A 57,671-nucleotide genomic window follows, 5' to 3' on the forward strand; every position below is an offset into this window, starting at 1 on the left:
TGGCTAATTACCGTAATTTTGATTCGTTAGGTTTCAATTTAGTAGCTATGTTTGATGTTGATCCCAATAAAATTGGGCAATGTATAAAAGGTACAGAGGTCTTTCATTTAGACCGCTTAAAAGAGGTGATGGAGGAAAGGACAATTCACATCGGCATTATTGCCGTGCCCGAAATGTATGCTCAGGAAGTAGCTGATCATTTAGTTGCTGCTGGAGTACGAGGGATATGGAATTTTGCCCCGAGAAAAATCAAGGTGCCTGAAGCTGTTCGAGTTATCAATGAAGACTTGTCAGTAGGATTAAGTAGCTTATCCTTCTACTTAGCCCGGCAGACACCAACAAATTAATCACTCAAATGTATGGAGGAAAGTGTTAAAATGATTGATATCAAAGATCGTGTGCGTAATAAAGCGCTTCATGCAAAAATCGTGAGTGCTGAACAAGCAGCGACAGTTATTAAGCCTGGAATGAACATCGGAACCAGTGGATTTACGCCATCTGGTTATCCAAAAGCCGTACCGTTGGCATTAGCTGAGCGAATCAAAAAAGAACATTTCCAAATTAACCTTTGGACAGGTGCATCTGTAGGAAAAGAATTAGATGGTGCGTTAGCCGCCGTAAATGGGATTAATAAACGATTGCCTTATCAGACTGATAATGCAATTCGCAAATCCTTAAATTCAGGTGGCGTAAAATACTGCGATTTACATTTGAGTCACACAGCTCAAATGTCTCGATATGGATTTTTAGGCGGTAAAGTGGATGTAGCCATTGTTGAAGCTTGTGCTATTACCGAAGAAGGACATATTATACCGACCACATCCATGGGCAACTCGGCTTCCTTTGTGCAAAGTGCCGACATTGTAATTGTAGAAGTCAATACAAGCCAGCCTTTAGCCTTAGAAGGAATGCATGATGTGTATATTCCGCTGGATCCTCCTCATCGTCTGCCCATTCCAATTGTAAAAGCTGATGACCGAATTGGAACCAATTATATTCCATGCGGTCTTGATAAAATCACCTATATCGTTCCATGTGATATTCGGGATGATGTTCGTGATTTAGCAGCCATTGATGATGATGCTAGAGCTATGAGTGCTCATTTCATTGACTTTTTGAAAAAAGATATTAAGGCTGGGCGCATGCCAAAAGGACTCTTGCCATTGCAATCTGGTGTAGGTTCTGTTGCCAATGCAGTAGTAAGTGGCTTTGCTGAATCTGAATTTACTGATTTAGAAGTGTACACTGAAGTGATTCAAGATGGGATGTTGGATTTGGCAGATGCTGGCAAGTTGAAATGTGCTTCTGGTACTTCCTTCTCACCATCGCCTGCTGGTCTTGAAAGATTCTACAAAAATATTGACAGCTATCGTAAAATCATGATGCTGCGTCCTCAGGAAATAGCAAATAGTCCTGAAGTTGCCAGAAGGATTGGTGTTATTGCCATGAATACAGCTATTGAGCTTGATATTTATGGGAATGTGAATTCGACTCATATCATGGGTACAAAAATGATGAATGGTATAGGCGGTTCAGGAGACTTTGCTCGTAATGCCTATCTAACCTGCTTCTTTAGTACCTCTACTGCTAAAAATGGAGCGATTTCATCTATCGTCCCTATGGTTTCTCATGTGGATCATACAGAACATGATATTGATATATTTGTAACTGAATTGGGTGTGGCCGATGTCCGTGGACTTAGTCCTAAAGAACGGGCGCGGGTAATTATAGAAAATTGTGCTCATCCTGATTATAAGCCCATGTTAATGGACTATCTGGAAAGAGCCGAAAAAGCTACGAATTGTGCACAAACACCACATATTTTAACAGAAGCTCTTTCATGGCATACCCGGTTTATTGAAACTGGCACCATGAAGAAGTAGTAAAGGAGGATTATTAGTATGGATAATGAGAGTTTAAAATTAAAAGTGGCAGAGTATACTGCCAAAGTAGAAAAAGCAAGTGCTAAATTCCCAGAACGTAAAAACCTGGAGTATAACAGAATATACACTCCACTAGATCTTGAGGGACAAGACTATGAAAGAGATTTAGGGTTACCAGGATCCTATCCGTTTACCCGTGGTGTACAACCTACGATGTATCGTGGTCGTTTCTGGACCATGCGTATGTACGCTGGTTTCTCTACCGCAGAAGAATCCAATAAACGTTATCGTTACCTTTTAGAATCCGGCAGTACAGGTCTTTCTTGCGCATTTGACTTACCAACGCAAATTGGTTATGACTCTGATGATGTGATTTCCGAAGGTGAAGTTGGTAAGGTTGGTGTAGCCATTGACTCCTTGGCCGATATGGAAATTTTGTTTGACCAAATCGATTTAGGTAAAGTATCTACTTCTATGACGATTAATGCGCCAGCATCTGTACTTCTTGCTATGTATATTGCAGTAGCTGAGAAAAATGGCATTGGACCAGAAAAATTAAATGGTACCATTCAAAATGATATCTTGAAAGAGTATGCTGCTCGCGGTACGTATATTTTCCCTCCAAAGCCTTCCATGCGCTTAATTACAAATATCTTTGAATATTGCTCTAAGAACGTGCCAAACTGGAATACCATCTCCATTTCTGGCTATCACATTCGTGAAGCTGGCTCCACTGCTGCACAAGAAATTGCTTTCACGATTGCTGATGGTATTGCTTATTGTGAAGCTGCAATTAAAGCTGGACTTGATGTAGATGCCTTTGCTGGACGTTTATCGTTCTTCTGGAATGCTCACAACAACGTATTAGAAGAAGTAGCTAAATTCCGTGCATCCCGTCGTGTATGGGCTAAAGTAATGAAAGAGCGTTTCGGTGCTACGAATCCAAAATCTTGGATGCTTCGTGTACATACCCAAACTGCAGGTTCTATGCTGACTGCACAACAACCTGAAAACAACGTGGTACGTGTTGCGTTGCAAACAGCAGCTGCTGTTATGGGGGGAACTCAGTCCTTGCACACGAATTCCAAAGATGAAGCATTGGCATTACCTACAGAAGATTCTGTACGTGTTGCACTTCGTACGCAACAAATCGTGGCGTATGAAAGCGGTCTAGCCGATGTAGTAGATCCTTTAGCTGGTTCCTACTATGTAGAAGCTATGACAAATGCGATTGAAGAAGAAGCATGGAAATATATCCAGAAAATTGATGATATTGGTGGAGCGGTTGTTGCGATTGAACAAGGCTACATTCAAAAAGAAATTCAAGATAGTGCATATAAATGGCAAAAAGAAGTAGAAAATAACGAACGAGTAATCGTTGGTGTTAACAAATTCCAAATCGAAGAAAAACCAATTGAAGGCCTCTTGCGTGTAGATGCTTCTGTAGGCGAGTTGCAAAAGAAAAAGCTTGCTGATCTAAGAGCAAAACGCGATAACGCGGCTGTAACTGCAGCTCTTGCGAAACTAGAAGCAGCTTGCGGTGATGACAGCGTTAACTTGATGCCGATCATTTTGGAAGCAGTTAAGACCTATGCAACACTTGGCGAAATTTGTGGCGTAATGCGCAAAGTCTTTGGTGAATACCAAGCGCATGCAACACTGTAAGAGGATAGGAGGAATAACGATGGAAAAACGTGTTAGAGTATTAGTTGCAAAACCTGGTTTGGATGGACATGATCGTGGAGCGAAAGTAGTAGCTCGTGCGTTACGTGATGCTGGATTTGAGGTTATTTATACAGGCTTACGCCAAACTCCAGAGCAAATAGCAGAAGCTGCGCTGCAGGAAGACGTAAATGTAATTGCCCTTAGTTTATTATCGGGTGCTCACAATCACTTGTTCCCACGTATTGTTGAGCTGATCCGTGAAAAAGGTATGACGGATGTATTGATGATCGGTGGCGGCGTTATTCCTGATGCCGATATACCGGCACTTAAGACAGCTGGCATAGCCGAAGTATTTACGCCTGGTACATCAACCACTACCATCATTGACTACATCAATGCAAATGTGAACTAAGTAATAATATAGCTATGCGCTGTGTTATAGTAGCATAAGGCGGTGTAATCAATGAATATTGCAGATGAATTATTAAAAGGATCTCGACTAGCCTTATCCAGGGCTATTACAGCCGTGGAGAATGAGTATGATGATGCAGTAACTATTATGCAAAAATTATATCCTCATACTGGTAATGCTCATATTATAGGTATTACAGGACCACCGGGAGCAGGCAAAAGCACACTAACAGATAAACTAGCTAAAGAATATCGCCGTCAAGGAAAAACAGTAGGGATTATCGCAATTGATCCTACGAGTCCGTTTTCTGGCGGAGCTATTTTGGGTGACCGTATTCGCATGAATGAATTGACCTTAGATCAAGGTGTTTTTATTCGCAGTATGGGTACAAGAGGCAGTTTAGGCGGATTATCTCGCAAAACATCAGAAGCTATTAAGATTCTAGATGCTTTTGGTTTTGATGTGGTTCTTGTCGAAACTGTAGGTGTTGGGCAGTCAGAGGTTGATATTGTTAAAACTGCTGATACTACATTAGTAGTTTTAGTACCTGGTTTAGGTGATGATATTCAGGCGATTAAAGCCGGTATATTAGAAATCGGTGATGTTTTTGCCATTAATAAGGCTGATCATGAGGGCGTTGATCGTCTTCACACCGAATTAGAAATGATGCTAGACTTAAATCAGACTAAAATAGAGTGGCGTCCACCGATTCAGCGCGTTATAGCAAATCGTGGTGAAGGTATAAACGAGTTAGCTGAAGCGATTGAAAAGCAGATCGTTCACTCAAAAGAATCGGGTCAATTTGTCAGTCGTCGCACCAATCGTACCAAGAATGAATTGTTAGCGATGCTTGATGAGCAGGTTGGAAGATATGTACGAAAACAGCTTTTGGCTTATGGGAAATTCGATGAATTAGTAATGAGTGTTGAAAAACGTGAGAAAAACCCATATGCTGTTGTTGACGACATAATGACAACTATTTTACGATAAGTGAAAAAGGAGGATTTAATTATGTTTAAAACATTAAAGGTAGACCATATTGGTATTGCCGTAAAAGATTTAGAACAGGCCAAAAAGTTTTACAGTGAAGTGCTTGGTATGGAAGCTGCAGGCGAGGAAACTGTAGAACAGCAAAAAGTAAAAGTATGTTTCTATCCTTGTGGAGATAGTGAGATTGAGCTTTTAGAGTCCACTTCACCAGATGGTCCTATTGCGAAATATATTGACAAAAATGGTGAAGGTATACAGCATGTTGCTTTGCGTGTGGATAATATAGAAGCTGCGATTGCTGATTTGAAAGCAAAAGGCGTACGTATGATTGATGAAGTACCTCGTTATGGTGCAGGCGGAGCCTCAATTGCTTTTGTTCATCCTAAAGCGACTGGCGGCATTTTACTTGAGTTATCAGAACGTAAATAAGAATCGGTAAAGTTATATAATGTATACAATTAGAAAATATTGCAAATTATATAGTCTTACTATATAGTGATATTTGAATGTTGTTGGAGGTGTAAAATGGCTACAGTCCAAGAGAAGATTGAAGATTTAAAAGCAAGGCAGGAAAAAATCAAATTAGGCGGCGGTCAAAAGCGGATTGATAAGCAACATGCTACTGGCAAGTTAACTGCTCGTGAGCGTGTAGAAAAACTGTTAGATCCTAACACGTTTGTTGAATTGGATCAATTTGTTACTCATCGCTGTGTAAATTTTGATATGGCTTCCGTTAATGCTCCTGCTGAAGGCGTTGTTACTGGCTATGGAACAATTGAAGGACGTTTAGTATATGTATTTGCTCAAGATTTTACTGTAGTAGGTGGATCATTAGGTGAAATGCATGCAGCTAAAATTGTTAAAGTACAGCAATTAGCCTTGAAAATGGGTGCTCCTATTATTGGTATTAATGATTCAGGTGGTGCACGTATTCAAGAAGCAGTAGATGCTTTATCCGGATATGGTAAAATATTCTACAATAATACACTGGCGTCAGGGGTTATTCCTCAAATTTCAGTTATTATGGGACCATGTGCTGGTGGGGCAGTATATTCTCCAGCTCTGACCGATTTCATTTACATGGTTAAAAATACCAGTCAAATGTTTATTACTGGTCCGCAAGTAATTAAGTCTGTTACCGCAGAAGAAGTTACAGCTGAAGCGCTGGGTGGGGCTATGACTCACAATACAACTTCTGGTGTAGCTCACTTTGTTGCGGAAAATGACGATGATTGCTTAGAGCAAATTCGTTGCTTGATGAGTTTCTTACCTGGCAATAACTTGGAAGGATCTCCAGTTGCTCTAAATACAGACGATGTAAATCGTATGGATGATTCCTTAAACACGTTGTTGCCTGATAATCCAAATCAGCCTTACAATATGAAAGATGTTATTTCTTCTATTGTTGATAATGGTGATTTTTATGAAGTACAGCCGTATTTTGCACAAAATATCATTACTTGCTTTGCTCGTTTCGATGGTCAAACAGTTGGTATTATTGCAAATCAGCCGTCAGTAATGGCAGGTTGCTTAGATGTGGATGCTTCTGATAAGTCTGCTCGCTTTATTCGTTTTTGTGATGCCTTTAATATTCCTTTGGTCAACTTAGTTGATGTTCCAGGATTCTTACCAGGTGTTAGCCAGGAATATGGTGGAATTATTCGTCACGGTGCTAAAATGTTGTATGCCTATTCAGAAGCAACAGTACCAAAAGTGACAGTAATTACGCGTAAAGCTTACGGTGGTTCTTACTTAGCAATGTGTTCACAAGATTTGGGTGCAGATCAGGTTATGGCTTGGCCAACATCTGAGATTGCTGTTATGGGACCTGCTGGCGCAGCAAACATAATATTCCGTGGGGATCCAGATGTTAAAGCCAAAACTGAACAATATATAGCAGAATTTGCCACTCCATATAAAGCGGCAGAACGTGGTTTTGTTGATCAGGTTATTGAACCAAAAGAAACTAGACCTCGTATCATCACTGCTTTAAGTATGTTGGCTAGCAAGCGCGAACAACGGCCACAAAAGAAACATGGCAACATTCCTCTATAAAGGAAGGTGTGGAATAGTATGAAGATAAATGCAAAAGGTGTTTCTCCAGAAGTAGTAGCTGTGATTACTGCGGCTATTTATGAAATGTTAGGCACAGGTTTTCAGGCTGTAAAAATTATACGTAATAGTAATGAATGGTCTATTGCTGGTCGCAAAAACGCATAAAATAAGCATATTATAAATATTTGGAGGTTAGTAAAATGAAGAAATTTAATATTACTGTGAATGGTACTGCATATCAGGTTGAAGTAGAGGAAGTAAAAGAAGCAAAAGCTGTGGCTGCTCCTGCAGCAAAGCCTGCTGCTGCACCTGCTGCTCCTAAGGCAGCTCCAGTTGCTGCTGCAGCACCTGCTGCTGCTGAAGTTGGTGCTGGTGAAACTGGTGTTCCTTCCCCAATGCCTGGAAAAATTGTAAAAGTACTTGCTCAAGCAGGACAAGCGGTGAAAAAAGGCGACGTTTTGTTAATTCTTGAAGCAATGAAAATGCAAAATGAGATTACTGCTCCTGTTGATGGTACTGTAAAATCCATTAATGTAGCAGCTGATCAAAGTGTAAAACCTAACGAAGTTTTGGCTGTTATTAAGTAAATAAAGATTATTTAATATAAATTAAATAATCTTAAGGGCTGTCTTAGGGATTTCTAAAATCCTTGAGGCAGCCCTTTTTTATTAAGAACATAAAAGAGTTAATCGTTGTAAAAGGAGTATAATGTACAAGTTATAAAAGGAAATTGTTAGAATTATCGAACAATAATTATAATAATAGAATAACAAATAGCGGCAAATAACGTGAAAAAAGTAACTGCTGTAGGATTCAGAATATTGCTTCTGAATGATTGACAGAGGCTAATTAATTGGTGTAGAGTAAACCTATGTGATTTATATTCCAACAGGCAGTAATGTAGAAAGGAGCTCTTTTTATGGATAAGCAACAAGAAGGAATTGTTCTTGAAGTGGTTGGCAATCATTTGGCAAAAGTAAAGACAAGTCGCCATAATGATTGTGAAAACTGTGGAGCTTGTCCCGGAAATTCGGCATTGGTACTAGAGGCTAGAAATGATATAGGAGCCAAGATTGGTCAGCGTGTAGCTATCGAAGTCAAAGAAGTGAATATGTTAAAAGCTGCTTTTATTGTGTATATTTTGCCACTAATGTTAGTTTTTATTGGTGCGGTTATCGGCGGAAGCTTTGCCGATCATTTAAACTATCAGCCATTATGGTTTCAGGTTATTGGTGGTACAATTGCTTTTATTTTATCAGTAGTGTATATTAAGTTTTTCGATTCTGCTGCTAGGTCCGATAGTAAGATGCAACCGATGATTGTACGAATTTTATCTAATGACTAGAGCTTTCAAGGCCTTGATCTGTTCTAGGCCAGAGTTAAGTTAAAGGGTAAGAGGGGATGAGATTTTATGGAGAAAAGCTTCCAGTTGAATCTAGCCTTCTTTTAGCAGGCTGAGGAAAATAAATGACATTAGTTAGTTTAAGAGGGGTGAAATTATGGCAAAAAGCTTTCGTGGGGGTGTACATCCCGACGACCGTAAAAGGTATACCGCAAGTAAGGCGATTGAAGTTGCGCCTATACCTGAGAAAGTCATTATTCCTGTGAGACAACATATTGGTGCACCATGTTCACCAATAGTAAAAGTTGGGGATCTTGTTAAAAAGGGACAAGTGATAGCTGAAGCTCAGGCTTTCGTTTCAAGTCCGATTCATGCCTCTACCTCAGGCAAGGTAGTAGAGCTTGCAGAGTATCCTCATCCAGTTTTTGGTGCCTGTATGTCTGTTGTTATTGAAAGTGATGGGCAAGATGAATGGGTAGAAGGGCTGCCTTTGCAACGTGACTGGAAAACTTTAGAAGCAACAGAAATTAAGGAAATTATTCGTCAGACAGGTATGGTTGGCATGGGTGGAGCAACCTTTCCCACACATGTAAAGATGGCTCCACCTGCAGAAAAACCAATTCATACCTTTATATTAAATGCGGCAGAATGTGAACCTTTTCTTACTGCCGATCATCGGGTGATGTTAGAACAGTCAGAAAGAATTGTGACTGGTATGCAGATTGCGATGAAAGTATTGGGCGTAAATAAAGGATATATAGGTATAGAAGAAAATAAACCTGATGCAATTGCTGTAATGAATAAAGCCTGTACTGGAATTGCCGGAATTGAAGTAGTATCCCTTCAGACGAAATATCCTCAGGGTGCAGAAAAAACATTGATTGGTGTAATTTGTGGCACAGATGTACCTTCTGGTGGATTGCCTATGGATGTTGGTGTAGTGGTTCAAAATGTTGGCACTGTGGTAGCTATTGCAGATGCTGTAGAAAAAGGAATCCCATTGATCGAACGAGTAACAACCGTCACTGGTGGTGCGATTTCTCAGCCTAAGAACTTATTGCTGCGAATTGGTACTACATTTGCTCAAGCTGTAACATTATGTGGTGGATTTAATGAAGTACCAGTTAAAGTGATCATGGGTGGACCTATGATGGGAATGGCACAACGTACGCTTGATGTGCCCATTATAAAAGGGACTTCAGGTATTTTGGCCTTGAGTGAGACTGATGTTAATGTTGGTCCCGAGCGTCCCTGTATACGTTGTGGACGTTGTGTTGAGGCATGTCCAATGGGATTGGTGCCTAGCATGCTGAGCATATTAGCTGAACGTGATGCATACGCAGTTGCTAAAGAAGAATATGATTTATTGGATTGTGTGGAGTGCGGTTCTTGTGTATACGTGTGCCCTGCAAAACGCAATATTGTTCATTATATTAAATTGTCCAAAGCGCAAAATGCAGCAATGGCGGCGAAGAAATAAGGAGGTGGCTGTATGAGCATAGAAGCAAAAACAAAAATAGAAATAGATAATTTAATGGTCTCGGCATCACCCCACATCCGGTGTGATGAATCAATTTCAAAGATTATGTGGAGCGTTAACGCAGCGCTAGCGCCTGCAGCACTTTTTTCAATCTTTAATTTCGGGATGCCTGCATTTATTAATTTTGCTGTTTGTATTGTTGCCGCAGTGGTAACAGAATATTTAATTTTAAAATGGCAGAATAAGCCAATGGTTATAGGCGATGGCAGTGCATTTTTAACAGGTTTGCTGCTTGCCATGAATATTCCGGCAACATTACCGTGGTATATGCCGCTGGCTGGTTCCATTTTTGCCATTGCTGTTGCAAAACATACAATGGGTGGTTTAGGATTTAACATTTTTAATCCTGCTCTTATTGGGCGTGCATTTATTCTTGCATCCTGGCCGATTGCCATGACTACTTGGCCAATCTCAAGAGATATGGTTGGCAAAGTAGACGGATTAACATCAGCCACTCCTTTGGGTATTCTTAAGCTGCAAGGGTACGAAAAGCTTGTAGCAAGTTTCGGCGATCAAGCTACTATGTACAAGTCTTTATTTTTAGGTGAACGCGCTGGAAGTATGGGGGAAACCTCAGCGATTCTTTTACTTTTAGGTGGAATATATCTGATCTATAAAGGATATATCAAATGGCAGGTTCCAGTAATCATGATTGGTACTGTAGGAGCGTTGACTGCTGCTTTTGGTGGAGATCCACTTTTCCACATGATGTCTGGAGGTCTAATTTTAGGTGCCTTTTACATGGCGACAGACATGGTAACCATTCCTATTACTACCAAGGGTCAAATTATATTTGCTGTGGGAGCCGGTGCTCTTACTGTCCTAATCCGTTTGCAGGGCGGTTATCCAGAAGGCGTATGTTATGCAATATTATTGATGAACTGCGTCACGCCCCTAATTGACCGTTTGGTAAGACCTGTAAAATATGGTGCAAGGAGGTAAGGTATATGGCACATGATGCACATGAACAAAATGATAGTGTTTTTAAAGTAGGTATCAATCTTACTCTTGCCTGTTTGCTTTCAAGCGCAGTAATTGCAGGCACTTATGCCATAACGGCACCAATTGCTGCTAAGACAAGAATTCAGCTTGATAATCAGGCGCGTAAGGCACTTGTTGCTGATGCTCAGGATTTCAAAGAGATTGACGGCAAAAAAGGCTGGTTTGCAGCGTTAAAGGATGGCAAAGTAATTGCTTATGTTGTACCAGCAGAAAGTAAAGGTTACGCTGGTGCCATAAATATGTTGGCAGCTGTATCAGTTGATGGCAAAGTGATTGATTATGCGATTTTAAGTCATAAAGAAACTCCAGGTCTTGGGGATAAAGCAGAAAAGCCAGCCTTTCGTAAACAATTTGCTGGAAAGACTGCAGAAACGTTAGAAGTAGTAAAGGTTCCTACTGATAAAAATATTCAGGCATTAACTGGAGCAACAATTACTTCTCGTGCTGTGACCAAAGGAATTAAGGAAGCTGTGGAAGAAGTAAATGCTTTTACAGCCAACCAATCGAAGTGAGGTGCTGAATATGAAGAATTTATGGGATATCTTTTATAAAGGCTTGTTTGATCAGAACCCCATATTCCGCCTTGCCTTAAGCTTGTGTCCGGCGTTGGCGGTTACTTCCAATGTTACGAATGCATTGGCTATGGGGTTGTCAGTTATGTTTGTTATTACAGCAAATAATGTAGTCGTATCGATATTTCGTAGATGGGTGAATCCTAAAGTACGGGTTCCTGTATACATTACGTCGATTGCAACGATTGTTACAGTACTTATTTTAACATTGCAAGCATATCTTCCAGATCTGTATAAAGAGCTTTATCTTTATCTAAATCTTATCGTTGTGTTTGCAATAATTCTAGCACGGGCAGAAGTTTTTGCAGCGAAAAATCCTGTGATTCCTTCGTTTTTTGATGGCTTGGGAATGGGAGCTGGTTTTGCGGGAGCCATGGTTTTCATTGGCATCATACGTGAAATATTTGGTAATGGTTCTATCATGGGAGTTAATATATTGGGAACGTCTTATGACCCTGCATTAATTATGATTTTACCGCCAGGTGGATTTATTGTTATTGGGTTAATGATTGCTAGTTTTAATTTGATTGGAGAATACCAAGATAAGTTAAAGGCAGCAAAGCAAGGGAGTGATGCATAATGGAGGAATATTTAAAACTATTTGTTGCTTCGGCAATCACGAACAATTTTGTGTTGACTCAATTTTTAGGACTATGTATTTTCTTCGGTGTATCTAAGAATCTTAACGCATCAATTGGTATGGGGATGGCAGTTACTTCGGTTATGACATTAAGCTCATTACTGGCTTGGGCAGCCTATAATTTTATTCTAGAACCATTGGGACTGCAGCCTTTAATGCTAATAACCTTTGTCGTACTGATTGCAAGTCTTGTACAATTATTGGAAATGATTATAAAAAAACATGCCCCAGCATTATATAATATGTGGGGGATTTATCTTGTTTTAATTGCTACTAACTGTATCGTAATCGCTGTGCCGATTACAAATGTAGAGCTTCATTCTAATTTTTTAACTAGCTTAGTACTTGCTCTCGGTTCTGGAGTTGGATTTGCTCTGGCTCTTATCTTAATGGCTAGCCTGCGGGAAAAACTACAATATGCAGATGTACCAAAATCCTTACAAGGACTGGGTATTTCTTTCATTTTGGCAGGAATGTTGGCATTGTCATTCTTTGGTTTTTCAGGAATGATCACACTATAATGATAGAAGGTGATGAAAAATGAGTACACTGAGTACACCAATATTGATATTGATCGTATTGACGTCTCTGGGGGTATTTTTTGGTTTTCTATTGGCTTATTCAAACAAAAAGTTTTCCATCGAGGTTAATCCGCTCATTCATATCGTAGAGGATGTATTGCCGAAAGGGCAGTGCGGTGCTTGTGGTTTTGCAGGTTGTATGGCTTATGCTGAGGCAGTTGTTTTAAATCCTGATGTAGCCCCAGATTTATGCATACCAGGTAAAGAAGCTGTGGCAAAGCTTGTTGCTGAGCTTACGGGTAAAGCTGCTGCTCCTATGGAACCGCAAATTGCTCAAGTGCAATGTGCAGGTACTCATGATAAGGCTAAAAGATCATATGCTTACACAGGTGTAGAAGATTGTGTTGCTGCTAACCTACTTTTTGGCGGACCAAAATCTTGTAAATTTGGTTGTTTAGGATTAGGTACCTGTGTTAAAAGCTGTCCTTTTGATGCCATGATTATGAGTCCAGAAGGATTACCTATCATCGACCCAGAGAAGTGTACTTCCTGCGGCAAATGTGTTAGCGTATGTCCTAAACAAGTCATTTCTCTTATGCCTGTTGGTGCAAGAGTGCGGGTTAATTGCAATTCAAAAGATAAAGGTGCTGTAGCGAAAAAGGCTTGTAGTGTTGCTTGTATTGGCTGCTCTCTTTGTATGCGTCAATGTCCTTATGAAGCAATAAAGATGGGGAATAATTTAGCGATTGTGGATGCCAAAATTTGTGAAGAAAAGTGTTCAGATGCTGTATGCTTAAGTAAATGCCCGACAAAAGCGATCCGTCCTTTTGTAACAGGTATTGTACCTGGCACAGAAAATGAAGCAAGTATGTCTCTCGCCTGTGCATCTTGCGCAAAATAGAGGAATATACGAATTAACCGCAGAAGAAAAAATCTTCTGCGGTTTTTTATATGTATCTCATTTGCATGTTAAGAGTTTTTGCGGTAAAATAATCTAGACTAACCGACAAGGCAGTAAAGTAGATAACAAAGGCTGATAAATTTATGAATCATACGAGACGGGTAGTGCTAATGGCTTTATTCGTGGCGATAGCCAGTGTACTGCACATTGTAGAATCTTGGATTCCATTGCCACTTCCCATACCTGGAATTAAATTAGGACTAGCAAATATTATATCTTTAATTACGATTGCAACTTTTGGTTGGCGTGATGCCATATATGTGGTAGTAATACGAGTTTTTTTAGCATCGTTATTTGGAGGTATTCTTCTTGGGCCGGCTTTTGCGATGAGTATGAGTGGCGCTATTGCTAGTACCTTATTGATGTCTTATGCTTATAATGCCTGGCATTCCACTTTTTCTTTTATTGGAATTAGTATCATTGGTGCTGTTGTACATGGGGCAGCACAAATCATAATGGCGTCGCTAGTGATATCTAGCCTAACTTTATTATGGTATTTACCGTATTTAGTATTATTGGCAGTGCCAACAGGTTGGGCGACAGGCATGACTGTGGCTTATTTTTTAGCAAAGGCGCCAAGGTCTATGCCAAAACTATTACAATAAGTACTTAACTACTATAGCATATGTATTTAGACTGTCTTATAATAGGATGCAGGGGGGAATAATATTGCGAGGCGCTAAAAGTAATGGATATGGTGTGGCTATCCTATTTTTGCTTACAGGTGCAGTTTTTGGAGGTATTTTAGGTGAAGTTATTTCTAATTCTGATATAGTAGCTGGTTTTGCTCCATATTTGGTAAAAACTTTTCTTGTCTTGGATGTGCCGCCTGTTACTATTAATCTGTATGTCATAAGGTTTATGGCTGGCTTTGCTGTGCAGCCTAACTTGATTAGCATTTTAGGTATGATAGTAGCTTTTTTGCTGTATCGGCGTCTTTGATTGACATTGATAGGAGGTTTTGCTAATGACGATTATTTTGGCGTCAGCATCGCCCCGTCGTTATGATTTGTTGACCCAGGTTGGTTGTAAATTTATCGTAATGCCGAGTTCGGTTATCGAGAATAATGAGCAGGCTATGCTCCCTCATGAATTAGCGGTCTTACAAGCGAAAGAGAAGGCATTGGATGTATTTTCCAAAGTGCAAACTCATGATGTAGTGATTGGGGCTGATACCATCGTAGTTTTGGATGGGCAAGTCTATGGCAAGCCTGTGGATAAAAATGATGCAAGATCTATGTTAACTTCACTAGCAGGTAAAGAACATCAAGTGATTACAGGAATTGCTGTTGTAACGGCAAATGAAATTTGGAAGGATTTTGTTGTTACCAATGTGAGGATTGGGGATATTGCAGCAGCAGAAATTGAAGCATACCTCACAACTGGTGAGCCTATGGATAAAGCAGGTGCATATGCGATTCAAGGAATGGGTGCGCTTTTTGTGGAGAGCATCAATGGATGTTATGCTAATGTTGTAGGTTTGCCGTTAAATAAATTATCTGAATTACTTAAGAAGGCTGGTGTCAAGTTATTATGAGTGACAACAAGCCGCTAATGATAAAAGAATTGCCTCAAGAGGAAAGACCAAGGGAGAAAATGCTAAAAAAAGGTGTTCAAGCCTTAAGCAATGCAGATTTATTGGCTATACTGCTTAGGACTGGTACCAAAAATGATTCTGTTTTGCGCGTAGCAGAACGGTTACTAAAAAAATATGAAGAGATGGGGATTACTGCTCTTTCTGGTCTTGGACCTCAAGAGATAAGTAAAATAAAAGGAATTGGCCCAGTAAAAGCAGTAACACTTGTTGCCGCCATTGAACTTGGTAAACGCTTAAATGGAGCGGTAGCAGAGCAACGAGCAATCATTCGTTCTCCCCAGGATGCTGTTGATTTATTAATGGCCAGGCTGCGTTATGAAGCGCGAGAGCATTTTATTGTACTTCTCTTGTCTACTAAGAATCATGTGATCGCGACTCCCACTATTTCCATTGGTAGTTTAAATGCATCGATTGTGCATCCCCGTGAATTATTTCGTGAAGTTATTAATCATTCAGCGGCTTCTGTTATCTTGGCACATAATCATCCAAGCGGAGATCCTACTCCTAGCTCGGAAGACATTATTCTAACTCGAAAATTAGTTGATGCAGGGAAACTTTTAGAAATTCCTGTCCTTGATCATATAATTATAGGCGATAATAAGTATGTTAGTCTTAAAGAAAAGGGAATAATAAAATGAATGTTAAGTAGCAAGATCGATATGTACTTGCTTATTGAAAGGGGCTATATAGTATGAAGAGTTTTTTTGGATCATTTTCCCGGGACATGGGTATAGATCTTGGCACTGCCAATACGTTAGTGCATGTAAAAGGTAAAGGAATCGTACTGAGCGAACCATCAGTGGTAGCGATTCAGCGAGACACTGGCGAGGTGCTGGCAGTCGGAGAAGAAGCAAAGCAAATGATTGGTCGTACTCCTGGCAATATAGTGGCGATTAGACCACTAAAAGACGGCGTAATTGCAGATTTTGACGTGACCCAGGCTATGTTGAAATACTTTATTCGTAAATCCATTGATACGAAATCCTTTATTCGCCCGCGCGTAATTGTGGGTGTCCCATCAGGCGTAACAGAAGTGGAAAAACGTGCGGTAATTGATGCAACGATTCAAGCGGGAGCAAGGGAAGCTTACTTAATTGAAGAACCAATGGCTGCAGCCATTGGAGCTGGATTACCTGTTCATGAACCCACAGGCAATATGGTGGTTGATATTGGTGGCGGCACGACAGAGGTAGCTGTTATTTCTCTCGGCGGGATTGTTACTAGCCGCTCCATTCGTGTGGGTGGCGATGAAATGGATGAATCGATTATACAATATATTAAACGTACTTATAATTTAATGATTGGTGAGCGTACGGCTGAGGAAGTAAAAGTAACGATAGGGGCGGCAATTATTCCTTCTAGTGATGAAACGATGGAAATTAGAGGACGGGATTTGGTAAGCGGTTTGCCTAAAACACTAACCATTAGAGCCAGCGAAGTGCAGCAAGCTTTGAGTGAGCCTGTAATGAGTATTATTGAAGCTGTTAAAGTTACGCTGGAGAAAACACCACCAGAGTTGGCGTCTGATATTATGGATCGAGGGATTGTGATGACGGGTGGTGGCTCCTTATTAAAAGGTCTTGACCGGCTTTTAAGTAGAGAAACAGGTATGCCAGTGCATATTTCTGAAGATGCATTACTATGTGTATGCATGGGGACTGGACGAGCTTTGGAAAGTATAGATTTATTAAAACGTGTTCTAATGTCTCCCAAGAAGTTGGGATAATGGGATAGAGAGGAGATTACACCAGTGCGCTTGTTTCACAGAAAAATGGCCATTTTAGTAGTGGCTGTGTTACTCGTCCTTTGGCTGGCTAGTTCTCTCGCCCAGGGTAAATATAAGTTTGCCTTTATGGAGAAAACAATTACTGTTGTGTTGGCGCCAGTTCAATCGGTTGTTAGCAATGTTGGCTTTACCTTACGTAATATTGGTTTATCCACTGGAGAATTGATGACAGTCTATCGTGATAACAAAGCGCTGCGAATAGAAAATGAAAATCTTCGTCAAAGTAATCTAAATGTGACTGAAATTATGGCAGAGAATGCGCGTCTTCGAGATATGTTAGAGTATAAAAAAGGGGCACCACAATTTGATTTAGTAACAGCTGCAGTTATTGGACGTGATCCTGGCAGCTGGACAAGTACCATTATTATTAATCGTGGAACTGCCGATGGTATAGCTAAAGATATGCCTGTAGTTACTCCTCAGGGACTCGTTGGCAGTGTTGTGAGCGTATATGGAAATGTGTCTAAAGTAAATCTGATTCTTGACCCTCGAAGTGCAGTCGGTGCATTGGTACAGCGTCCAGAGTCTCGAGTTGCAGCTATTGTAGAAGGGTATAGCTCTACTCCCTTGACACCAAGAATGGTAAATATTGCTCGTGATGCTGATGTGATAAAGGGAGATAAGCTTATTACATCAGGATTTGGAGGTATTTACCCTAAAGGGTTATTAATTGGTGAAGTAGTTGATTTGGTTAATGAAGAAGGTGGCTTGTTAAAATATGCTGTCTTGAATCCTGCGGTAGATTTTGATAGACTAGAAGAGGTCTCTATTATCGTACGTTCACGTGAGCCTATTCCTACTTTGCCTCCGACAACTCCAATTGTATCTCCGGATGCTGCAGGGAAAATACCTGTGCCAGCTCAGGGAGTAAAACCATGAATATATTAATATGGGGTGGCGTGATTTTAATAACGATTATTATACAGTCTACGTTAATACCTCTTATTTCAGTTCGGGGTATTTATCCTGATGTGCTTTTGATAATTGTGGTGTCCTATGCCCTGTTGTCAGGAAAAGAAAGTGGGGTAGGCATGGGTTTTTTTGCCGGATTATTACAAGACTTGGCATCTGGTGGTATTTTTGGGATTGGAACGTTGTCCAAATTATCAACGGGCTATATCTTTGGATTGGCAGAACGCAAAGTTTTTAAGGAACATGTACTGTTGCCAATTTTAGCAACGTTAGTTGCAACTATATTTAATGGGGTGGCTGGGTTGCTATTCTTAGTGATCTTTGATTATAAGGTTGACCTGATTGCCGCTCTAACACAGAATATAATGCCTCTTGTTTGCTATAATTTAATTGTGGCAGTTCCCATACATCATGTTGTATATCGGTTGATTCAATTTACTGCAGAATAAAGCAAGAAATATAAGGTCTATGGCTTTCGTCTGTATCTAAGGACTTGGCACTAGCCAAGTCCTATTTTAAGTTTAAAAACATTAGGAGAAAGGAGGATGTTATCGTGCTGGTAAAACGATCAAATTACAGGCTGGATGTACTGGCAATTATTATTATTTTAGTATTTGTAGCGTTGGTTAGTCGTTTAGGATATTTGCAAGTTGTCCAAGGAAAATATTATGGAGAAAAAGCAGATGGCAATCGCATCAGACTTGCTCCCATAATGGCTCCTCGCGGCATGTTTTATGATCGAAATGGTATACCTCTTGTTTCGAATCGCCCTGGTTTTGCAGTATCATTACTTCCGATTTCCGGACCCGTTCCTGATGAGATTATTCTTAAAGTGGCCAGTATTTTAAATATAGCTCCTGATGAAATCAAAAAGAAACTAAGTCAACATAGCGGTAGATTTGAGCCGATTCGCATTAAATCAGATATTGGTCCAGATATTGTAACAAAGATTGAGGAACGTCGTGCAGAATTGCCAGGAGTAGTAATTGAAATTCAGCCGATTCGGAATTATATTAATAACGAGCTTGCTGCTCACTTATTTGGCTATGTCAGTGAAATCAATGATGTAGAATTGGAAAAGGCAAAAGCAAAATCCAATGAGTATAAGAGCGGCGATATTATTGGTAAATTTGGTTTAGAAAAAGTATATGACCGTGAATTACGTGGGATAGATGGAGGAAATCAGGTTGAAGTAGATGTAACTGGTCGTCCTGTCAATGTATTAGGGCGAAAGGAAACTGTGCCAGGGAAAAACTTAACACTAACGATTGATTATAAAATACAAAAAGCAGCTGAAACAGCAATTGACGAACAACTTACATATTTGCAGACAAAGAGTGAGTTTCGGAATGCAAAAGCAGCTGCTGCTATTGCGATGAACCCTAAGACAGGAGAAATCCTGGCAATGGTTAGTAGACCTACTTTTAATCCTAATTTATTTTCAGGTGGAATTTCGAGTAAAGATTGGAAGGCACTAAATGAGAATCCTAACAATCCTATGAATAATAAAGCTATTTCAGGAGAATATCCACCGGGATCTACGTTTAAATTGGTAACAGGTGCCGCTGCTTTAGAACTTGGTAAGGTAACTCCTGAAGAAAAAATCTTAGATACTGGGAAGCATTGGATTATTCCGAAAGGAAATTCTGAAGGAGAAGCCTTGGGATGGATTAATTTCAAGGAGGCACTCACTAAGTCTGATAATGTTTATTTTTATGAAATGGGTAACCGTTTAGGAATTGATAATTTAGAAAAATATGCACGTATGTTTGGTTTAGGAGTCACAACAGGTATTAATTTGCCAGGAGAATCAGAAGGACTGGTTGCTAATCAACGCTATAAAGAGAAGGTATATGGTGAAGAATGGTATCTATCAGAAACCTTTGATGCAGCGATTGGTCAAGGCTTTCAACTAACAACTCCCTTGCAGGTCGCTGTTTTGATGAGTGAAATTGCTAACGGTGGTTACCGCTATCGTCCTTATTTAGTCAGTCAGATTAGTTCTGATAAGGGGGAAGTTATCAAGACCTTTGCTCCAGAGGAAGTAGGACGAATACAAGTATCAGATAGAACCCTCACCCTTATTCGAGAGTCACTTCGAGACGTTGCCCTTGAAGGGGGCACGGCTGCGCAAGCATTTCGTGATTTCCCTATAGCCATTGCTGGTAAAACGGGCACAGCAGAAAATCCTCACGGAAGTGATCATGGGTGGTTTATTGCTTATGGCCCTTACGAAGATCCTCGAATTGTAGTTGTAGTGATTGTAGAACAAGGGGGATTTGGTGCAGGATCTGCTGCACCAATTGCCAGAAAAATTATGGAGGCTGCTTTTAACCTGAATCAAGCTCCTGCCGCAGCACAACAGACTCATAAACCTCAAACCGCACTCTAGGAAAAACGTGATATGTTAAAAAGAGCTGTCCTTCTGCGAGTTAAATAAATCGCAGCAAGACAGCCTTTTTTTTGATCAGTGGTAGTCGGTTTGTCCCGTATTTTAGATTTAAAAATTAACTTGTTAAATTTGGCAGGATTATTGGCGAAAAGCGCGAATTCTAAGTGGCAGATATATGTAACCTATAAGAAGACTTGGGAGATGGACATGCGAGAATATGTAGTATTTAAGGGCAGCAGAAATGGCTTACAATTAGTACTTGATGCAACCGTAGATTTTGAAATACTTATAGAAAATTTAGCAGCTAAACTAGAATCGGCAGTTGATTTCTTCTCTCGAGGGACGACAGTAGAGCTGCCAGCCAAAGTGCGTAATCTTTCTTGTCAGGAACAGGAGGAATTAAGTAAGCTGCTGGCAAGTTATGGATTGGTCTTTCGTGAAGTTAATGAGCAGTGTACAGATGATATTGCGATGCCTGAGCCCAAAGAGATTGAAACGCTAATCGTTGCAAAAACCATACGCAGCGGTCAGGAAATTATCCATCAGGGGACCGTAGTGATCGATGGCGATGTGAATCCTGGTGCAGAAGTAATAGCCGGTGGAGATATTATTGTAAATGGTACATGCCGTGGTGTGGTGCATGCGGGGGCTTATGGAGATATAAGGGCTACGATTAAAGCCCAGCGTTTGCTAGCTTCGCAAATTAGAATTGCTGGACTCATTGCTAGGGCACCGGATCATCTGGATCAGCCTGATCAAGCTGAAGTAGCATTTATCGAAGATGGAATTGTCATCATAAAAACAGTTAGTATACAAGAAGATGAGATGCGCGAATTACAAGCATAAGTAAAGTAGACGATAGTCTTTGACATCGGTCTGCCATATATAGGAGGATCTACATGGGGGAAGTTATTGTAATAACATCGGGTAAAGGCGGCGTTGGAAAAACTACCACTTCAGCCAACCTGGGTACTGGTTTTGCGTTACAGGGAAAGAAAGTAGTGTTAGTTGATGCAGATATTGGATTGCGAAATTTAGATGTTGTGATGGGACTTGAAAATCGAATTGTGTATGATTTAGTGGATGTTACAGACGGAAATTGCCGGTTAAAGCAAGCATTGATTCGAGATAAACGCTATGAATCTCTTTATCTTTTACCTGCAGCTCAAACTCGTGATAAAAATGCAGTAACTCCAGAACAAATGAAACAACTGTGTGATGAATTAAAACAAGATTTTGATTTTGTGATTATTGACTGTCCGGCAGGTATTGAACAGGGATTCAAGAATGCCATAGCTGGAGCTGATCGAGCAATTATTGTGACTACACCTGAGGTATCAGCAGTGCGTGATGCTGATCGTATCATTGGATTATTAGAGTCAGAGGGGAAACATAACCCTAAGCTGATTGTAAATCGAATTCGTCCTCGTATGGTTAAAAAAGGTGACATGATGAATATCGATGATATTATTGAGATTTTAGCCATTGATTTGTTGGGCATTATACCAGAGGATGATTATATTGTCGTTTCAACTAATCGAGGAGAGCCGGCGGTTGTCAATCCTATTTCCCAGGCAAGTACAGCTTATAAGAATATTGTTAGGCGTTTAATGGGTGAAAATATACCATTAATGGTCATTGAAGATAACACTAGCTTTTTTAATAAACTGAAAAAAATATTTAATCTTTAAGGGAGGAATAAAAATGCTTGAATTGATTCAAAAACTTTTTGGCAAAGATTCTAACTCATCGAAAGATATTGCCAAAGAGAGGTTACGATTGGTACTGGTTCATGATAGAGTTAATGTTTCTCCCCAATTGATGGAAACATTAAAAGATGACATGTTTAAAGCGATCTCGAATTACATGGATATCAATGAAAAGTGTATGGAAGTGAATTTGACTCATACCGAATCATCTGTCACTCTCGTTGCGAATATTCCTGTTACCAGTATGAAAAGAGGCGCTATGTCTAAGAGGTAAGTAGACTGGTAATCATTTATTTTCTATTGAATGAGAGTAGTTTTATCACTGGATAAAAATTACCATCAGGCGCAGTATAACATACTGCGCCTTTTAAGTGGACGAAATTGGGAAATGATATTATAATATAGAAATGACTTGATATGGAAGGTATGTGTAAGGTATGTTAAATCGGCGTCTATTACGAAATTTAGATTTTGTTACAATTACCGTAACGGTGATACTGATATTGATAAGTTTAGTAATAATTGGAAGCGCTACTCATATCAATACACCTGGTGAAGAGCGATATTGGTATGTTGAGCGTCAAGGAATGTTTGCCTTGTTTAATGTCATTTTCATAATAATTCTCTTGAATTTTGACTACAAAGTACTAAGCAAATTTGCTAATGGGTTGTATGGTATAAATTTAGTCATGTTATTAGCTGTTATGTTTATAGGTCAATCAGCTCTTGGCGCACAGCGATGGATACAAATAGGTCCTATTAGCTTACAGCCTTCAGAGTTCTCCAAGTTAATTATGATCATTGCATTGGCAGATATGTTAGATAAAAAAAACGGAAAACTCAATTCATTTAAAGATCTAATACCCATTTTTTTATATGTTGGTGTACCTTTTTTGTTGATATTGAAGCAGCCTGATCTTGGAACATCTCTTGTATTTTTGGCGATTTTATTTGGCATGCTCTTTATTGGAGGAATAAAAAGTAAACATCTTATGGCAATTTTTGGTGCTGGTGCTGCTTTCATGCCTATCTTTTGGCATTTTTTAAAGGATTACCAAAAAATGCGATTGTCTGTATTTATTGACCCTAATGTGGACCCGCTGGGATCTGGTTATCATATTATACAATCTAAGATTGCTATTGGCTCAGGGATGCTATTTGGTAAAGGACTTTTTGGCGGCACGCAAAGTCAGTTAAATTTTTTACCAGAAAATCATACAGATTTTATTTTTGCTGTGGTTGGTGAAGAACTCGGATTTATTGGAGCCGTTCTGATTTTATTGTTGTATTTTATTCTCTTATATCGGGGAGTAAAAATCGCTGGGGAAGCAAAGGATAATTTTGGGACTTTACTAGCGACAGGTATTACCTCGATGTTGACTTTTCATGTATTAGTGAATGTGGGCATGACTGCTGGTATTATGCCAGTTACAGGTATTCCCTTGCCTTTGATGAGTTATGGTGTTAGTGCTCTTACTACGAATATGATTAGTGTTGGTATTTTATTAAATATCTATATGCGTAGACAAAAAATTATGTTTTAAGGAATGCAGTTACCAACCTGTCAGAAATGTATATATGCTAATATAAAGGTAAGAGGATGTGCCCTTGGGGGTGCGTCCTCTTTGAAATTCTAAGCATATATTGCATTCTGGTTCTCATATATATTCTATAGTAATAGGTGCTGGTGTGGGGGGAACTATATGGCAAAGCTATGGAATAAGTTAAGAAAGAATCGTTGGGGCGAAACAAGGGAAGTAGATTATTCCTGGCAGTATCCCGAGGAAGAGAGGAACTATAGTTGGCTTAAAAAGACAATTATAGCAGGCGTTTTGTTTGCCATTGTATATTGTGCTCATATATCAGAAACAGCCATAGGGAAGATCATGGATGATGGAGTTCGTTATACCTTGACTGCGCAAACAGATGTGAATTATGTAGTAGAAAAAATCATTAGTGTGGCTCCGGAAAATTTAGATCTATCATTGCTAAAAAGAGTTCAGACAACAATATCCAAACCTGCAGATCCTTTATTGTATATGCATACGCCCGTTCCAGGAAAAGTTATAGTTCCTTTTGGATGGGGTGTCCACCCTGTGTTAAAGCAAGAAAGAATGCATGAAGGAATCGAGATGGAAGCTGCTTTAGGGACGAGTGTGCAGGCTGCTGCCCCTGGTAAGGTAAAAATGATTACGGATAGTGCTCAGTTGGGAAAGGTAGTAATCATCGAACATAGTCAGGAAATTGAAACGCTATATGGCCATTTAGGCGAAGTGATTGTACAGCAAGGGGATGAAATTAGCCAAGGACAGATTATTGCTAAAGTAGGAAAAAGCGGTATGGTAACAGGACCTTTGCTTTATTTTGAGGTGCGGGAAAATGGCAAAGCCATTGATCCAACTACGCGGTTAAAGGGAGAGCTTCCAAAGAGAGAGGAGAAGTGAGTTGATTGCGGGTTGCTAATGTAGCAGGGATAGACTTGATCGTGAGTTATTGGTTTATCGCAATGATCTTATTCTTCTCTTTAGCTGGCATGATGGTGAAAGTACTTCTGGTATTTAGTGCAGTACTTTGGCATGAATTAGCACACGCAGGCGCTGCTATGGCTTTAGGATTTTCGGTGCGTGAAGTTGAATTGCTGCCCTTTGGTGGTGTTGCACGAATCGAAGGGCTGGGGGCTGCCAGTTCAAAAAGTGAGATAGTAATAGCCGCCGCCGGACCAGCAGCAAGTGTGGTTTTGGCGGCTATTGTTTATAGTAGTATGTTGTATCTTGATTTGTGGACTGAGCTATGGGATTTCTTTTTAAAAGCGAATATCATGCTGGCAATTTTTAATATGATACCAGGCTTACCCCTTGATGGTGGGCGTATTTTTAGAGCATGGCTGGCTTTATATGTAGATTATGGAAAGGCTACGACTATTACTGCTGGCATTAGTAAATGTGTAAGTATTACATTGATAAGTGTTATGATTTTTCAATATGTGAAGGGGAGTACAGTTAATCTTTCTTTTTTAGTTGCAGCTATTTTTTTATATACCACCGCAAAGAGTGAACTAAAAGTCGCCGGATTTCGTACATTGCGCATCATGGCTCAAAAGAAAACCTTACTACGCTCAAGAAGAACAATGCCAACAGCGCATATTACAGTTATGGAAGGTGCATTGCTAAAGGATGTTGTTCGTTTATTTCGTCCCGATCAGTATTATGTGATGTTAGTGGTAAATGATGATTGCAGAGTCTGCGGTACTTTAACGGAGACAGAGGTATGGGAAGGGTTGCCAAAAAATGGTCTTCATGCTAGTATTGGTGAGCTGATTGATTCATAAAGTTTCTGCACTGAATAAATACATCTATAAGATTATTCGCAAAGTTAGCATTTTTGGCAGGATTTTTTCTTATTATGTAGAACGTAAGGTAGGATATCTGACTAAACCTTGGATATTTTTGGGCAGTATATATATAATTGAGTAAAATAAACAATGTTCATTACTTAATTCTATTAATAATTTTTGAAGCAAAAGTTGGAGGTTAATATTACTTATGATAAATTTAGATCCTGCCATGTTAAATCGGGTCATAAAACCTGCCCGATACACAGGGAATGAATGGAATAGTATAAAGAAAGATCATGATAAGGTTGCAGTCACCGTGGCTTTATCATTACCGGATGTATATGAAGTCGGCATGTCAAATCTGGGATTGAAAATCTTGTATCAAATACTGAATAATAGAGTGGATACTGCTGCAGAACGAGTATATGCACCTTGGGTTGATATGGAAGCTGAGATGCGGGAACGTAACATTCCTCTTTATACCTTAGAAAGTTTAAAACCAGTTAAAGAATTTGATATAGTTGGTTTTTCCCTGCAATATGAAATGAGTTACAGCAATGTACTAAACATGTTGGATTTAGCAGGGATTCCTTTGTTTACAGCAGAACGGGATGAACACATGCCAATTATTATTGGGGGCGGACCTTGCACCTTTAATGCAGAACCTGTTGCAGACTTCTTTGACTGTCTTGTCTTAGGAGAAGGTGAAGAAGTAATGGAAGACATTATTGCGGCAGTTTCTTCCTGGAAAAAAGCCGGCAAAATAAATGGTAGATCAGGAATTCTGAGGAGCTTAGCTCAGATTGGTGGAGTTTATGTACCATCACTTTATGATGTAACATATCATGAAGATGGTACAGTCGCTAAAGTGCTGCCTAATTGTCCAGAAGCACCTTTGGTTGTGACCAAGAGGGTAGTAAAAGATCTGAATACGGTTGAATATGCTACAAGACCTATTGTACCATTTTTGGATATTGTTCATGATCGCATTATGTTGGAATTGTTCCGTGGCTGTACCAGAGGGTGCCGTTTTTGTCAAGCCGGAGTACTGTATCGTCCAGTACGAGAACGTCGTCCAGAATTACTCTTGAAAATGGCTAAAGAAATGGTAGACAGTACAGGATATAATGAAATATCACTTACTTCCCTCAGTTCAGCAGACTATTCTTGTTTGCCTGATCTTGTTGACTCTTTAATGGGAGAGCTGAAAGAGCAGGGCGTAAGTGTATCTTTGCCATCTCTTAGGATTGATAGCTTTTCCATTGACCTTGCACAAAAAGTGCAGCAGGTTCGGAAAAGTGGCCTGACTTTTGCTCCCGAAGCAGGATCTCAGCGTATGCGGGATGTGATTAATAAAGGGGTAACGCAAAAAAATCTAGAGGATGCTGTGAGTGCTGCTTTCCAGGCGGGGTGGTCCACCGTAAAATTATATTTCATGATGGGATTACCGACGGAAACCGATGAGGATGTGTTGGGAATTGCAGATTTGGCTTACAAGGTACTTGATCTATATAAAGAAATAAAAGGACGCAAGGGTGCAAAAGTAACTGTTAGTGTGTCTTGTTTTGTACCCAAACCCCATACTCCTTTTCAGTGGTTCGGCCAAGATCTTGCTAGTGAATTTGAACGTAAACAGCAACTATTAAAAGCGCGCCTTCGGGATAGAAATATCACCTTTAACTGGCATGATGCTCGTACCAGCTTCTTAGAAGGAGCCTTTGCCCGTGGGGATAGAAGGTTAGGACAAGTACTGCTAAAAGCTTGGCAGAATGGTGCTAGGTTTGATGGGTGGTCAGAGTACTTTAAATACGATGTGTGGATGGATGCTTTTAACACCTGTGAAATTGATCCTTATTTTTATGCAACCCGTCATCGCGATTTCGATGAAGTGATGCCATGGGATCATTTGTCTTCAGGGGCGTCAAAAAGCTTCTTGCAGCGCGAATATGAGCAGGCTGTAACAGAAGAATTAACTTGTGATTGTAGAAGGGAACACTGTAGTGCTTGTGGTGTATGTCCAGGGCTAGGTGTTGAGGTACTAGATTGGGGGAGTCGGGCATAATGGCAAAATTGCGTTTAGAGATTACAAAAGGGGAAGAAATACGTTATATTTCTCATCTGGATTACGCCAGTGCTATGGAAAGAGCGATTATAAGAGCCAAATTGCCTGTGGCCTATTCGGAAGGATTTAATCCTCATATGAAACTATCTTTTGCTTCTGCGTTAGCTGTAGGAGTAACAAGTCAAGCTGAATATATTGATATTGAATGCAAGGAAGAGATTGATATAAATCAGGCAGTAGAGCGTCTCAAGGCTGTATTGCCCATGGGGATTCGTATAAAAGGTGCAGCCTATATGCAAGGAAATGTTTCTGCATTGATGGCTATTGTCAACCTAGCTACTTATGAAATAACAGTACCGTTGTTAGCAGAAGATATTGGGATTATCGAAGATAGTATCCGATGGTTCAATAATGCTGAATCTGTTTTATATACCAGAGAGTCTCCTAAAGGCAAAAAAGAAATGGAAATAAAGCAATATATGGCAAAACCCATTGCTATAACAGTCCTGGAAAAGGCCGTGCGCCTTATATTGGAGATACGCATTACTCCGACAGGCAGCATTAAGCCAGGAGAAGTATTAGGAGCCTTGGTGGCAATGTTTGATTTACCTATAGACATTGATAATCTATTGATTCATCGTACTGGACTATATATTAGTAATGCAGGTAGACAGGTATCGCCTGTAGAGCTGTAGTAGAGAGAGAGCAGTAAGCATAATAATTTTTTTGAAATCAGAGAGGGTTTAAGATGTTATAGAAAGCGAAGAAAGGAGGGAATAAAATGGGAAAAACAATTGTGGTAAATATGACACCCGAAGAAACAAGAATGGCAATTTTAGAAGATAAAAAATTGATTGAAGTTACTATAGAACGAACTAAAAGTGGTCACAGTGTTGGCAATATATATAAAGGAAAAACAAAGAATGTATTGCCTGGTATGCAAGCGGCATTTATTGATATTGGAAAAGATAAAAATGCTTTTCTATATATCGGCGATGCATTGCCGCAAGGAGCTGCTCAGGCACTTGCTGATACTGCCTTAACAGTAGGTAAAGATCTTATGGTTCAGATTGTGAAAGATGCAATTGGCACCAAAGGACCTCGGGCGACTACACATTTAACCCTGCCAGGACGATATGTCGTATTAATGCCTACAGTAGATTATATTGCAACCTCAAGACGCATAGGGAATGAAGAGGAACGGATGCGGCTAAAAAAAATTATCGAGAAAGTGCGGCCGGAAGGTATGGGGGTTATTGTTCGTACCATGTCTGAAGGTAAAAGTGAAGAGGATCTGCAAAAAGATCTTGAGTATCTTTATAACCTATGGAAAGCACTCGTTGCTAGGAGTAAAAGAGCTGCTGCGCCGATCTTGCTGTATCGTGATGTGGATTTGGTAATTCGTATCGTACGTGATTACTTAGCAGATGATGTAGAAACCTTTATTTTAGATAATCAAGATGCGTATGGACGAGTTTGTGACTTGCTTAATTATATGTCACCTGAATTGGTGAGCAGAGTTACCCTCTATCAAGGGAAAGAAGATATTTTTACTCATTTTGGGGTTGATGAAGAATTACAGAAAATTGGTCAGCGTTCCATTTGGCTTGCATGCGGCGGATATATTGTAATTGATAAAACAGAAGCATTAACGGTTATTGACGTAAACACAGGAAAGTTTGTCGGATCTACTAATTTATCCGATACTGTTTTTCGAACTAATTTAGAAGCAGCAAGCGAAATTGTTAGACAAATACGTTTGCGAGATATTGGCGGCATTATTATTATTGATTTTATTGATATGGATAAAGAAGAACAGAAACAGGCAGTATTAGCTGCACTCGCAGAAGAATTTAAAAATGACCGTACAAAAACAAATATACTCGGTTTTACTGGCTTGGGCTTAGTAGAGATTACACGAAAAAAAGTTCGGCAAAATGTTGAAGGGATGCTTTATAATGAATGCCCATGCTGCGAAGGACGTGGCAGGGTACAGTCTCCTGAAACAGTAATAATTAACATCTGGCGCAAGATGCGCTATATCATGAGCCAGCCTAGGCGGCAGGGACGCCTTGTCATACAAGTACATCCTCTTGTTGCGGAAATGATTAAAAGTCAGGGGGAGTTAACCCGTTTGGAGCATGAACTGGCTTGTTCATTACGTGTAGAAGCATTGTCTGAAATGAATCCTGAAATGTTTTCCATTTTACATGAAAGTGATTGATTAGGAAAATAATTGACAAAGCCCATTGCATATGCTATTATCATTCAATGTAGGCGATTATGCTTATGTGTGTCCCAAACCGCACGGAGAGGTTCCATAAACTTACTTTGAGATTGCTCAAAAAGCGTCAGGTGCTAGGCGCGACGAGAAGCTGAGTGAAGGCGTACATATTGTACGTTGAACGAAGATTCGCAGGAAGCAACGACGCAGATGATGTTTTTTCAGCAATCTCAAGTGATACCACATTCGGCGAGTACTAGAACGAGGGAGGTGTAATATAATGTACGCAATTATTCAAACTGGTGGTAAACAATATCGCGTTTCTGAAGGTGAAGTTGTTTTCATTGAGAAAGTTGAAGCTGCAGAAGGCGAAGCAGTAGAATTTGATCGTGTACTTACTGTCGTAACAGAAGGTAATGTAGTGATTGGTCAACCTCTAGTAGCAGGTGCTAAAGTAACTGGTAAGGTTCTTTCTCAAGGTAAGGAAAAGAAGATCTTTGTTTTTAAATATAAAGCAAAATCGAATTACCGCAGACGTCAAGGTCATCGTCAACCGTTCACTAAAGTTGTGATCGAGAAGATTGAAGCATAAGAATGATCAAGATTAAGATTATTCGAAACCCAGAACAAGGTATCGTTGAGTTTCATGTTACTGGACATGCAAATCAAGGTCCTCATGGGCAGGATATTGTATGTGCTGGAGTATCAGCTTTGACGCAGACTGCTGTGCTGGGCTTGGATCGTCACTTAGGAGCCAGAATACATCTGGATATTGCCAGTGGTAATTTAAAGATGTGTTTATTAGATAATCCGGATCGATTAACGAATGCTGTGTTGGAAACGATGCTAATTGGTTTAACCGAGATTGCAAAGGCAAATCCGCAAAGTGTCCGTATCTCTGAACACAGGAGGTGAAGTACAAATGTTTAATTTTAATTTACAGCTATTTGCTCATAAAAAGGGTGTAGGTAGTACTCGTAACGGTCGTGACAGTGAATCCAAGCGTCTTGGCGTTAAACGTCACGCTGGTGAAGTTGTGACTGCTGGCAGCATTTTGGTTCGCCAGAGAGGTACTCATTTCCATACTGGTCAAAATGTTGGCATTGGTAAAGATGATACCTTATATGCTAAAATTGCTGGACGTGTGGCTTTTGAACGCAAAGGCCGTAACGATCGTCAAGTAAGCGTATATCCTACAGAAGAAGCTATCTAATCATTACACCTGCGGCTATCTTAAAGCCGCAGGTATTATTTTTTTTGAAGTTGTCTACTTCAAAGTAGTTGTCGTATGTACAGCAGACAAAAAAATCTATAAAACCACACTGGATTGTTGTATAATAGTATAAAATAGTTTAAGATGGGGCTTACAATAGAAGGGATGATTGAAAATGGAAAATCATGAAGTGTGTGAAGAAATTGTTACTTTATTGAGAAAGCAACGGCATGATTTTGTAAACCATTTGCAAGTTATTCATGCCATGCTGCAGATGGGCCGTAGGGAAAAAGCTCTTTTATATATTGAAGAGTTGGCAAAAGATCCTGCTTTAGTATCTGATGCCGTAAAAGCTTATGAAGAACGTTGTGCTTACCTGCATAAAGCTGACCCTTCGTGATGGTTACAACCACTTTTTTGAAGTAGACAAGTTCTGCCAAAATGCTAGCATTCTATTTTTGAGTTGGTAAAGCTTTTTTAATGAGGAGGATTTTCTTCTTAATTAATGCTTCTAAATCTTTGCCTCTAAAGAATAGAGTTGGAGTGTAATTTATTGCATATTGACATATATTACAGATAGTAGGGCATGACGAAAAAGCATGCAGCCTTATGAAGGAGTTGCTTTCAAAATTACAGTTTTTGAAAGCAACTCTAATGATGAATACATAGATAGGTTGATACCTAAAGGGGTTTTAAAAAATGTTTATTGATAGAGCAAGAATTCATGTTGTATCTGGTAATGGCGGTAATGGTATGTCTAGCTGGCGCCGGGAGAAGTTTGTTCCAAAAGGCGGTCCAAGCGGTGGGGATGGTGGGCGAGGGGGAGACGTTATATTAATCGTTGATGCCAATACCAACACCCTGATTGATTTTCGTTATAAACGTAAATTTGTTGCCAATAATGGTGTCAGCGGTCAAACAAAAAATATGCATGGGCAGCATGCAGAGCATACCTATATCAAAGTACCACCTGGTACATTGGTAAAAGATGCTGATACAGGAGAAGTAGTAGCCGATTTGACGAAAGTAGGTCAGCAGGCTGTTATTGTAAAAGGCGGTCGCGGTGGTCGAGGGAATGCTAGATTTGTTAATAGTGTTAACCGAGCACCTACTTTTTCTGAAAATGGTGCACCTGGCGCGGAACGTTTCTTACAGTTAGAGCTTAAATTGTTAGCAGATGTTGGATTAGTAGGATATCCTAGCGTAGGAAAATCCAGCATTATATCTGTCGTATCTGCTGCTAAGCCTGAGGTAGCAGCATATCATTTCACAACCTTAACGCCAGTTCTTGGTGTGGTAAGTCTTGATGAAGGTCATAGCTTTGTACTGGCTGATATTCCCGGTTTAATTGAGGGAGCCAATGAAGGTATTGGTCTGGGACATGATTTTCTTCGTCATATTGAACGCACCAAGGTTATTCTTCATGTGCTGGACGTGTCTGGCTTGGAAGGTCGCGATCCCATAGATGATTACAATAAGATAAATAATGAGTTAAAACTGTACAATGAGAAATTAGCTACTCGTCCGCAGCTGATCGTTGCTAATAAAATGGATCTGGCAGAAGCCAAAGAGAACTATCCAAGAGTGGCTGAGTATATGAAAAAACTAGGGCATGAACTGTATCCTGTTTCAGCAGCTACAGGAGAAGGCCTACCGGAACTTATGCAGCAGACTGCGAAATTATTACTAGAGCACGTAGAAGTTCCAGAAGAAGCAGAAGATACAATTATATATGAAGCAAAACAAGAAGAAGACTTTACCATCGGTCGTGATGGAGATGGGGCATTTCTAATTCGTGGCAGAGGAATTGAAAGATTAGTAGCGATGACTAATTTTGATAATGATGAAGGTGTACGACGCTTTCAGCAGCTCTTTAAACGTATTGGTATTGAAAGTGCTCTTAAAGAGAAAGGTGTTCAGGAAGGTAATACGGTACGGATTGGTGAAATGGAATTCGAATTTAGAACATAAAGGGGAACAATAAGTGGAAGAAATTACAACATTAACAGGTAAGCAAAAACGCTATTTGCGTTCATTAGGAAGTACTATGGATCCTGTAGTGCAGATTGGTAAAACAGGATTGTCAGGTAGTTTGCTAGATAGTACGAAAGATGCTTTAATTGCACGCGAGTTAATTAAAGTGCGTGTGCTTCAAAATTGCAGTGATGCTCCAAAAGAAGTAATTACACAATTGGCTGAGGCAGCAGATGCTCAATTAGTACAGGTTATAGGGCGCAATGGTCTTTTATATAAACGAAATCGCAATCCAGAAAAAAATCATAAAATAGAATTACCTAGTTAAGAAAAACGTAACCACAAAGGCACAAGAGAAGATTCTTTTATGCCTTAGTGGTTCAAATTTTAGATACGGGTGGGAGCGGCATGTTTACCAGAGAAAATTTGACAAGAGCTAAGCGAGTAGTGGTTAAAGTTGGAACCAGTACGTTAACACATAGTACTGGTAAATTAAACTTGTGGCGAATTGAAAAATTAGTTAGAGAGTTAGCAGATCTTGCTAATCAGGGAAAAGAAATTATTCTAGTTTCTTCAGGAGCAGTTGGTGCTGGTATGGATGTTTTAGGTCTCGCAGAGCGGCCGAAAACGATTCCTGAAAAACAGGCTGCTGCAGCCGTTGGTCAAGGCAGACTCATGCATACCTATGATAAATTATTTGGTGAGTATGGGCAGGTAGTAGCGCAAGTACTTCTAACTCGTGAAGATTCAGTAAAGCGGACTCGGTATACTAATTCTCGCAATACCCTATTAACTCTTTTAAAAATGGGAGTTATTCCAGTAATTAATGAAAATGATGTTGTAGCTATTGATGAATTAAAAATTGGCGATAATGATACACTGTCAGCCATGGTGGCTAGTATAGTGGATGCTGATGTACTGATAATCTTGTCGGATATCGAAGGTGTATTTACGGATAATCCTCAAATCAATCTAGACGCAAAGCTTATTAGTGAAATTTCAGATATTACTCCAGAGATTGAAGCCTTAGCTGGTGGTGCAGGGACTCTGCGAGGAACTGGCGGTATGTATACCAAAATCCAAGCCGGAAAAATAGCTGTTAATTCTGGAGTTACGATGATTATTGCATCAGGATTGCAAGAGGGCATTCTGCGCCAGGTACTAGGTGGGGAAAATGTGGGAACCCTCTTTCTTTCTAAAGAAAATCGTTTGCATGTACGAAAAAAGTGGTTAGCCTTTGGTGCACGTATTCAAGGAGTGCTCACTGTGGATAAAGGCTGTGAGCAGGCTCTATTATCCGGAGGTTCTAGTCTGCTGGCGGCAGGTATCACTGCAGTCACAGGAGAATTTGAACATGGCAATACAATTAGCGTTGTTGCTTCTGAAGGCAGAGAAATTGCCAGAGGAATAGCCAATTATAGCGGTACGGAAACTAAAAAGATTATGGGACTTCATACCAATGAAATTAGTGCGATATTAGGGGCAAAGCCCTACGATGAAATTATTCATCGGGACAATATGGTATTATTAGTGTAAAGGAGAGAGGTATATGGATCATCTTACAGAACTGCAAATGAAAGGTAAGAATGGGAAGCAAGCAGCAAGAAAGCTTGCAACGCTATCCACTCTAACTAAAAATCAAGCACTTGAAAAAATGGCAGAGGCATTAGAAAAAGAATATCCTGCTATTTTAACCGCGAATGCCATAGATATAGAAAACGGCAGAACCAAAGGCTTATCTCAGGCCTTGCTTGATCGTTTACTTTTAACTAAAAGTAGAATTGAAGCCATGGCAGATGGCTTGCGGAAGGTTACTACATTACCCGATCCGATTGGTGAATTACTAAGTAAAGATAAACGCCCTAATGGGCTAGAAATTAGCAAAGTTCGTGTACCATTAGGCGTAATAGGAATTATCTATGAAGCTCGTCCAAATGTTACTGTGGATGCGGCAGGACTTTGTTTAAAAACAGGAAATGCGGTGATTTTACGTGGCGGATCAGAAGCGATTCATTCAAATCAAGCTATTATTCAAATCATTGCGCAAGCCGCTTATAAGGCTGGAATTCCAACAGGATCTCTTCAGTTAGTTGAAACTACAGATCGGCAAGCTGTAAATGAAATGTTAAAGCTGAATCAATACCTGGATGTCATTATCCCTCGTGGTGGTGCAGGGCTCATTAAAACGGTGGTGGAAAATAGCACAGTACCTGTAATTGAAACAGGTACTGGTATCTGCCATACTTTTGTTGATGAATCTGCGGATCTGAAGATGGCGGCGGCTATTGCATTTAATGCTAAGGTTTCTCGCCCAGGGGTATGCAATTCCATGGAAACACTACTAGTGCATGAGAAAATAGCACAACAGTTTTTGCCGGAAATGCTTGAAAAATATCAGCAAGCTGGTGTGGAATTAAGAGGATGCCCCCTAACAATTCAGTTTCATCAAAGAGTAAAGCCGGCTATTGGTGAGGATTGGGCTACTGAATACTCTGACTTCATCTTATCTATAAAGGTAGTTAAGAATCTCGATGAGGCGATCGAACATATTGATCAATACAGTACTCGTCATTCAGAAGCCATTGTTACCAAAAACCCTGAAAACGCTAAACGCTTTCAGCATGAAGTGGATGCAGCAGCTGTATATGTAAATGCTTCAACTCGTTTCACGGATGGATTTGAGTTTGGCTTTGGCGCTGAAATTGGCATTAGCACACAAAAACTGCACGCCCGCGGCCCTATGGGCTTACCAGAACTTACTAGCAGTAAATATATCATTTCTGGTAATGGACAAATAAGAGAATAACCATATAGTTTGAAGTACCAAAAAGCCTAAAAATCAGTATCTACTGATTTTTAGGCTTTTTCTTTTTTATAGGCTCTCACCAAAGTTATGATGATTACATATATTATAATACATATTTGGCAACACCTTATTGCTAGATGCAAAGTTTGCTGGTCATCAATTAAGTACAAAGGAGTTGATATTTGTGATTTTGGCTAATGGTGAGCCTATGCACTCGTTCGATATACAGCAGCTTAAATGGGCTCTACGTAGAGGGCAAATGGATATCTGGGAAAGTACTCCCGCCGAGAGTCAGCCCGCTGCCGATGTAGAGACTGTTAGTAGTACTGGAGAAAATCCTCCTGTATGTACAACCGTTTTAGATCAGATTACTGCTATGGAGAAAATGATGAATCAGCAAATTGCCTTATTCAGAAATGAATTTGCTGTTTTTATTCAAGCACAAGTCAATCAAGAAAAAGCACTGCGTCTTTCTGAGACAGAGTGGCAAAAAAGGCTTGTAGAGCATGAAAGTAAAATGTTAGCCGAGATGTGGGAGATGCGCCAAAGTATAATCGGGGAATTTACTACGTATTTTCAATTGATTGCAGAGCAGCTGCAGAATCGAGATCACTTAATACATAAGGAAATATCTTTGCTTAAAGAACAATTAAATGAGATGCACCAGTATCAGGAGTATCATAAAGAACAGGATTTAGCTTTAGCTAAGGAATGGAATGAAAAGATTGAACAATGCCAAATACAGCTGATAAATTGCATGCAGCACATACAAACCGTACTCGAAGAAATAAATACAAACGGCATTAGCAATCAGAAACAAGAAGATTTTTTCCTTAAAGAAATTGCAATTGTAAAAGATGAAGTAGAGCATTTACAAAAAGTATATCAGATAAAAGAAGTAAGACCTATGGTATTAGAGGCTGAGCCTTGTGAAGGTAATTTATTGGAAGCAAATCAAATCGATATGCTGCAGATAGTAGAGTTTAAAGAAGATATGAATAGAAAGAAAAAACGAAGACAGCGGAGAGGATAAGATGTGATGGAGAAAGTTGCATTGATTACAGGAATAACAGGTCAAGATGGTGCCTATCTGGCTGAATTTCTACTAAAGAAAGGCTATATTGTTCATGGTATAAAAAGGCGTAGCTCTTTAATTAATACGGCACGAATTAATCATCTCTATCAGGATTTTCACGAACAACAAGTTAAATTCTTTTTGCACCACGGTGATATGACAGATGCTACAAATTTAATTCGGATTATACAGGAAGTACAGCCCGATGAAATATATAATTTAGCAGCACAAAGTCATGTGCAGGTCTCATTTGATACGCCGGAATATACTGCAAATGCAGATGCCTTAGGAACCTTAAGATTATTAGAAGCATTACGCATATTAAACATGACGGACAAAGTTAAGTTTTATCAAGCGGCTACTAGTGAATTGTTTGGAAAAGTTCAAGAAACCCCTCAGAAAGAAACGACTCCTTTTTATCCCCGTAGTCCTTATGCTGCAGCTAAATTATATGCTTATTGGATTGTTGTTAATTATCGAGAAGCGTATAACATGTTTGCTTGTAATGGAATTTTATTTAATCATGAATCACCAATCCGTGGTGAGACGTTTGTTACTCGCAAAATTACGAGAGCGGTAGCCCATCATAAACTGGGAGTAGGCAATATTTTATATTTAGGAAACTTAGATGCAAAAAGAGATTGGGGATTTGCTGGTGATTATGTAAAGGCTATGTGGCTTATGCTGCAGCAAGAAAAACCGGAGGATTATATCATTGCTACAGGCGAAACCCATTCTGTACGTGAATTTGTAGAATTAGCTTTTCATAATATTGGAACAAGTATTGAGTGGCAAGGAACAGGAGTTGCAGAAAAGGGGATCAATCGTGCTACCGGTCAAACTATAATCGAAGTAGATGCACGCTATTTTCGGCCAACAGAGGTGGATCTTCTGCTTGGTGATGCGACAAAAGCAAGAGAAAAGCTCAAATGGCAGCCGGAAGTTAGCTTAAATGAAATGGTCGAACAAATGGTATGTCAGGATATTAAACTGGTTGAACGTGAATTATTATGTACAGAGCATGGATATAGTGCCGAAAGTATACGGAGTGGTAAAGGGTAGAAAAGGGGTTCCGTAGGATATCAATGATGGAGGCGGATTATGGATCAGCATGCCAAAGTGTATATCGCTGGACATCGAGGGTTAGTAGGTTCTGCTATTTTGCGTAAACTGACCCGCGATTTTGATACCGAAATTATATGTCGTACCAGGCAAGAGTTAGATTTGTGTAATCAGGCTGAAGTCATGAAATTCTTTGCAGAAAAAAAGCCTGAATATGTATTTCTGGCAGCTGCAAAGGTAGGAGGAATACTTGAGAACCAAACCTATCCTGCTAAATTTATATATGAAAATGTTATGATGCAATCAAACCTAATTCATGCTGCCTACAAGTACAATGTGAAGAAATTACTGTTTTTAGGAAGCTCTTGTATTTATCCTAAATTAGCCCTTCAGCCAATAAAAGAAGAGTATTTGTTGACTGGTGAATTAGAGCCTACAAATGCTGCTTATGCAGTTGCTAAAATTACGGGGATACAGATGTGTCAAGCGTATAATAGCCAATATGGGACAAAATTTATATCGATCATGCCGACCAATTTATATGGCCCTAATGATAATTTTGATTTAACATCATCTCATGTTCTGCCTGCTCTGATACGAAAATTTCATGAAGCAAAAATCAATCATTTGCCAAATGTTGAAATATGGGGTACTGGCAAGCCACGGCGGGAATTTTTGCATGTAGATGATCTGGCGGATGCCTGCTTATTTCTAATGGATATCTATGAAGGTAATCAACCAATCAATGTTGGAGTTGGCAAAGATATTTCGATACAAGAACTAGCTGCATTGGTTGGAGGAGTTATAGGATATTCAGGAGAGATTCTCTATAACTGCGCCATGCCGGATGGAACCCCTCGTAAATTACTGGATATAGCGAAGATCACAGACCTTGGCTGGCAGTCAAAAATAAAATTAGAAGATGGTATAGCCAATACCTATCAATGGTATCTGAACAGCCTAGCGAACCACAGAACCTAGTACCTCATCTGCGTTAAAACGATAGATACTTTAGTGAGAATTTTTTCGACCTGCGGGGCGACGACAACGAAGTAGGATGGAAAAAGACTGCTAAAGTAGCGGAGTTATTAATGCAAATGAGGTACCAGAGCGCTGTAAAGATTCGTAAATCTAACCAAGGGAGGACTACATGTCGATTCCAATTGTTTTTATACATTATGGTGATAGTGATTACTTGCAGTATAGTCTACTGCAGGCAAAACGATCCAATAAAAATAAGGATATTATATTAATTGGTGATGAAAGTAATAATAAATATCCTTTTGTTAAACATTTTAATGTGAGCGAAAGCAGCTCCATGAAGCAGTTTGCGAAAGTATATCAGCATATGAATTTTAATTCCCACGACTATGAATTGTTCTGTATACAAAGGTGGTTTATATTACGGGATTTTATGATCTCCCATAACGTCGAGCAATGCTATTATCAGGATTCAGATGTTATGCTATATGAAGATATTGAAAAAGAAGATGTTGCAGGCTATGATTTTGGATTTTGCGGAAGTATCTCTGCGGGGATTTCTTATATTAATAATGTAGCAGCGTTAGATGCTTTTTGCGCATTTATTACCAGTTGCTATACGCAAGATGAGCTAAGACGGCAGCTTGAAAATATGTATCAGTCCATCATAGCCACGATCCCTCATGGGGGTATCTGTGACATGGTGTTTGTGAATTTATACTGCAATAACACCGATCCGGAAAAAATATATGATTTATCAATAATTCGTGATGGTGCTGTATTTGACCTGAATGTAAATCTGATTGATGAATATGAAGAATGGCATGGGCGGAAAAAGATCTATTACACAAATAAAGGGGTTTTGTGTAAAAACCTAGCCCTTAATCAATTTATTCGGTTTAAAGCTCTTCATTTTCAGGGAGCAGCCAAAAGTTTCATGAGGTACTTTTTAGAAAAATCTTTTGAAGAATGTACGAATCCGCTAGTATTTGACTATTCTACTTGTCAATGGCAAGAAATAAGTGATTTATATTTCAATTAATCGCTATGGCGAGTAGTGGAGTGCAACGATTTTCATACGGCAAAGAGAGGTGCTTAAGATAGTGAATTCAGAAGTAACACTTTTATATGATGATGAAAAGCAAGCAGGAAATATAAAAATTATAGTAAAGAATATTCCTGATATTACGATTGTAGATGAAAATAAAAGTGAAACCGTTAATTTTTCGGAATGTGGAAAACAAATCAGATGGCTGAGTACTAAAATATCACAAGATTTTCCGAATGAAAAGTACATTGGCCTGATCTTTAAAACATCAAGAGAATTGATTTTACACTGGCTTGCAGTGCTGGATGCTGGCAAGGAACCATTGATTATTCAATATCCAACTAAAAAGCAAAGTCTAATTTACTGGCATAATTCAATTAGTCATACGATTTCTTCTGCGAACATTCAAGGAGTCATATGCGAAGAAGTTATTCGATCTTTAGAAATTGAAAAAAGAGTAAAGACCATTTTTTTTGATGGTCGGATTTTAGAAGCAGATACTAGCTGTGATGAAATTATCAATGGTGCCTTTATTCAACTCTCATCAGGAACCACTGGTATGAGAAAAGGCATGAGATTTACTTTTCAACAACTTTATCAGTATATTCAGAGTTACAATCACATCATGGAAATGAAGAAAAGCGATTGTATTGTCTCTTGGCTGCCTTTATATCACGATATGGGATTTATTGCATGTTTCAGCATGCCTATTTTTTTAGGAATTAAGCTGGTTTTAATTGATCCGATTGTTTGGGTTAGTAATCGGTCCATTCTATTTAAGACCATTGCCCATTATGGAGGTACACTTTGCTTTATGCCTAACTTCGGCTTTGAGGTCATGGCAAAAGAGCCGATAGCTGCTCCTATGACAACAATGCGACGCTGGGTTTCAGGAGGAGAGCCTGTTAAGAAAGAAACAATGGTTCGATTTTCTCAGCATACCAATACAAAATTAGAATCTATATCTGTCGTTTACGGCTTTGCGGAAACAATTATGGCAATATCGCAAAGCAATGGTATTAAGACATATGTAAAAGAGGGCAGAGAAGTTACAAGCTGTGGAAGGATTATTCCAGGAACGCTTGTTAAAATCATTGGCAATGAAGTGTACGCCAAAAGCGGTTATTCGATACATGCGTATTTGGATCAGATTCCAATAGTTGACAGCGAAGGATATATCCCTACTGGCGATATTGGATTTATTGAAGGCAACGAACTATTCATTGAAGGACGTAAACATGATGTCATGATTCAAGCAGGGCAAAAGTTTATGTTAAATGAAATGGATACGATATTAGCTCATGTTGTTCCGGAATGGGAAGGACGTGGTGTATGTTTAGCAAAAGATGACGCGAGAACGGGTACACAAACCCTTCTTATTTTATTAGAGAGAGAGGATATAACCGATACACGGCAATATAAAGAGCTGGCAAATCGCTTAAGCCACGCATTGCCAATGGGCAATTTTGAATTTTATTTCGTGCCAGAAGAATTTGTTACAAAAACTTCATCAGGCAAGATCAACCGCAAGAAAACCTTGGAAGATTATATAAAGTATCAAAACTGGCAAGAGCGAGATAGAAAGAATGGTATGATTGCGGATATTAAATATGAAATCATGCGGTATTTTCATGGTTCATCCTTTGATACTCCTATTTCAAATACATTAGATTCTTTGGGGATTATTATTTTAAACTCGATAGCCCAAGAACAGCATATCAGCATCTCAGGAGATATGAGCTTGCAGGATGTTATTCGAGCATGCAGTGAAAAAAATAAAGAAAACAATGGAAATATAAAAAAGGAAGTTATTTCTATTGTTTCTATTATGGATTATTCTGTGGTCGGAAAATTCACACCTCAAGATATGGAACGGATTGAAAGAGAAGTTGGAATGCCGGTAGAATTTGAACATGTTTGTATGCCGCCAGCACCGATTATTTATCAGGATTTAATATTTTATGATTATTTTATGTGTCGTGATTTTGATGAGCGTTATTCCTATTATTTGAATTGTGTACAAAAAATAAAAGAAGCCAGCGTATTGCTTTTAGACGATCATGGAGAATTTGCAGTTGGCGGTGCAGGTGCTTTTCCTGTTATGAGCAAAAAATTCAGCCGAAACCCATTAAGCGATTACGTGGTGTATCGGTGGCAGAAATATTCAAGAAATCACCAATTGCTCCCAGTTGGGAATGTTGTTCACGGTCTTAGCCTTTCAGCAGAAATGCATTTAAAAGCAATACAACAAATCTCTTCTCACTTAGGAGTTCCGATTTTTCGAGCAGCAGTGTGTCAAAACTATCGCCATCTTACTAGTGACTGGGAATACAAAGACTATAAATATAGTTTTCAAATCATTCATGACAAAGTTCCGAATTATTCCAATCATGAGCAGCTGGTTACATCCTTATGTGAGTTTATAAAAAAACATAAGGATCATTTAAAGCGTAAGACAGTAAGCAGTGTAAATCGAATTTTAGATTATAGTGATTTGTGGCACTTTTGCTCCTATTGTGTGAATCCTATCTTTTTAGATCAAGTAATCGATTCTTTTCAGAGCTTTATCATTCATGGGCTGCCTGGAAGTTTGTATTACCTGCAGAAAAAGTTAGGTGAAAAAGGCAAAAAATACTGCTTTGTTCCTGCCTTAAATCCTAATGGCGGATTTGATCCTGGTTTAGAAACATCTTATGAATGCGTCTTGCAAACTGGCAGTTGGGGAGCGCCTAACACTAGACTGCCTGTTATTTCCTTAATGGCAGCAGGTGGCCCATTAGTAGCAAATTTACCAGCTAACTTTATCGTTGATCCAAATGTATTGGGAAATTCCTTCATTGCAATGCCAGAAGCCATAGCTGCATATTTAAAGAGATCTTAATATAGAAGAATCCCCGCCTTAACAGCGGGGATTCTTCTATATTAAGACTTAAAAAGATTGAGATCTTGAAGTACCATTTCTTTAACGATTTCTTCTAACCTAATTTTAGGACGCCATCCTAAGTCCTGGTAGATTTTAGAGGCATCTCCGAGTAAAGGGACTTGTTCGCTGGGGCGAAAAAAATTACTGTTGATCTCTAAATAGTTCGTATAATCAAGCCCTACAAATGAAAAGGCAATTGCTAATAAGTCACGGACAGTATGGGGAATACCAGTGGCAATAATATAATCTTTGGCTCCCAAAGGGTTATTAAGCATCATCCACATCGCTTCTACATATTCGGGAGCATAGCCCCAATCCCGAATCGCATCGACATTTCCTAATTGAATGTGGTTTTCCAGTTTTAATAGTATTTTAGCAGCTGCAGATGTAATTTTTCTTGAAACAAAGGCTGGATTACGACGTGGGGATTCATGGTTATAACAATAACCTGTGCAGGCGTATAAGCCGTGATGCTCTCGATAATTCTTTACGACATAGTGGCTGGCTAATTTTGATATTCCATAGATCGAGCGAGGATTGAAGCGAGTACCTTCTGTTTGAGGTGATAGTTCAGCATTACCAAAAAGTTCACTAGAACCAGCAAAGTAAAATCGGCATTGAGGCACCAATTCTTTTATGCTAGAAAGAAAATAATGTGTTGGATTTAAATTCGTAGCAAGAATGGAAGCTTCATCTTCGAAAGAATAACTTACAAAGCTAGCGGCTGCAAGATGATAGCATTCGTCAGGTTTTACAGCATCGATTAATTTATAGATGGATAAATGATTATTCAATGAACAGATGTGCAAGGTAATCCGATCAGAAATATCTTTCAGAAAAAAAAGCTTTTGATGGTTTTCCATACTGGATTGCCGGATCACACCGTGAACTTGGTAACCTTTTGCTAGTAAGAGTTCTGCTAAATAGGAACCATCCTGTCCGCTAATACCTGTAATAAGGGCTTTCTTCATAACCATCCCACCAATATTAATTCATTCTATATTCAATGCTAGTTGAAGTTTTCTCAATTAGATCAAGGATATAATTATTCAAATAACCAAGATAAATTTCATTTGCTTGCGGCGGTAAAGAAAAATGTTTCATCATTTCTAATGCGAGAGATTTCCAAGAAGCAATCGAATAGTTGCTAGGATGTATAATATGATAACAAATAGGAGTTGTTACTTTTTTTACTGACAGTTTAGCCAATAACGGAATTAAGGGCATCCAGTAATCCCACCATGGCAAGCCAATACAGAATTTTGCAGGGGGATATTGCTGAATAAAACTTCGGTCAAAGAAGAAATAGTCAAATCCTTTATAAAAAATGCCATTGCTAATTTTATCAAAAGATTCGACATCAAGGCGCGGGCCAAAAACCAGTGAGTCTGTTGCTTCTATATTCATGAATGCAGGAAGATCTTTTTTGAAAAAATGAATATCGGAGTTGACGATACCGCATATCCGATTCTCCCTTGCAGCAAAATACGCTAAAATATCATCGATATAGATATAAGGTTTACCATAGGTCTCTCTGGCATCTCTTTTAGCTGCAACAAATTCAATATTAGGGAAATAAGGTTGGATTGTATTTATTTCAGCCTGAGAGTTTATCGATACCACATTGAAACCAGAATGCATCCAGCTTTCGATTGCTTTTTTTTGTGTGGAAATATCTTTACCTGGTGCCAGAGAAGTAGCAATGGTTATTTTATCATGATGAAATGAGCTATGAGAGAACGTGGTGTTTTGTACCGGAGAACGATAGATTTCTCTAGCTGCCATGATGAACTGACAAAATTGCCAATTAAAATTAGTAATTTTCGCATTATATTCTAATTTAGATTCGTTTTCCTTTAAAAGATCAGGTCCAGGGTTCGTTGTTGGCAGTAATAATGATATTTTATTTGCTAAATCCTCTGCATCTGTTCTTGCAAAGTAGGTGCCATAACCTTCTTCTTCATGTATGGGCAGATCGGATAAAATAATGTCTTTTCCTAATAATTGGCATTCTTGTATAATCAGACTCAAGCCCTCGAATAAGGAAGGCTGCACTACGAATAAACTGCGGCGCATAAGTTGCATTTGATCATGACGGGGAATCAGGCCAAGAATATGAATATGCTCTTTGAGATTAAGAACCTGAATGTACTCCTGTAATTTATTAAAATAATTAGGGTTGCGATAATCGGTTGTTGATCCGGTGCATACTAGGTGAATTTCTTGACCTCTACTTTGCAAAATAGCTAACGCTTTAAATAAGACGGGATGATTTTTATGCATCCAGAATTGATTGGAGCATAATATAAATCGATCAGGTATTTTATATTTTGCTTGGATTTGATAAGGATCGCCTGTATACCATTCCTTTTTTGGATGAACAGGAAATGGTAATACCAGGGGAGTGGCGGGCGAGGATGGATATAGTTGCAAAAAATCTTTTTTTGCATCATTGCTGGTGAACAATACCACAGGAGAGTTGTCGGCAATTTTTTGAAATAAAGTATTCCGTTTTGTAATTTCAGTAGCCGAAAAAAGTTGAGGCAGATAATGATGCTGAAAGTCTGGTATCCATGGTATTGCAGGATAGCCAGGATACAATTCTGAGTTTATTGGTAGCATTAAATCAATATTATGGAAGAGGTGGTCTGTAGAGACATAATGGATAATTGGATGGTTAATTAAGTCTTTTGCTGTATCTATATTTGTACCTACATAAATTAAACCGTCGATTAATGGAAAAAGATGCTCATGGAGAGGGATTAAATCATACAAAGTCAAACATTCTAAATTTTCATCATTCATCACGAGAAAAAGTTGTGGGCGATTCTCTTCAGATAGCTGCGCAACAGAGCTAATAATTGATTCTACTACCGTAACACCTGCATACCAGTATTTGCTTCCTATCATAGGTAGGCCTATGCGTATATTTTTAAGCATATAATCCCTTCTTTATCATATTTTCATTTTTATCTTCTTATGTAGTATATTATTTTAGGCCTCTCTTGGTGCCTTACATGTGAAATGTATATAACTTATGTATAAAAAAATGTTAATCTGATAAATGGAATGTGATTTTAGCTCCCTTTAACTCATTGTACTTAACAGGCTAAAGAGTAGGATGATGCCATGAGTCGCTAGTGAAATGGTATAAAGGAACATCAGCTTCTTCATATGGGCATTCTATATTACAATAACAAATTTACAATATTATCCATGTTCGACACCTTTTTTTGTCAGTAGAATATTATAAATTAAGTAAATCCGTTACAATAAGGTTTTAAATTATGTAGAGTAATTTGTGTAGTATGTGGGTAATTCCTGAATATCCTATTTGAGCTAGAGACAGTACAAGTAGACTCAAGTTATAAACAGGAGCCTGATAGTAAGAAAACTCGGAGGGGGGATGTTGTGAAGAAGATGTGCATTGTAAATTTTGCTACTGAGACCGGTTGGTATAAGGGTGGTCAAATTCGGCTTTTGGAAAGTTTACATGCAGTTGGATATAAGGGGGACGTATTAACTTGGATTGGGGAAGAATCGTTAAAATGCCCCTCTCATCAGCAAGTGCCATATGGATTCAAGACATACGCATTAGCAGAAGCATATTTTAAAGGGTATGAATTAGCCTTATTGCTTGATTGTTCCATGGTAGCCATACAGCCGTTAGATAAAATTTTTAATCATATTGAAGAACATGGTCATTTTATACAGGATAGTGGGTATGATGTAGGTCAGTGGTGCTCTGATGCGGCTTTAGGGACTCTTCAGATCACTAGGGAAGAGGCATTTTCTATTCGATGCTGCTCAGCAGGCTGTACGGGTTTAAATTTTAAAAACACTCGGTCAGTAGACTTTTTAAAGCAATGGCATGAAAAAGCGAATGATAATATTACGTTTATAGGTGCCTGGGATAATAAAGATGGGCAAGTTTCTACAGATAGCAGAGTACTAGGACATCGTCATGACCAGACAGCAGCTTCTGTACTTGCGCATAAACTAAATATGAAGATAATGCCTAGAGATTATTATTTTTCATACTATACTCCCCGCCATGAATCAATATGTATATTATGTTTGAGGTAGTATAGCATTAGCTTATAACCGGAATCTTCAAAGGGGGATATAACATGTTTGAACCCATCGTTACAGTTTTGATGCCTGTGTATAATGGCGGTGCATATATTTCGCAAGCTATTGATAGTGTTCTTAGTCAAACCTTTCATAATTTTGAATTTTTAATTATAGATGACGGCTCTACTGATAATTCTATAGCAGTTAGTAGTTCCTATCCGGATGGACGTATCCGCATTTTGAAGAATGATAAAAATCTTGGCATCTCTAAGGCTTTAAACATAGGCATACAGAATGCTAGAGGTAAATATATAGCCAGAATGGATTGTGACGATGTAAATGCAGCAGAACGATTCTATAAACAAGTGTTATTTATGGAACAACATCCTGAAATTGGTGTCTGTGGATGCTGGGTTAATGCCATTGATGAAATGGGGAAAGGGCATTTATGGCGCTTTCCTATTGAGCCTGAACAGATAAAATGCCAGTTGCTATTTTGTAACACGATGGCACACCCTTCTGTCATGCTGCGCCGAGATACTCTTGAAAAGACGGGAATTTATTATGATGCTTTGTTTCAGTATGCTCAGGATTATAAGTTATGGGTGGAATTAGCAAAAAAAATAGTACTCGCTAATATTCCTGAAGTTTTAGTAGCATACCGATTGCATTCTCATCAGTTAAGTGCAAAGAACTGGTGTGAAACCGTAAGTGAGCCTGATACAATAAAACGAGAACAATTACAGTTATTGGGCATTGTGCCGACAAAAGAAGAAATGGAGATACATCGGCAGCTTACTAATGCTAATTTGATGGTAACAAAAGAGTTTGTACAAAAGGCTGCTATATGGCTTTCGAAGATAGAGCAGGCGAATCATGTTGCTGGTTGTTATCCTAGAATTCCATTTGCTCAAGTTGTTAACGATTATAGAGGCATAATTGGGTTAGTAGGCGATTAGTCTTCGTCTTCAATTAGCAAAGCAATCAGGAGGTATTATGGTTATAGTACGGCTGTTAGGAGGTTTAGGCAATCAGCTTTTTCAGTATGCAATGGCTCGTAGAATTGCATATGAACATCAAGTTCCTATCAAACTGGATGTATCTAGTTACGATATTTATAAATTGCGAACTTACCGATTGCATCATTTTAATATTATGGAGAATTTCGCTTCAGTAAAGGAAATAAATGATTTGATAGAAGCAGGAAAAATCGCTAAAGAACGTCAATTTTGTTTTGATGAACAAATGATGCATTTACCTGGAGACATATATTTAGATGGTTACTGGCAGTGCGAGAAATATTTTGAAAATGTTAGTAACTTGATTCGTCATGAATTCCAGCTAAAAGCAGCGCTAAGTGATCAGGACGAAGAATTAATAAAAAAAATTAGGAATGTGCAGTCTATTAGTATACATGTACGCAGAGGAGATTATGTTTTTGATGAGTATAACCACCATATTCATGGTACGTGTTCATTGGAATATTATCATTTTTGTATAGAACAATTAGCAGCTGCTTTTGACAAGCCTAATTTTTTTGTATTTTCGGATGATAAACAATGGGTACAAGATCATATTAAAGTGAAATATCCCATAACATTTGTAACCCACAACGACATTGACAAAGAGTATGCTGATTTATTTTTAATGAGTAATTGTAAGCATCATATTATCGCGAATAGTTCCTTTAGTTGGTGGGCAGCCTGGCTATGCACCTATGATAAAAAAAAGATTCTTTCACCTGCTAAATGGTTTCATAGTCACGATTATGATGGCAGAGATATTATTCCCAAAGGATGGTATCAGGTCTAATAAAGTATCGTTGATTTATAACCACTAACTGTCAAGGAGGAATACAATGTTTGAGCCGATAGTGACAGTTCTGATGCCTGTTTATAATGGCAGTCGATACCTTAGAGAAGCTATGGATAGCATTACTCGGCAAACCTTTTATGACTTTGAATTCTTAATCATTAATGATGGTTCTGCGGATCATTCGAAGGATATTATTACTTCATACAAAGATGGACGTATTCGATTAATTGAAAATGAAAAAAATATTGGCATTTCTGCTTCCCTGAATAAAGGGATTGCGTTTGCGCGAGGGCGATATATAGCCAGGATGGACGGTGATGACATTAGTATGCCCGAACGCTTATATAAGCAAGTTCTGTTTATGGAAAGTCATCCTCAAATCGGTGTTTGCGGTAGTTGGGTTAAAACAATAGGAGAATGGTATCAAGGGCAATTATGGGAACTTTCTACAGAACCAGAGCAAATAAAATGTCAATTATTATTTACTACAAGCTTATCGCATCCATCCGTGCTGATTCGACGGGAAGTGTTAAAAAATACGGGATTAAGCTATAATGGTCGTTATAAATATGCTCAAGATTATAAATTATGGATGGAGCTGGCGAAGACAACACTATTAGCTAATATTCCGGAAGCTTTAGTGCAATATAGATTTAATGATAATCAGGTAAGCACGAGATATCATCGTGAACAAATGCAAGAGGTTGATAGCATAAGGCTGGAGCAGCTGTATGCTTTAGGTATTGCTCCTACCTTGGCAGAGCTGGAAATTCACAGAAGAATTGCCTCAAATGCTGTGTTTGAAAATGAAGTCTTTTTGCAAATGGCAGATACATGGCTTAAAAAAATAGAAGAGAGAAATCAAATAGTAGAATATTATCCTAAAGCGGCATTAAGTCAGCTTCTTCATCGTTTCAAGGCTCGGTTGCACGAAAAAAGTGGCAACTAATGTATGCGACGTGATTACAATAAGGAAAAGAGGATTTGGCAGAAGCCAAATCCTTTATTTATTGTAAGGGTGATAATTTTATGTTGCAGGGGAAAATCTTGTTTGCCATTTTACATAGTATGGGAACTATTCTCAATAACGGCTGCTTATGTCACCATTTTTTAGAATTCTGAATAACATAAACTAAGATGATAGATTTCAGAAATCGTTATTTTGGATGATGTAAGAGAAGTTAAGGATGGTGCTTATGAAAATTTGCATGATTGGAGTAGGCTATGTCGGCCTGGTAACAGGCACATGTTTTGCTGATAAAGGGAATATAGTATGCTGTATTGATACAGATCAAGAAAAAATCAAGGCATTAAACTCTGGGATAATTCCTATCTATGAACCAGGGTTAAAGGACATGATTTTAGACAATAAGCAGAATGGTCGATTAGAATTTAGTAGTGACTTACGCAATAGTATTGCGGATTCTTTATTGTGTTTTATTACGGTAGGTACGCCGCCTAATAAAGATGGATCAGCAGATTTGTCATATGTATTAAATGCTGCTCGTGAAATTGGTAAATGTATGGATAACTATTTGATTGTAGTTACTAAATCTACCGTTCCTGTCGGTACTACAGACGCGGTTAGAGATATGATTAATAGTGAATTAAAGGCTAGAGGCAAGGAGAAGTTAACATTTGATGTAGCTTCTAATCCTGAGTTTCTCAAAGAAGGAACTGCTGTTGCTGACTTTATGTGTCCTGATCGTATTGTGATTGGATGTGATAAGGGACCAATAGCTGTATGTATGAGAGAACTTTATAAACCTTTTGCTCATAGTGAGAATAAAATAATAACAATGGATATTAAGTCGGCTGAAATTACAAAATATGCGGCTAATGCTATGTTGGCAACTCGCATTAGCTTTATGAATGAAATGGCTCAATTGTGTGATAAATTGGGCGGGGATATTGAGAATATTCGCAGGGGTATCGGCACAGATATGCGTATAGGCAGTCAGTTTTTATGCGCTGGTGTAGGTTATGGCGGTTCTTGCTTTCCTAAGGATGTTAATGAATTAATTCATACTGGTCAAAAAAATGGATTTGAGATGGCGATAGCCAGTGCAGTGCATAAAGTCAATGAAGGGCAAAAAAAATATTTTGTTGATATGATTAAGAAGAAGTTAAGTGATAATCTTCAAGGCAAAAAGATTGCTGTATGGGGATTGGCGTTTAAAGCCCAAACGGATGACATGCGAGAAGCCCCTTCTTTGATGATTATTGAAGAACTTCTTAAAATGGGGGGGCAGATTGCTGTATACGATCCGGAAGCTATGGAGCAGGCAAAACAGGCTTTAAAGAAGGAGAATCATAAGATAGAGTATGCCAATGACATGATGAGAGCGGTTGCTCATGCGGATGTGTTAGTCTTGATCACTGATTGGCAGGAGTTTAGAGAAGTTGATTTAGATCAGTTGAAGAAAGTTATGAGGCAGCCTGTTATTTTTGATGGACGCAACCAATTTGATCCTTTAGAAATGGTAAAGCATGGTTTTCGATATTATTGCATAGGGAGAAATTGCTATGGCAAATAAGCGAATCTTGGTCACAGGTGGTGCAGGTTTTATTGGTTCCCATTTATGTAAAAAACTTTTAGATAAGGGGCATGAAGTAATTTGCCTAGACAATTACTTTACAGGTTTCAAAGCAAATATTGAGGGCTTATTAAATCATCCGCTTTTTAGGATCATTCAGCAAGATATAATCGATCCATTAGATCTTGAGGTCGATCAGATCTATAACTTTGCTTGTCCTGCTAGTCCCCTGCATTATCAGCACGATCCGATAAAGACGCTGAAAACCAGTATACAGGGAACGATTAATATATTAGATTTAGCACAGAAAAATCAAGCCAGAGTACTTCATGCGTCAACGTCAGAAATATATGGAGACCCCCTTGTCCACCCCCAGAAGGAGGAATATTGGGGTAATGTAAATCCTATTGGAGTGCGAAGCTGCTATGATGAAGGTAAACGCTGTGCTGAAACTTTATGCTATGACTATTATCGTGCTCATGATTTAGATATTAAAGTAATACGCATATTTAATACGTATGGCCCTAATATGCATATCGATGATGGGCGGGTTGTAAGTAATTTTATTGTTCAGGCTTTAAGAGGTGAAGAAATTACTATTTATGGAGATGGAAAACAGACTAGAGCATTTTGCTATATTGATGATCTAATTGATGGGATTCTTAGAATGATGGAAACTAAGAAAGAATCTTTTGCTCCGGTAAATTTAGGAAATCCAGAAGCATTTTCCATTCTTGAACTAGCTGAAAAAGTAATAAGACTTACTGGTTCAGCATCGAAATTGATTTTTAAATCACTTCCTGAGGATGATCCTCGGCAGCGTTGTCCGGATATTAAATTAGCGGAAGCAAAAATTAATTGGAAACCTCGAATACGTTTAGACGATGGTCTGCAAGAGACGATAGCTTATTTTAAAAAGGTGTTAGGATAAACAATTTTGTATAGTAGTAAAAGCGCAGATGACCAAGCCACTCTTAATTTCCATCTTTAAAGGTGGAAATTAAGAGTGGCTTGGTCCCTAGAGTTATTCAATGAAAGACGGGAGGAAGGGTATGAGTCAGCCTATTACGATTGCTACATCCTTAGCGCCAGGAAAAGATGTAAAGATTCAAAAAGAGGCAGTTAACAGTTGGCATAGACTGGGGTTTGTTGTAATATCTATCAATTGTGCAGAGGAAATAGCTGTTTTAAAATCATCTTTTCCAGAAATTGAATTTATTGAAGTTGCCAGAGATGCTAGACAACAATTTGGCAAGCCCTATATTTATTTTGACGACATATTAGCTTGTTTGTGGGAACGAGAATCTTCTTTATGTGGAATTGTTAATTCTGATATTTGCTTCTTGAAGCATGAGTTTTATTCTTTCCTGACGAAGGAGGGGCGTGATTCATTTATTTACGGATCTCGAATTGATATAAGTACATTTAATCATGTTAATGGCAGAGTAATTCAAGATGGTTTTGACTATTTCTTTTTTGATCGAAAAGTGATTGCTGCATATCCTGCCTCGCAATTTTGTATTGGTATGCCATGTTGGGATTATTGGGCGGTGCTATCTCCTTTATTCTTAGGAGTAGCCGTTAAGAAAGTCATGACAGCTCATGCATATCATATAATACATAAAGTGAATTGGAACAATACAATTTCAAGCAGATTATTTCATGAACTGTTGCATCATATCAAACCGCTTTCGGCTGTTGCTGCTTCTGCCAACTATATGTTGAGTTTTATAGATCGTTATTCTCTAAAATTGAATTTGCAAAGCGAGGGAGGAAGCAGAAAACAACTGCAGAATTTGCTTCCTCAAATCAAAAAGGTACTTACAAAGGGAGATATTCAAGGGGAAATTATTGATGAACTATTATTTCTAAGAAGAAAGTAATATCATTTTTTACCAGCTCGAAGAATAAATTAAATTAGGTTGGAATAAGACAATGAGGTGGTTGGTATGAAGGATTATATATGTACTACTCCCATAGCATTGATTATCTTTAATAGGCCAAATCTAACGCAGCAGGTGTTGGCAGAGATCCGCAAGGTTAGACCTGTGAAGTTACTAGTCATTGCAGATGCTCCTAGGACAGATCAAAGGGATGATATAGAAAAATGTGCTTTAGTACGGAATCTTATTGATGGGATTGATTGGGAGTGTGAGATTATAAAAAATTACTCTCCCGTTCATTTAGGCTGTGGCAAGCGTCCCGCTACTGGAATGGATTGGGTTTTTAGTTTGGTAGAAGAAGCAATCATATTAGAAGATGATTGTTTGCCACATCCGACATTCTTTCCGTATTGCCAGGAATTATTAAAAAAGTACTCTGATGACCAACGTATTATGAGTATTTCGGGTAATAATTTTCAGTTTGGCAGACGACGAACAGCGGATAGTTATTATTTTTCCCGCTATACCCAGACCTGTGGTTGGGCAACCTGGAAAAGAGCATGGCGGCATTATGATTTTGACATGAAGCTCTGGCCTGAAGTTCGCGATGGGAAATGGTTATTTGATATCTTTGGTAGTATGCAAGTGGCAAATCGCAGTGATCAGCCCCAATTTGAAGTGATTGGGGGAGTGCGAGTTGCCCAATATTGGCAGCGTGTCTTTGAGGCTGCCTATCAGAAAAAAATAGATGCTTGGGATTTTCAGTTTGCATTTTCCTGTTTTTTACAAAGTGGTTTGCATATCTTGCCGAATACGAATTTAGTATCCAATATTGGATATGGCCCTGAAGGAACTCATACGAAAGATAAAGGAAGCTGCCTTGCTAATCTGCCAGTAGAAGAGATGGAATTTCCCTTAAAGCATCCGCGCTTTATCATTCGTGATGCCTGGGCAGATACTTTTTTACAGGCAAATAACTTTTCCTGCTGATTGTTTGTATAGGGGGAGGAAAATAATGAAGGTAGTACATATTAACCTTTTTGATAAACATGGAGGGGCAGCAAGAATTTCCTGGACTCTTGTGAACAACCTTAGCCAACGAGGGCATGAGGCTGTTACTTTTGCTCACCACACAGTATCTTCTCAAGATGACCGAGTGATTCAGATTCCCTTTTTAAAAACTAGATGGCAAAAAGAACTGTTAGAACAGCAGCAGCAGCAAGGTTTATTTGATCTTTATTCTGCAGCCTTGCTAAGGGTATTAAATCATCCTTTGTTTGAACAGGCTGATTTGGTTCATTTACATTGTATTAATGGAAATTATTTTTCTTTTTTGTTATTGCCCTTTTTGGCATCTAAGCCTTTAGTCTGGACATTGCATGATCCTCTTGCCTTTACTGCCAAGTGCCTGTCTACGGATGTTTGTAATGGCTGGAAAGAAGATTGGTGTGCAGTATGTCCCCAAGATATTGAAAATAAAAACAAATTGCAGCGTGAGTTGGTACAGCTTATTAAAAGTTTAATGTATAAAGTATCTAATTTTACCGTAGTATGCCCTTCTGCATGGTTAGGCAGGCAAGCAAAAGAAAGCCTGCTGCAAGAGAAAGAAATTCGCCTGATTTATAATGGTGTTGACATAAGTACATTTCAACCTGGCAGCAAAGAGGAATTGCGGTTTAAATTAGGTTTGCCGGCTTCTCAAAAAATAATCTTATTTGCAGCTCATGGTGGTTTGAATAACCCCTATAAGGGAGGGGAGTTCTTACGCGAAGCATTATTAGAAATCTATAAACGGTATCCCGATATTGTTTTACTTACGATAGGGTCATACAGTACATCGACATTAGAAGACTTTCCGATCCGTCACATCGATGTTCCTTTTATTGATGACCACAAGCAGTTGGCACAGTATTATGCAGCTGTTGATCTTTATGTTTCTCCTACCCTAGCCGAGGTGTTTGGCCTTACTATTTGTGAAGCGATGGCATCAGGTACGCCAGTTGTTGCCTTTGCTGTAGGAGGAATCCCGGAGCTGATAACTCATAAAGAAAATGGTTATTTGGCGGAACGGGGAAATGTAGGTGAATTGATTCAAGGCATTCTTTATTTCCTGGAAAATGAAGAGCTTAGACAATGTTCTGGTAGAGCTGCTCGACTCCGAGTAGTAGAAAAATTTAGCGAGAAGCGTATGGTAGATGAGTATGTAGCCTTATATGAAGAAGTATTGAAAAAAAGTAAGTCCATTAAAAGTGATACGAGTTCAAATTCTGATGATGAGGAGATCGCTCAACTAGTAGAAAGAGAAAAAAGTAAAGGATGGAGCTTTGTATGGAAAGCATTTCATCATAAATATTCTCATTTTAAAATGGAAGAAAGCAGGGAAAAATTGCAGTTTGTAGATCGGTTTTGTGGCCACTGCCTCAAAAAAATCAATCCTCTTTTGGAAAGTCATGCGTTGTGGGATGTGATTACTTTGTGGCAAAGTTGTAGATCCATACCAGACAGCAGCAATCATTTACAGGATAAAGAAATGCAAGCTTTTTATGAATTTATTAAGACGCTGCGCAAATGTTTAACGATTTACTTCAGTAAAGTACCTCAAGGCAGATACGTTCAGCTCAAGGAGGATCAGCACCAAAAGCTTTACATGCTTTGGCAGCAAATCTTTTTAAATGACTTCTTATCGCTGCCAATAGAAGAAAATGAGAGCTTTGCATTTACGGATTCATCTGCGAGTTTTAAAGAATTCCTTTTAATCAGTATGTATCGGCCAATGGATGCGGAACAATTTAACATTAATGTTGTTCAATTATGGAAGGAAGAAGAAATTCCTGAATATTATAAGGTGTTGATTACTTTTTGGCTGCTGCATGTCCCTTATTACAATATTGAAGGGAAACATCGAGATAAAGTTTTAAAATATGCTTCTGATCTATTTTCAGCGCATATCCCAACAAGTTCGTTTATTCCTTTGGTAAATGAGTGTACTAAAGTTCTTTGGCGTATTTCTTATAGTGGTGGTAATAATCTGCCTGCGTTGGCTCGATTTGGTGATTTTATTGCTGCTCATATGGAGCAGTATGTGTCTCGAAATAAAAAGTTAACTGCCAGTTTTAAGAAAAATAGAAAAAAGAAAAAAATACGCATCGGCTATATTTCACGATTTTTTTACGGGCAGGCTGTTAGCTACTATATGGTAAATCGTGTGATTCATCATAATAAAGATAATTTTGAAGTATATACATTTGCTTTGGGAAGAGGTTATGATGAAATCACCAGTCTTTTTGAAAAATATAGTGACCGTTTTAAACAATTTAAACAGATAGATGCGATTGAAGATGTATATTGTATCATGCAAAGTATCATAGATAGTAAGCTTGATATTTTAATTTATACAGATATAGGTATGGATCCTTTGACGTATATGCTGGCTGGGCTCCGATTAGTACCGATTCAGTGTGCATTAGTAGGCCATGGAACAACCACTGGTCTGCCGACGATTGATTATTATATCAGCGGTGATTTTGAACCGTCAGATGCTAGTTCTCATTACCGAGAGAAATTAGTAAAATTGCCGAACCTGGGAGCTGCGCAATTTCCCCCTCCTTTTACATCGTTTATCCCTGTCACTCGTAAAGATTGGAAAATACCTGAAGAGGCTGTAGTTTTTGTTTCTTGTGCAAATGGTATTAAGCATAGTCCGTCGCGGGATCGGTTGTTAGTGGAAATCTTAAAGCGTGTTCCTAATGCCTGTATACTGCTCAAACCATGTCATTCAACGAATCTAGATAATCAGCTAGGAGAGCGGATCAAGCAGGCTGCCAGAAGTGCTGGAGTTGAAAGACAGTTGTTTATTGTACCTCCCTTAGGACGGGTTGATGCTTTGCTGGCAATTGCTGATATTCAATTAGACACATATCCTTACGGAGGCTGGACTACATCTCTGGAGGGATTTTATATGGGCTTGCCGATGGTCACCCAGGAGGGAGATATGGCTAGAAGCAGATGGGGGGCTCATATGCTTCGTGCTCTTGGGATACAAGATGGCATAGGAAAGAATGAAGAAGAATATGTGGAGTGGGCCGTGAAATTAGCACAGAATAAAGAACTTAGAGAGCAGATAAAGAAAAAAATAACAGAGCAGGTAAAAGAGGTTTTGTTTAATGGCTCAGCAGCACAGCCCCACTATGAAAGTGCTTTACTAAAAATTTTTAAAAATCAATTCAAATAATGGCACCTATTTGAGAGTAGTACATATACTACAGTACAAATAATGGTAAAGTAGATTTTATAAAGTGATCAAAAAAATTTGAACAAAAGGAGGAGAAACATAATGGAAAATCCTCAGGAAAGTAAACTTTGGCAGCCGCCTGTTCCTCCGTTGGAAAAAGTAGCGCAAGAAACAATGTTGGAAAAAATAACGAATCGTGTTAAAAATATGCAAAAGGATAGTACTTTTTTTTCGACATTAACAGAAGAAAAGTTAGGGCAGCTGCTAGGTGATGAAAATCTTGTAGCACAAGATGGTGAGCAAAAATACTATCTCTTGCCAGATCAAAGTGCATTGCAAAAACTGATGGATATGATACCTGCTGTCGCATCCGGTGAAATGAGCCAAAATCGACGTTGGCATAAAACGAATGTGGAAATAAGTGATGAAGATCAGCCATGGAGTCATGTT

At 38.9% G+C, this 57,671-nt stretch carries 58 protein-coding genes (2 of these 58 cut by a window edge); 56 read left to right on the forward strand and 2 right to left on the reverse strand.

Annotated elements, in window-relative coordinates:
* From BMZ99_RS08780 to BMZ99_RS09000, 46 genes are all read left to right on the forward strand, one after another.
* On the forward strand, nt 1-347 hold the 3' portion of the coding sequence (locus tag BMZ99_RS08780) for a redox-sensing transcriptional repressor Rex (RefSeq protein WP_090935468.1). It extends 304 nt beyond the left edge of the window; only the last 347 of its 651 coding nucleotides appear in the window; the start codon falls outside the window, past its left edge; the stop codon is at nt 345-347.
* Between the two features lie 30 nt (nt 348-377).
* Nucleotides 378-1,883, forward strand: coding sequence for an acetyl-CoA hydrolase/transferase family protein (locus tag BMZ99_RS08785; RefSeq protein WP_090935472.1), 1,506 nt, complete (start codon nt 378-380; stop codon nt 1,881-1,883).
* An 18-nt stretch (nt 1,884-1,901) separates the two neighbouring features.
* Nucleotides 1,902-3,548: an acyl-CoA mutase large subunit family protein gene (locus tag BMZ99_RS08790; protein ID WP_090935475.1), complete on the forward strand. Its 1,647-nt coding sequence runs from the start codon at nt 1,902-1,904 to the stop codon at nt 3,546-3,548.
* 19 nt (nt 3,549-3,567) lie between these two features.
* On the forward strand, nt 3,568-3,960 hold the full coding sequence (locus tag BMZ99_RS08795; protein ID WP_090935478.1) for a cobalamin B12-binding domain-containing protein: 393 nt from the start codon (nt 3,568-3,570) through the stop codon (nt 3,958-3,960).
* 51 nt (nt 3,961-4,011) lie between these two features.
* Nucleotides 4,012-4,950 (forward strand): methylmalonyl Co-A mutase-associated GTPase MeaB, encoded by a 939-nt coding sequence (gene meaB, locus BMZ99_RS08800; protein ID WP_090935481.1) that lies wholly within the window; start codon nt 4,012-4,014, stop codon nt 4,948-4,950.
* A gap of 21 nt (nt 4,951-4,971) precedes the next feature.
* Nucleotides 4,972-5,379, forward strand: coding sequence for a methylmalonyl-CoA epimerase (mce, locus tag BMZ99_RS08805; protein ID WP_090935483.1), 408 nt, complete (start codon nt 4,972-4,974; stop codon nt 5,377-5,379).
* Nucleotides 5,380-5,475: 96 nt separating this feature from the next.
* Complete coding sequence (gene mmdA / locus BMZ99_RS08810) at nt 5,476-7,005, forward strand: methylmalonyl-CoA decarboxylase subunit alpha (RefSeq protein ID WP_090935486.1); 1,530 nt, start codon at nt 5,476-5,478, stop codon at nt 7,003-7,005.
* An 18-nt stretch (nt 7,006-7,023) separates the two neighbouring features.
* Nucleotides 7,024-7,170, forward strand: a complete 147-nt coding sequence (locus tag BMZ99_RS26260; RefSeq protein WP_007936179.1) for a hypothetical protein — start codon at nt 7,024-7,026, stop codon at nt 7,168-7,170.
* Nucleotides 7,171-7,205: 35 nt separating this feature from the next.
* Nucleotides 7,206-7,592, forward strand: coding sequence for a biotin/lipoyl-containing protein (locus BMZ99_RS08815; RefSeq protein WP_090935489.1), 387 nt, complete (start codon nt 7,206-7,208; stop codon nt 7,590-7,592).
* 332 nt (nt 7,593-7,924) lie between these two features.
* Nucleotides 7,925-8,350 (forward strand): SoxR reducing system RseC family protein, encoded by a 426-nt coding sequence (locus tag BMZ99_RS08820; protein WP_090935492.1) that lies wholly within the window; start codon nt 7,925-7,927, stop codon nt 8,348-8,350.
* Nucleotides 8,351-8,504: 154 nt separating this feature from the next.
* Nucleotides 8,505-9,827: an electron transport complex subunit RsxC gene (gene rsxC, locus BMZ99_RS08825; protein WP_090935495.1), complete on the forward strand. Its 1,323-nt coding sequence runs from the start codon at nt 8,505-8,507 to the stop codon at nt 9,825-9,827.
* Between the two features lie 12 nt (nt 9,828-9,839).
* Nucleotides 9,840-10,829, forward strand: a complete 990-nt coding sequence (locus tag BMZ99_RS08830; protein ID WP_090935498.1) for an RnfABCDGE type electron transport complex subunit D — start codon at nt 9,840-9,842, stop codon at nt 10,827-10,829.
* A gap of 5 nt (nt 10,830-10,834) precedes the next feature.
* Nucleotides 10,835-11,401, forward strand: coding sequence for an RnfABCDGE type electron transport complex subunit G (locus BMZ99_RS08835; protein ID WP_090935501.1), 567 nt, complete (start codon nt 10,835-10,837; stop codon nt 11,399-11,401).
* Between the two features lie 10 nt (nt 11,402-11,411).
* The gene (rsxE, locus tag BMZ99_RS08840; RefSeq protein WP_090935660.1) at nt 11,412-12,041 is read left to right on the forward strand and encodes an electron transport complex subunit RsxE; all 630 of its coding nucleotides are present in this window, start codon (nt 11,412-11,414) and stop codon (nt 12,039-12,041) included.
* Nucleotides 12,041-12,622 (forward strand): electron transport complex protein RnfA, encoded by a 582-nt coding sequence (locus BMZ99_RS08845; RefSeq protein ID WP_090935503.1) that lies wholly within the window; start codon nt 12,041-12,043, stop codon nt 12,620-12,622. Before rsxE ends, BMZ99_RS08845 begins: the two co-directional genes overlap by 1 nt.
* Before the next feature lie 28 nt (nt 12,623-12,650).
* Nucleotides 12,651-13,523, forward strand: a complete 873-nt coding sequence (gene rnfB / locus BMZ99_RS08850) for an RnfABCDGE type electron transport complex subunit B (RefSeq protein WP_090935663.1) — start codon at nt 12,651-12,653, stop codon at nt 13,521-13,523.
* Nucleotides 13,524-13,666: 143 nt separating this feature from the next.
* The gene (locus tag BMZ99_RS08855) at nt 13,667-14,188 is read left to right on the forward strand and encodes a Gx transporter family protein (RefSeq protein ID WP_090935506.1); all 522 of its coding nucleotides are present in this window, start codon (nt 13,667-13,669) and stop codon (nt 14,186-14,188) included.
* Between the two features lie 64 nt (nt 14,189-14,252).
* A complete protein-coding gene (locus tag BMZ99_RS08860; RefSeq protein ID WP_090935509.1) occupies nt 14,253-14,525 on the forward strand; it encodes a DUF4321 domain-containing protein in 273 nt (90 codons plus the stop codon).
* A 25-nt stretch (nt 14,526-14,550) separates the two neighbouring features.
* A complete protein-coding gene (locus tag BMZ99_RS08865) occupies nt 14,551-15,120 on the forward strand; it encodes a Maf family protein (protein ID WP_090935512.1) in 570 nt (189 codons plus the stop codon).
* The gene (radC, locus tag BMZ99_RS08870; RefSeq protein WP_090935515.1) at nt 15,117-15,818 is read left to right on the forward strand and encodes a RadC family protein; all 702 of its coding nucleotides are present in this window, start codon (nt 15,117-15,119) and stop codon (nt 15,816-15,818) included. The genes BMZ99_RS08865 and radC overlap by 4 nt, the downstream gene beginning before the upstream one ends.
* A 53-nt stretch (nt 15,819-15,871) precedes the next feature.
* On the forward strand, nt 15,872-16,906 hold the full coding sequence (locus BMZ99_RS08875) for a rod shape-determining protein (protein WP_090935518.1): 1,035 nt from the start codon (nt 15,872-15,874) through the stop codon (nt 16,904-16,906).
* A 24-nt stretch (nt 16,907-16,930) separates the two neighbouring features.
* Nucleotides 16,931-17,845 carry a rod shape-determining protein MreC gene (gene mreC, locus BMZ99_RS08880; RefSeq protein WP_090935521.1) on the forward strand — a complete coding sequence of 305 codons (915 nt, stop codon included), beginning with the start codon at nt 16,931-16,933 and terminating at the stop codon, nt 17,843-17,845.
* Nucleotides 17,842-18,327, forward strand: a complete 486-nt coding sequence (gene mreD, locus BMZ99_RS08885) for a rod shape-determining protein MreD (protein WP_090935523.1) — start codon at nt 17,842-17,844, stop codon at nt 18,325-18,327. Before mreC ends, mreD begins: the two co-directional genes overlap by 4 nt.
* 104 nt (nt 18,328-18,431) lie before the next feature.
* Nucleotides 18,432-20,270, forward strand: a complete 1,839-nt coding sequence (gene mrdA / locus BMZ99_RS08890) for a penicillin-binding protein 2 (RefSeq protein ID WP_090935526.1) — start codon at nt 18,432-18,434, stop codon at nt 20,268-20,270.
* Nucleotides 20,271-20,360: 90 nt separating this feature from the next.
* A complete protein-coding gene (gene minC, locus BMZ99_RS08895; protein WP_245754889.1) occupies nt 20,361-21,116 on the forward strand; it encodes a septum site-determining protein MinC in 756 nt (251 codons plus the stop codon).
* A gap of 53 nt (nt 21,117-21,169) precedes the next feature.
* Nucleotides 21,170-21,961: a septum site-determining protein MinD gene (minD, locus tag BMZ99_RS08900; RefSeq protein ID WP_090935529.1), complete on the forward strand. Its 792-nt coding sequence runs from the start codon at nt 21,170-21,172 to the stop codon at nt 21,959-21,961.
* A gap of 13 nt (nt 21,962-21,974) precedes the next feature.
* Complete coding sequence (minE, locus tag BMZ99_RS08905) at nt 21,975-22,253, forward strand: cell division topological specificity factor MinE (RefSeq protein ID WP_007936208.1); 279 nt, start codon at nt 21,975-21,977, stop codon at nt 22,251-22,253.
* Between the two features lie 163 nt (nt 22,254-22,416).
* Nucleotides 22,417-23,523 carry a rod shape-determining protein RodA gene (gene rodA / locus BMZ99_RS08910; RefSeq protein ID WP_090935532.1) on the forward strand — a complete coding sequence of 369 codons (1,107 nt, stop codon included), beginning with the start codon at nt 22,417-22,419 and terminating at the stop codon, nt 23,521-23,523.
* Between the two features lie 159 nt (nt 23,524-23,682).
* Nucleotides 23,683-24,423 (forward strand): M23 family metallopeptidase, encoded by a 741-nt coding sequence (locus tag BMZ99_RS08915; RefSeq protein WP_090935535.1) that lies wholly within the window; start codon nt 23,683-23,685, stop codon nt 24,421-24,423.
* Nucleotides 24,424-24,428: 5 nt separating this feature from the next.
* A complete protein-coding gene (locus BMZ99_RS08920) occupies nt 24,429-25,307 on the forward strand; it encodes a M50 family metallopeptidase (RefSeq protein WP_090935538.1) in 879 nt (292 codons plus the stop codon).
* A gap of 214 nt (nt 25,308-25,521) precedes the next feature.
* Nucleotides 25,522-27,375 (forward strand): TIGR03960 family B12-binding radical SAM protein, encoded by a 1,854-nt coding sequence (locus BMZ99_RS08925; protein WP_090935540.1) that lies wholly within the window; start codon nt 25,522-25,524, stop codon nt 27,373-27,375.
* Complete coding sequence (locus tag BMZ99_RS08930) at nt 27,375-28,070, forward strand: TIGR03936 family radical SAM-associated protein (RefSeq protein WP_090935543.1); 696 nt, start codon at nt 27,375-27,377, stop codon at nt 28,068-28,070. The genes BMZ99_RS08925 and BMZ99_RS08930 overlap by 1 nt, the downstream gene beginning before the upstream one ends.
* Before the next feature lie 86 nt (nt 28,071-28,156).
* Nucleotides 28,157-29,599 (forward strand): Rne/Rng family ribonuclease, encoded by a 1,443-nt coding sequence (locus tag BMZ99_RS08935; RefSeq protein ID WP_090935547.1) that lies wholly within the window; start codon nt 28,157-28,159, stop codon nt 29,597-29,599.
* A gap of 280 nt (nt 29,600-29,879) precedes the next feature.
* A complete protein-coding gene (gene rplU, locus BMZ99_RS08940) occupies nt 29,880-30,191 on the forward strand; it encodes a 50S ribosomal protein L21 (protein WP_007936218.1) in 312 nt (103 codons plus the stop codon).
* A gap of 2 nt (nt 30,192-30,193) precedes the next feature.
* Complete coding sequence (locus BMZ99_RS08945; RefSeq protein ID WP_090935550.1) at nt 30,194-30,514, forward strand: ribosomal-processing cysteine protease Prp; 321 nt, start codon at nt 30,194-30,196, stop codon at nt 30,512-30,514.
* A gap of 7 nt (nt 30,515-30,521) precedes the next feature.
* Entirely contained in the window at nt 30,522-30,812 is a 291-nt protein-coding gene (gene rpmA / locus BMZ99_RS08950) for a 50S ribosomal protein L27 (protein WP_007936222.1), read from the forward strand.
* A gap of 175 nt (nt 30,813-30,987) precedes the next feature.
* A complete protein-coding gene (locus tag BMZ99_RS08955) occupies nt 30,988-31,212 on the forward strand; it encodes a Spo0B domain-containing protein (RefSeq protein ID WP_090935555.1) in 225 nt (74 codons plus the stop codon).
* 299 nt (nt 31,213-31,511) lie between these two features.
* Entirely contained in the window at nt 31,512-32,783 is a 1,272-nt protein-coding gene (gene obgE / locus BMZ99_RS08960; protein WP_090935558.1) for a GTPase ObgE, read from the forward strand.
* A gap of 13 nt (nt 32,784-32,796) precedes the next feature.
* Nucleotides 32,797-33,114, forward strand: coding sequence for a ribosome assembly RNA-binding protein YhbY (gene yhbY, locus BMZ99_RS08965; protein WP_090935560.1), 318 nt, complete (start codon nt 32,797-32,799; stop codon nt 33,112-33,114).
* An 80-nt stretch (nt 33,115-33,194) separates the two neighbouring features.
* Entirely contained in the window at nt 33,195-34,322 is a 1,128-nt protein-coding gene (gene proB / locus BMZ99_RS08970; RefSeq protein ID WP_090935563.1) for a glutamate 5-kinase, read from the forward strand.
* Between the two features lie 13 nt (nt 34,323-34,335).
* Nucleotides 34,336-35,592 carry a glutamate-5-semialdehyde dehydrogenase gene (locus BMZ99_RS08975; protein WP_090935566.1) on the forward strand — a complete coding sequence of 419 codons (1,257 nt, stop codon included), beginning with the start codon at nt 34,336-34,338 and terminating at the stop codon, nt 35,590-35,592.
* Nucleotides 35,593-35,776: 184 nt separating this feature from the next.
* Nucleotides 35,777-36,625 carry a hypothetical protein gene (locus BMZ99_RS08980; protein ID WP_090935569.1) on the forward strand — a complete coding sequence of 283 codons (849 nt, stop codon included), beginning with the start codon at nt 35,777-35,779 and terminating at the stop codon, nt 36,623-36,625.
* Nucleotides 36,626-36,631: 6 nt separating this feature from the next.
* Nucleotides 36,632-37,729: a GDP-mannose 4,6-dehydratase gene (gene gmd, locus BMZ99_RS08985; protein ID WP_090935571.1), complete on the forward strand. Its 1,098-nt coding sequence runs from the start codon at nt 36,632-36,634 to the stop codon at nt 37,727-37,729.
* A gap of 39 nt (nt 37,730-37,768) precedes the next feature.
* Complete coding sequence (locus tag BMZ99_RS08990) at nt 37,769-38,710, forward strand: GDP-L-fucose synthase family protein (RefSeq protein ID WP_090935575.1); 942 nt, start codon at nt 37,769-37,771, stop codon at nt 38,708-38,710.
* 169 nt (nt 38,711-38,879) lie between these two features.
* A complete protein-coding gene (locus BMZ99_RS08995; protein WP_090935578.1) occupies nt 38,880-39,752 on the forward strand; it encodes a hypothetical protein in 873 nt (290 codons plus the stop codon).
* Nucleotides 39,753-39,813: 61 nt separating this feature from the next.
* Nucleotides 39,814-42,639, forward strand: a complete 2,826-nt coding sequence (locus BMZ99_RS09000) for a class I adenylate-forming enzyme family protein (RefSeq protein WP_245754890.1) — start codon at nt 39,814-39,816, stop codon at nt 42,637-42,639.
* A 41-nt stretch (nt 42,640-42,680) separates the two neighbouring features.
* On the opposite strand, the gene BMZ99_RS09005 is transcribed toward BMZ99_RS09000, so the two are convergent.
* Both BMZ99_RS09005 and BMZ99_RS09010 read right to left on the reverse strand, forming a co-directional pair.
* Nucleotides 42,681-43,652 (reverse strand): GDP-mannose 4,6-dehydratase, encoded by a 972-nt coding sequence (locus tag BMZ99_RS09005; protein ID WP_090935581.1) that lies wholly within the window; start codon nt 43,650-43,652, stop codon nt 42,681-42,683.
* A 16-nt stretch (nt 43,653-43,668) separates the two neighbouring features.
* On the reverse strand, nt 43,669-45,621 hold the full coding sequence (locus BMZ99_RS09010) for a glycosyltransferase (protein WP_090935584.1): 1,953 nt from the start codon (nt 45,619-45,621) through the stop codon (nt 43,669-43,671).
* A 471-nt stretch (nt 45,622-46,092) separates the two neighbouring features.
* Here BMZ99_RS09010 and BMZ99_RS09015 point away from each other — a divergent pair, with 471 nt between their 5' ends.
* The 10 genes from BMZ99_RS09015 to BMZ99_RS09060 all read left to right on the forward strand — a co-directional run.
* Nucleotides 46,093-46,767 carry a hypothetical protein gene (locus tag BMZ99_RS09015; protein WP_090935587.1) on the forward strand — a complete coding sequence of 225 codons (675 nt, stop codon included), beginning with the start codon at nt 46,093-46,095 and terminating at the stop codon, nt 46,765-46,767.
* Between the two features lie 44 nt (nt 46,768-46,811).
* The gene (locus BMZ99_RS09020) at nt 46,812-47,714 is read left to right on the forward strand and encodes a glycosyltransferase family 2 protein (RefSeq protein ID WP_090935589.1); all 903 of its coding nucleotides are present in this window, start codon (nt 46,812-46,814) and stop codon (nt 47,712-47,714) included.
* Nucleotides 47,715-47,751: 37 nt separating this feature from the next.
* The gene (locus BMZ99_RS09025) at nt 47,752-48,567 is read left to right on the forward strand and encodes an alpha-1,2-fucosyltransferase (RefSeq protein WP_090935592.1); all 816 of its coding nucleotides are present in this window, start codon (nt 47,752-47,754) and stop codon (nt 48,565-48,567) included.
* 46 nt (nt 48,568-48,613) lie between these two features.
* Nucleotides 48,614-49,519 (forward strand): glycosyltransferase family 2 protein, encoded by a 906-nt coding sequence (locus BMZ99_RS09030; RefSeq protein WP_090935595.1) that lies wholly within the window; start codon nt 48,614-48,616, stop codon nt 49,517-49,519.
* 247 nt (nt 49,520-49,766) lie between these two features.
* Nucleotides 49,767-51,107, forward strand: coding sequence for a UDP-glucose dehydrogenase family protein (locus tag BMZ99_RS09035; RefSeq protein WP_090935671.1), 1,341 nt, complete (start codon nt 49,767-49,769; stop codon nt 51,105-51,107).
* A complete protein-coding gene (locus BMZ99_RS09040) occupies nt 51,097-52,038 on the forward strand; it encodes a UDP-glucuronic acid decarboxylase family protein (protein WP_090935598.1) in 942 nt (313 codons plus the stop codon). The genes BMZ99_RS09035 and BMZ99_RS09040 overlap by 11 nt, the downstream gene beginning before the upstream one ends.
* A 121-nt stretch (nt 52,039-52,159) precedes the next feature.
* A complete protein-coding gene (locus tag BMZ99_RS09045) occupies nt 52,160-52,990 on the forward strand; it encodes a hypothetical protein (RefSeq protein ID WP_090935601.1) in 831 nt (276 codons plus the stop codon).
* 66 nt (nt 52,991-53,056) lie between these two features.
* Nucleotides 53,057-53,980 (forward strand): hemolytic protein HlpA-like protein, encoded by a 924-nt coding sequence (locus BMZ99_RS09050; RefSeq protein WP_090935604.1) that lies wholly within the window; start codon nt 53,057-53,059, stop codon nt 53,978-53,980.
* A 25-nt stretch (nt 53,981-54,005) separates the two neighbouring features.
* Entirely contained in the window at nt 54,006-57,221 is a 3,216-nt protein-coding gene (locus tag BMZ99_RS09055; protein ID WP_090935607.1) for an O-linked N-acetylglucosamine transferase family protein, read from the forward strand.
* Nucleotides 57,222-57,323: 102 nt separating this feature from the next.
* A protein-coding gene (locus tag BMZ99_RS09060) for a hypothetical protein (RefSeq protein WP_090935610.1) crosses the window boundary here: on the forward strand, nt 57,324-57,671 show its 5' portion. It continues 69 nt past the right edge of the window; only the first 348 of its 417 coding nucleotides appear in the window; the start codon lies at nt 57,324-57,326; its stop codon lies beyond the right edge, outside the window.

This window comes from Pelosinus propionicus DSM 13327 (genome assembly GCF_900114615.1).
GTDB lineage: Bacteria > Bacillota > Negativicutes > DSM-13327 > DSM-13327 > Pelosinus > Pelosinus propionicus.

Bases quoted from the DNA above. Each gene is read 5' to 3' on its own strand.
- BMZ99_RS09025 (WP_090935592.1), top strand. From the start codon at position 47,752: ATGGTTATAGTACGGCTGTTAGGAGGTTTAGGCAATCAGCTTTTTCAG.
- BMZ99_RS09035 (WP_090935671.1), top strand. From the start codon at position 49,767: ATGAAAATTTGCATGATTGGAGTAGGCTATGTCGGCCTGGTAACAGGC.
- BMZ99_RS09005 (WP_090935581.1), bottom strand. From the start codon at position 43,652: ATGAAGAAAGCCCTTATTACAGGTATTAGCGGACAGGATGGTTCCTAT.
- BMZ99_RS09030 (WP_090935595.1), top strand. From the start codon at position 48,614: ATGTTTGAGCCGATAGTGACAGTTCTGATGCCTGTTTATAATGGCAGT.
- rsxE (WP_090935660.1), top strand. From the start codon at position 11,412: ATGAAGAATTTATGGGATATCTTTTATAAAGGCTTGTTTGATCAGAAC.
- BMZ99_RS08975 (WP_090935566.1), top strand. From the start codon at position 34,336: ATGGATCATCTTACAGAACTGCAAATGAAAGGTAAGAATGGGAAGCAA.
- BMZ99_RS08815 (WP_090935489.1), top strand. From the start codon at position 7,206: ATGAAGAAATTTAATATTACTGTGAATGGTACTGCATATCAGGTTGAA.
- meaB (WP_090935481.1), top strand. From the start codon at position 4,012: ATGAATATTGCAGATGAATTATTAAAAGGATCTCGACTAGCCTTATCC.
- BMZ99_RS08935 (WP_090935547.1), top strand. From the start codon at position 28,157: ATGGGAAAAACAATTGTGGTAAATATGACACCCGAAGAAACAAGAATG.
- BMZ99_RS08855 (WP_090935506.1), top strand. From the start codon at position 13,667: ATGAATCATACGAGACGGGTAGTGCTAATGGCTTTATTCGTGGCGATA.
- BMZ99_RS08945 (WP_090935550.1), top strand. From the start codon at position 30,194: ATGATCAAGATTAAGATTATTCGAAACCCAGAACAAGGTATCGTTGAG.
- BMZ99_RS08995 (WP_090935578.1), top strand. From the start codon at position 38,880: ATGTCGATTCCAATTGTTTTTATACATTATGGTGATAGTGATTACTTG.
- mmdA (WP_090935486.1), top strand. From the start codon at position 5,476: ATGGCTACAGTCCAAGAGAAGATTGAAGATTTAAAAGCAAGGCAGGAA.
- rpmA (WP_007936222.1), top strand. From the start codon at position 30,522: ATGTTTAATTTTAATTTACAGCTATTTGCTCATAAAAAGGGTGTAGGT.
- BMZ99_RS08865 (WP_090935512.1), top strand. From the start codon at position 14,551: ATGACGATTATTTTGGCGTCAGCATCGCCCCGTCGTTATGATTTGTTG.
- BMZ99_RS08845 (WP_090935503.1), top strand. From the start codon at position 12,041: ATGGAGGAATATTTAAAACTATTTGTTGCTTCGGCAATCACGAACAAT.
- minD (WP_090935529.1), top strand. From the start codon at position 21,170: ATGGGGGAAGTTATTGTAATAACATCGGGTAAAGGCGGCGTTGGAAAA.
- BMZ99_RS26260 (WP_007936179.1), top strand. From the start codon at position 7,024: ATGAAGATAAATGCAAAAGGTGTTTCTCCAGAAGTAGTAGCTGTGATT.
- BMZ99_RS08795 (WP_090935478.1), top strand. From the start codon at position 3,568: ATGGAAAAACGTGTTAGAGTATTAGTTGCAAAACCTGGTTTGGATGGA.
- mreD (WP_090935523.1), top strand. From the start codon at position 17,842: ATGAATATATTAATATGGGGTGGCGTGATTTTAATAACGATTATTATA.
- mce (WP_090935483.1), top strand. From the start codon at position 4,972: ATGTTTAAAACATTAAAGGTAGACCATATTGGTATTGCCGTAAAAGAT.
- rplU (WP_007936218.1), top strand. From the start codon at position 29,880: ATGTACGCAATTATTCAAACTGGTGGTAAACAATATCGCGTTTCTGAA.
- BMZ99_RS08835 (WP_090935501.1), top strand. From the start codon at position 10,835: ATGGCACATGATGCACATGAACAAAATGATAGTGTTTTTAAAGTAGGT.
- rodA (WP_090935532.1), top strand. From the start codon at position 22,417: ATGTTAAATCGGCGTCTATTACGAAATTTAGATTTTGTTACAATTACC.
- BMZ99_RS09020 (WP_090935589.1), top strand. From the start codon at position 46,812: ATGTTTGAACCCATCGTTACAGTTTTGATGCCTGTGTATAATGGCGGT.
- BMZ99_RS08915 (WP_090935535.1), top strand. From the start codon at position 23,683: ATGGCAAAGCTATGGAATAAGTTAAGAAAGAATCGTTGGGGCGAAACA.
- gmd (WP_090935571.1), top strand. From the start codon at position 36,632: ATGGAGAAAGTTGCATTGATTACAGGAATAACAGGTCAAGATGGTGCC.
- BMZ99_RS08875 (WP_090935518.1), top strand. From the start codon at position 15,872: ATGAAGAGTTTTTTTGGATCATTTTCCCGGGACATGGGTATAGATCTT.
- minE (WP_007936208.1), top strand. From the start codon at position 21,975: ATGCTTGAATTGATTCAAAAACTTTTTGGCAAAGATTCTAACTCATCG.
- BMZ99_RS08930 (WP_090935543.1), top strand. From the start codon at position 27,375: ATGGCAAAATTGCGTTTAGAGATTACAAAAGGGGAAGAAATACGTTAT.
- BMZ99_RS08955 (WP_090935555.1), top strand. From the start codon at position 30,988: ATGGAAAATCATGAAGTGTGTGAAGAAATTGTTACTTTATTGAGAAAG.
- BMZ99_RS09040 (WP_090935598.1), top strand. From the start codon at position 51,097: ATGGCAAATAAGCGAATCTTGGTCACAGGTGGTGCAGGTTTTATTGGT.
- BMZ99_RS08925 (WP_090935540.1), top strand. From the start codon at position 25,522: ATGATAAATTTAGATCCTGCCATGTTAAATCGGGTCATAAAACCTGCC.
- BMZ99_RS09050 (WP_090935604.1), top strand. From the start codon at position 53,057: ATGAAGGATTATATATGTACTACTCCCATAGCATTGATTATCTTTAAT.
- BMZ99_RS08830 (WP_090935498.1), top strand. From the start codon at position 9,840: ATGAGCATAGAAGCAAAAACAAAAATAGAAATAGATAATTTAATGGTC.
- proB (WP_090935563.1), top strand. From the start codon at position 33,195: ATGTTTACCAGAGAAAATTTGACAAGAGCTAAGCGAGTAGTGGTTAAA.
- rsxC (WP_090935495.1), top strand. From the start codon at position 8,505: ATGGCAAAAAGCTTTCGTGGGGGTGTACATCCCGACGACCGTAAAAGG.
- BMZ99_RS08820 (WP_090935492.1), top strand. From the start codon at position 7,925: ATGGATAAGCAACAAGAAGGAATTGTTCTTGAAGTGGTTGGCAATCAT.
- BMZ99_RS09045 (WP_090935601.1), top strand. From the start codon at position 52,160: ATGAGTCAGCCTATTACGATTGCTACATCCTTAGCGCCAGGAAAAGAT.
- radC (WP_090935515.1), top strand. From the start codon at position 15,117: ATGAGTGACAACAAGCCGCTAATGATAAAAGAATTGCCTCAAGAGGAA.
- obgE (WP_090935558.1), top strand. From the start codon at position 31,512: ATGTTTATTGATAGAGCAAGAATTCATGTTGTATCTGGTAATGGCGGT.
- BMZ99_RS08790 (WP_090935475.1), top strand. From the start codon at position 1,902: ATGGATAATGAGAGTTTAAAATTAAAAGTGGCAGAGTATACTGCCAAA.
- BMZ99_RS08785 (WP_090935472.1), top strand. From the start codon at position 378: ATGATTGATATCAAAGATCGTGTGCGTAATAAAGCGCTTCATGCAAAA.
- BMZ99_RS08990 (WP_090935575.1), top strand. From the start codon at position 37,769: ATGGATCAGCATGCCAAAGTGTATATCGCTGGACATCGAGGGTTAGTA.
- BMZ99_RS09010 (WP_090935584.1), bottom strand. From the start codon at position 45,621: ATGCTTAAAAATATACGCATAGGCCTACCTATGATAGGAAGCAAATAC.
- BMZ99_RS09055 (WP_090935607.1), top strand. From the start codon at position 54,006: ATGAAGGTAGTACATATTAACCTTTTTGATAAACATGGAGGGGCAGCA.